This window comes from Acinetobacter sp. NigerLNRRAM0016 (assembly GCF_054112845.1).
This window is the reverse complement of the sequence record NZ_JBSYVT010000013.1, coordinates 1-57671: the sequence shown is the minus strand read 5'-3', so window position 1 is coordinate 57671 and position 57671 is coordinate 1. Positions and strand designations below refer to the sequence as shown.

Here is a 57671-nt window from a genome sequence, read left to right as displayed (position 1 = left end):
TTCACGGATATGCCATTTGCTGAGAGCGCATCTGCTATACTTGGGCGCAACGAATTTCAGTCAAGCTAAAAGGCGAATTATGCGTATCGACCAACGTACTCTAGATCAATTACGTGATGTAAAAATTACACGCAATTACACACGTTATGCCGAAGGTTCTGTGCTGGTTGAATTTGGCCATACCAAAGTGTTGTGTACGGCTAGTATTGATAATTCTGTACCTCGTTTCCTGAAAGGCAAAGGACAAGGTTGGGTAACCGCGGAATATGGCATGTTGCCACGTTCAACCCATACTCGGAGTGACCGTGAAGCGGCACGTGGCAAACAGTCAGGTCGTACCCAAGAAATCCAGCGTTTGATTGGTCGTAGTTTACGTGCCATGGTGGATTTAAAGAAACTGGGTGAAAACACCATCACCATCGACTGTGACGTGATTCAGGCTGATGGTGGTACACGTACTGCGGCAATTACCGGCGCAGCAGTTGCTCTGGTTGATGCAATGAATGTTTTGCTGGAACAAAAGAAAATTAAGCATGATCCACTCAAAGGTTTGGTGGCTGCGATTTCTGTCGGTATCTTTAAAGACGAAGTCTTATTGGACTTGTGCTACGAAGAAGATTCAAACTGTCAAACGGATTTGAATGTGGTGATGACCCAAGCAGGCGAATTCATTGAAATTCAAGGTACGGCAGAAGACAAGCCATTCACTCGCGCTCAAGCCAATGCGATGCTAGAAATGGCAGAGCAGGGGATTCAAGCGCTCATTCAGAAACAGCAAGAAGCTTTAGGCTGGTAATAGGCTTGATGGTTTAAACATAAAAAATGCACCTGACAGGGTGCATTTTTTTTACAAAAGTGAATCAAATCAAACTCAATTGATAACAGGCACTTAATGATATCGTCATGATCACAGCGTAGACTGCATGCCATCAATTTGATTGGAGCAGGCTGCGATGGCTCAATTTTTTATCCTCTTCTGTGCAGTGGTGACCTTTGCCATTATGGCATGTGATCCACGTCCTACTGAACTTTCCCAAACCGCTTCGGCATGGGATAAATCAGAAAATATTAAGACGATAGACCAACCCGTTTCAAAAGAGACATCGATGTTATAACGTTTTATCCTACTTTTTTGCTAAAAGTTGATAGGTATAATTTTTGCCATTTAACACATCCATATTTAAATCTTTATATTGATTCAACAGTTGCGGATGCGGGTATTTACATTCAGGATTTAGTTCGACCCCTGTTGAGTGAATCGCACTGTAACAAGAATTCACTTCCTGAATAAATTGATAATAAGGCGGAAGTGGTAGTTGCGCTGCGGTGAGGACTTTCGGTGCCAGAAAATGTGCTGCAATATTTTTTTGCTGGAAAAGACTGCGATCGATTGGGTAGTTACTCCAAACAGCCAATGGCGTACTGAAAAATTTCACATCTTTCTTTTCTGCTTTTTCTTGCTCTGAAGCAAAGAAATGCAAGTCATCATAGACCTGACCTAAATTCGGTAAATGATCCCCAAAGAAAATCACAATAGTTGGACGTTCTAGTTGTTTTAAATCTTGCAGTAATTTTTCAACATGTTGGTCAGCACGCTGTAAGCCAGTGAGGTAAGTATTCAGTTGGCGTTTCGAGCGGTCACTGAGCCCTTGTTGGTCAATGTTGTAATGATCTTTACCGTAACGATCATCATTGTAGTTGAAGTGATTTTCTACCGTAATCGCATAAATGAACTGGGGTTGTTCGGTATGTTTGAGTTGTGTGCGGATGGATTGATAGAGCAAATCATCGGTTGCCCAGCCGGCTTGATTGATATATTTGGCACGATCTTGTGCGCTGGTCATATTTTCCAGAGAAGTAAAACGATTAAAACCTAAATTTTGATATACCGTATTGCGGTTATAAAAAAACTTGCCGCTGTTATGCATGGCGGTGGTGTCATAGCCCAGACTATTCAGATAGGTGGCTAGGGAATAGGTGGGACGCTTCAGTTTGGATACATACATCAACTCATTATGGTTGAGATAAATATTCAAGCTGGTCAGTACTTCAAATTCGACATTGGCCGTACCGCCACCAAAAGCTGGAGAAAGCAGTTGTGAAGTTTGATAGCGATCTAACGTTGGGGTGATGTTCTGAGGAATACTTTTGCCTAACTGACGGGCATCCCAATGTGCCTCACTCATGATCATCACAATATTGGGTTGTTGTTCAGTATGTGTAGCAGTCGTCGTTGTTTGGCTAAAAGGGGTATACAACGCTTTGATGGTTGGCTCTGGAATATTCTCTGTAAAGAGTTGAGTATTTAAGCTATCTACGGATTTAGAAAAGAAAAAGGGGATAAAGCCAATTTTCTGAATGGTGAGATGGTCGCCAATCCAATCACCTTTGGTATTTGGAAAAGACTGTCGATATTCACAAACCCAGTTTTGAGGGTTTTGTTTACAGAGTAGACCAAAATTATTGCTAAAGTTGGCGCTAATAAAAAATCCTAAAGCAAGGAGAGACAGCACGGCATTCGAGAAAAAAAGACGTTTTTTCTCTAGGCGCTCTTTACGGTAAAGAAATACCATCAGTGCAATACATAAAGCAACGCCTGTAAACACTGAAAATTTGAGTAACCAAGGAGCGACGATAAAGGTTTCTTTAATGAGTAAGAAATCACTGGGAACGAGGCTAGCAGATAAATATTTTTCTTTTTGCGCGTTGACAAAAATCAGCAATAAGAAAATAAATTGGCTAAAGAAAATGGTAATGAATGTCTTTCTAAACAATAAGTAAATAAAGGAAATTAGCGCGTAATTAATTAACACTGAAATAACGATTTTAGCGCCGTTCAAGTGAAAATATTGTTCAGGATTGTTGAGAATTCGTGGTAGGGCTGGGTAGAGACAAAAAAAGACCACAGACACGAGCGCAATCAGCAAAAAAAGACTTTGCTGTTTCCAGATATTCATAGCAATTGTTTGGGAGGAGAAAGGCAAGCCGAAATTATAAAACTTTGCAGATAATTTTCAATCAACTTTGATAGGTCGGCAAGTTTAGGTGATCACCTTATTGTGTGATCACCTTAATGTAATCAATGATTAACCATTAAAACGCATCGATAAATCAATCGCTTTGACATCTTTAGTGAGTACGCCCATTGAAATATAGTCAACACCGGTGGTAGCCACTTGGCGTAAATTATCGATGGTAATGTTGCCAGAGGCTTCCAGTTTGCAACGTCCTGCCACATGTTGAACTGCATCAATCATTTGTTGTTGACTAAAATTATCCAACATCACGATATCTGCTTGAGCTTCAAGCGCTTGGTTCAATTCATCCCAAGTTTCCACTTCAACTTCTACAGGTTTGCCTGGTGCAATTTGATGGGCTTTGGCAATGGCTTCAGCAATGCCACCCGCCGCCATAATATGATTTTCTTTAATTAAAAAGGCATCAAACAGACCTAAGCGGTGATTCTGACCGCCACCAATTGCAACAGCATATTTCTGCGCAATTCGTAAACCAGGAATGGTTTTGCGCGTATCTAGCAGTTTGGTATTTAAGCCATCCAGTTGTTTAACATAATCCGCAGTTTTGGTCGCCACGGCTGATAGCGTCTGAATAAAGTTCAGGGCAGGGCGTTCAACCGTTAATAGACTGCGTGCCGAGCCAGCAAGTTTTAAAAAAGCTTCATTGGCAAGTACTTGATCACCATCTTGTTTTAACCAAGTCACCTGAACTGAAGCATCAAAAGCCTGAATTAAGGCATTGACCCACGGTTGACCCGCTAAAATCATGTCTTCGCGGCTAATAATGGTTGCCGTCGCTTGCTCATCTTCAGGGGTCAATAAAGCTGTAATATCCCCATCCCCAATATCTTCTTGGAGTGCTTGTTGAATATTGATTTGAATTGATTGTTCAAGCAACGCTGGAGAAATGCTCATAGTCTTTCCGTGTCTTTTTTAACCCATGAAAATTGCGCGTTATCTTAACACTGTTCTGATGCAAATAGATTTGTTCTGTGCAGTTTATTCTGTAGATTTGAGATTTCATGATGAAAGTTTTAGCATGGTGCAAATACCGATTAACCCTCCATATAATTAGGAATGGATTATGCAGCAGGCTTCATCTTTTCAGGTTGTCGATGGTCAACTCATCGGTGCGAAGCAAATTCCATCGCCCAATTTTAATCAGCGACCCGAGACAGCCCAAATTGAATTGGTGGTGATCCACAACATCAGTTTGCCGCCGTCGCAGTTTGGGGGAGGCTATATCCAGCAATTTTTCCAAAACCAGCTGGATCCGAGCGTGCATCCTTATTTTGAAAGCATTCAAGAACTCAAGGTTTCGGCACATTTGCTGATCCTGCGTACGGGTGAAGTACTGCAATTTGTGAATTTAGCCCAACGTGCTTGGCATGCGGGACGTTCTACTTATTTGGGGCAGCAGGAATGTAATGATTATTCCATTGGCATTGAGCTTGAAGGCAGTGATGATACGGCTTTTGAAGAACAGCAATATCAGGTTTTAGCGCAAGTAATTGTCAGCTTGCAGCAAGCTTATCCTGCGATTCAACAGCATCTGGCAGGACACTCCGATATTGCGCCAGAGCGTAAAACGGATCCAGGTCCGTTCTTTGACTGGGTTAAATTACGCACCTCGATTCAACAGATTAAGAATGCAAAATAAAAAGACATTTCCGTTGAGATTAATCATTTAACAACGATTTTCTTTCACAAGTTTCATTACAATAGCGACTAATTTTTTTACTGGGTGGTTACGATGGCGCTTTGGCGATCGACCTTTATTGTCAGTGCAATGACCATGTTGTCTCGCGTACTTGGTTTAGTCCGCGATATCGTCTTGCTCAATGTGTTTGGTGCAGGTAAGGATTTCGATACGTTCGTCGTCGCTTTCCGTATCCCCAATTTTTTTCGGCGTTTGTTTGCGGAAGGGGCGTTTTCACAAGCCTTTATTCCAGTTTTAACTGAATATAAAACCAGTAAGGCACACGAAGAAGTCCAGATTCTCATCAGTCGAGTTTTTGGCGGATTGCTGACGGTAATGACCTTGCTGACATTTATTGCAATGGTCGCTGCCCCAGCAATTTTGTATATCTATGCACCAGGGTTCCATGCCGATCCAGAGAAATTTGATCTGGCCGTGAGCATGTTCCGTCTGACCATACCGTATTTAATGTTCATGTCACTGACGGCCTTTGCTAGCAGTATTTTGAACAGTTATGGTTCTTTTTCGACCCCTGCATTTGCGCCTGTTTTACTCAATGTGGCAATGATTGCAGGGGCATGGTGGCTTACACCGTATATGGCTCAGCCAATTATGGCATTGGGTTGGTCAGTGGTTGCTGCAGGGGTATTACAGCTTGCGATCCAGATTCCAGAGTTGTGGCGTAAGAATCTGTTGATTCCACCTAAGGTTGACTTTAAGCATGAAGGTGTCGATCGCATCATGAAGTTGATGCTGCCTGCCTTGTTTGGTGTTTCCGTCACGCAGATCAATTTATTGCTGAATACCATCTGGGCATCGTTTATGCAGGATGGTTCGGTGTCATGGCTCTATAGTGCGGAACGTATGACTGAGTTGCCACTCGGCTTAATTGGTGTGGCGATTGGAACCGTGATTTTGCCGTCTTTGTCGGCACGACATGCGGAACAGGATCAACATAAATTCCGTGGCATGATGGACTGGGCGGCCAAAGTGATTGTTTTAGTTGGTTTACCTGCCAGTATTGCGCTATTTATGCTCTCGACCCCGATTATTCAAGCCTTGTTCCAACGTGGCGAATTCACTGTAGAAGATACTCAAATGACGGCTTTGGCTTTGCAGTGTATGAGCGCTGGGGTAATTTCTTTTATGTTGATTAAAGTTTTTGCGCCTGGTTTCTATGCTCAGCAAGATACCAAAACTCCTGTACGTGTGGGTTTAATGGCAGTAGCCGCCAATGCCATTTTAAACGTGGTGTTTATTGGTTTCTTTAAGCTGATCGATTGGCACGCTGAACATATGGCCTTAGCACTGGCTTCCTCAGGCTCGGCTTTGGTCAATGCAGGAATGCTGTATTTCTATCTGCATAAACGCCATATCTTCCGCTTTGGTCCACATTGGAAAAAACTGTTTTTACAATATGGGGTCGCCAATATTGTGATGATTGCAGCTTTGGCTTATGGTTTAACTTGGTATGATGGTACCATGTCACAATGGATGCGTGTTGCTGAAGTGATTGGCTTGTGTGTACTTGGGGTTGTGGCATATCTGATCGGATTAATTTTTATGGGCTTCCGTCCACGAGATATTCGACCATAATTGATGCATGATTTCCCCAAAAGCCTTGTTTAGAATGTAAAAAAGGGACTGAAATCAGTCCCTTTTATTTTTAAGGGAGTACTTGTAATAATTCCACATCGAAAATCAGGGTGCTATTCGGCTCGATAATATCTCCTGAACCAATCTGACCATAGGCGAGATTAGAAGGGATAAAGAAGCGATATTTTGCCCCTTCTTTCATTAATTGTAAGCCTTCGGTCCAGCCTTGAATCACCTGATTCACTTGGAATTCGGCAGGGTGCTGACGAGCAATCGAGCTATCGAAGACTGTGCCATCAATTAATTGCCCTTCATAGTCGACTTTGACTTTAGAGCTCATTTTAGGAGTTTTACCTGTACCAGTTTTAAGTACTTGATATTGCAGACCTGAAGCAGTGGTTTGCACGCCCGCTTTTTTTGCATTTTCAGCTAAGAAAGCAGTACCAATTTTACTGTTGGTTTCAGCTTGTTTTTTTAACTCTAACAGTTGTTGCGCTTCAGCCTGCTTTTTATATTGGGTTAAAATTCGCGCCATTTCTTCATCAGTTAGAGATGCATCTTTGCCCTGAGCTGCTTCGCGAAGCCCTTGAATAAAGGCTTCTAGATTTAAATCTTTCATTGAGTCGGCATTACTACGGCCCATCAAATAACCAAAACTATATCCAACTTGCTCAGAGGTGGAGCTGTTGGTGGTAATTGGCTTGGCAAAAGTAGTTGCACTCATGAGGAGGGTGGATGCCAAAAGTATTTGTATTTTCATTCAATCTTCCTAAAATTGTTCGTGACGTGATTTTCGAAGCAATCAAAAATCTCTAAGACAGGACTTTTTATGTTTTAGTGTCTTTAATTTTTAATCCGTCTAGGCTCTGGTGCTATAAAAAATGGTTCTATTTGATTCAAACTTTTTATGTCAGAAGTCTATTGCCTAAAGTGAAAGAAGGAGAGCTAAGCTCTCCTCTATTCTTATTTGACTTTAATCAATTCGACATCAAAGATTAACGTGCTGTTCGCAGGAATGGTGCCAGGCACACCTTGTTCGCCATAACCCAATTTAGCAGGGATAAACAACGTCGCTTTGCCGCCTTCCTTCATGAGCTGTAAACCTTCGGTCCAACCAGGAATCACTTGATTCAATGGGAATTCAATTGGTTCACCACGTTGAATTGAGCTATCAAAGACTTTGCCATCCACCAGTTTGCCTGTGTAGTGTACCGTCACGACAGAGTCGGCAGCGGGCTGTTTGCCAGTCCCTTCTTGAGTAATAATGTATTGCAAACCAGAAGCGGTTGTTTTTACTCCAGGTTTTTTGGCATTTTCAGTCAGGAAGCTATCGCTGGCAGTTTGAGCATTTTTAGCTTGATCTGCTTGTTTCTGCTGCATTTCTTGTTGGAATTGCTCATAAGCTTTTTTTAATTCTTCTTCTGTGTACGCAGGTTGTGTACGAGCATGCCCTTCACGAACGCCTGTGACAAAGCTATTGATGTCAAGTTCAGGTGGTGTTTGGTGTGCAACTTCATAACCTAAAGCATAACTAATTTTTTCAACAGCAGAAGCATTTTTAGAGGCTTTTGATGTGATGGCTTCAGGGTGTTTGGTTGCATAATAAACTGGAACAAGTGCAGCACCGCCTAAAATTACAGCAACAGCGATGGGTAAGGCTTTACTCATAGGGTTTTCCAAAATTCATTGTAGTAATCAAAATTTGCTAATATTTTAGCAAATTTTTTAAAGCATAGATGGTATTTCAACCAGCTTAATAATTGGATATTACTATATGCCTGTATCAGCAAAGAAGCTATAACAGACTGATAAGCTAAAACATTTATTATACAAATAAAAAAGGACCAGCATTATGCTGATCCTTTTAAGTTAAATAGAAGTTAGAGATCAATCATCTTTGGTATTTTTATAGGCATAAGCGTAGTTATAACCATAACTTGAACCAGCCGTGCGTTGAATATCATTCAAGATAATACCTGTCACTTTAACGCTCGCTTGTTCAAAGCGGTTAACGACTAATTCAAGTTCTTTAATTTGAGTCTTACCATAACGTGCGATGACAAGGTTAACGCCTGCATATTGCGAAATGATTATGCCGTCAGTTACTGCTAAAATAGGCGGAGTATCAATAATAATATGATCAAACTGATTAGAAAGTTGCTCAACAAGAAGCTTAAATCGCTCAGTGCTAAGTAGCTCAGATGGATTTGCTGGGCTTTTACCACGAGTAATTACAGAAAGGTTTTCAACCTCAGTAGATTTAAGTATCTGGTCTAATGGTTGTTGTCCATTCAGATATTCAGCTAATCCCTTTTGATTATCTTGATGGAAGTATTTATGTAAATACCCACGTCGTAAGTCTGCATCTATTAAAAGAACACGTTTATTACTTTGCGCCAGAATCACGGCAAGGTTGGTTGAAACAAAGGATTTACCGAGTTCTGGTGCTGGTCCAGAAATCATGATCACATTATTTCGCGCATTATTCAGAGCAAAATGAATGGCTGTACGCATACTCCGCAAGCTTTCAATCGCGATATCATCGCTATTCTTGACTGCAAGAATTGGAATATGCTTCTTCTTCTTGATAAGATTAATACGACTTTCTTGTATAGGTGAACGTGGTACTGTTGCATAGACAGGAAGGTCTAGTTCAGTTTCAATTTGACCAGAATCTTTAATGCCTGTGCGTAACATATTTCGCATTAATGCCACAAGGACACCAATGAAGCCACCAACAAAAATGGAAAGCAATAATACCAATAATTTTTTAGGTTTAATTGGTTCAATTGGTAACACCGCTGTATCTACGATACGGACATTACCAATCTCACCAGCTTTGGCAATTCGTAACTGCTGATAAGAATTCAAGAGGGTAGTATACAGCTGTTGCTTAACTTCAACTTCACGATATAGCTGTAAATAGCGGCGTTGCAGGTCTGGTAATTGTTTTAATGTTGCATTGAGTTCTTTAATTTTACTATTAATTGCTGCAAGTTGAGCATCAATTTGCTGTATTGCTGGGTGTTCAGCAGTATATTTTTCAGAAAGCTCGGCTTGTTTTTGTTCTAATGCAATTTTTTGTGTTTCAAGATTAATACTTTGGGTCAAATAGAGTTCAGATTCTTTGGTGACATCTACTGTATTGTACTGTTCACGGAATTTATTGAACTCGCGTTCAGCTACATCAAGCTGCTGTTTAAGCTCTGGAAGTTGTTCATCAAGAAATTTTAAAGTCTGAGCTGTTTCTGCAGAACGACGTTCAATATTTTGTTTACTGTATGCTGCTAAAATTGAGTTTAAAACTTTGGTAATGTGTTCTTTATCTGATCCTTGGTATTTTAATCCAAGTACGCCTGTGAGTTTACCTTTCTCAGCTACAGAATAATTCTCTAGAATAGAATCAACGGTAGCAGTTAAAGACATTTTCTGAACATTATAGCTTGAGTTCAAATTTGCTCGAGTAAAAATGCCAATATTCCAAAGACCCAAAGCAGTGTTACCTTGATTAAATTGATTCAGCTTTCCTTTAAAGACAACGTCATCTGTTTCTTTGTCTGTTAGTGTAAATTGCTGGTTCTCAAAACTTAAAAGTAAAGGTTTATCTAAGTACTCTACAGGAACATTAAATTTTTTTATCTGAAAAGAATGCTCATTGTCATGAAAAATGACTGCTTGCGGTAAATATTCTGTTTGGTAGATATCTTGATTGAGCAGGCGATGGAAGATCGTATCATCCGTAGAAGAAATACTAAAATCTAAATGTAGTTGCTGGATGACTTGTCCGAGAACCAAACGTGATCTCAAAATCTCAATTTCTGCTTGGGCTGGTGACTTTTGATCCACCATAGATGATAAGTCACCAAGAAGGGCTGCAGCACCTGCTCCCTTACTATCTTCAACCTGGATTAATGCATCTACAGCGTAAATATCATGTGTTGTTCTTAAATAAAGTAGTGCACATACAAGACTAAGGATGATACATAATGCAATCAGTTTCCATTGAGCAATTAGCGAAAAGAAAAGCTCTTTTAAATCAATTGTATCTTCTGTATTGGTATTTTGGCTCATAATTTTGCTATCAATGGGTTAAATATGTTTCTTCCAGTCACTTATACAGCTTTGTATAAGTTGACAGGTATCATCAAAAACAGTTTGTTCATGCTGGTAAGGATCTGGCACATTTTTTCCTTGCCAATGCCCTAATCGGAAAGTTTTTCCTTTGGAAAAGGGCCATGTTTGTTCAATATGCTTTTGCTGATTTTGACTCATGACTAAAATTAAATCTGATTTTTTAATCAAGTCAGCATTTAGTTTTTTAGCAATATGCGGCTGCATGTTGATGCCATGTCTTTGCATGCATAAAATCGCTTTATCATCAGCACTATGACCAATTAAACCAGAGATTCCAGCTGATTCAACATGAAGTTGAGGAAATTCCTGCTTTAAAAAATATTCAGCCATCGGGCTACGACAAATATTTCCAATACAGACCACGAGAATATTCTGAATTTGCATTAGTTCCCCAACCGATCAATATTATATAAGGCATTAGAGAAAGGTAAAATTTGGGTCACAATACGCTGCCAACGAGCCAGTCCAGTCGAGTCGACATAAACAATATCATTGCTGTGCATTTTAAACTGATTGGCTAAGCCAAAATCACCTAGACTGAGTAAGTTCATGTGATATAGCTCGGTTTGTTGTGTTTGTGCATCACTTCGTAAGATATAAATACGGCTTGCACTGGCAGTATTTGGGTTTAAACCTAAACTTTCACCCAATACATCACTCAACGTCATACCTTGATCACGCATCAACAGAGATTGGTTCTTGCCTGATTCGCCCATCACGTATATTTTTTGATTTTCTTTAGAATTTACATATAAAGTATCGTTAGGTTGAATTAGTAGGTTGTGCAGAGAATAACCTGCTTTTTCTAATTCAATGCTATTAAGGTGGTAAGTACGACCTTGACGAACTAGGGTAATAGATGTGTTATCACCATATTGAGTATTGACGCCTCCTGCCAAGCCTAAAGCTGTATAAACACTAACTGGTTGATCACTCAGGAAGAATTGCCCCCCTTTCATCACATTTCCCTGCACAGAAAAACGTTGTCCTTGATAAGAGAGAACACGGGCGATTACATCTGGGGTTTTTAAATAACGTGACAGCTGGCTACGAAGCTCTTGGTTCACTTGAGGAAGTGATTTTCCTGCCGCCTTATACCGTCCAATAATGGGAAATTGAATATAGCCGCTTTGATCAATTTGGAAACCATTCGCTTGAATAGATTGATCATTATTGGCATTGCTTATCGGTGGCGTAATTTCAGGATAAGCCCATAAATAGATTGATAAAATATCACCTGGGCTAAGTTTGTAGGTAAGTTGGGAATGGCGAAACAAACTCGAAAAATCTTTTGAATCAGTATCTTGATTTAACTGTATTTGACGTAACGTATTTTGATTCAGTTGTATTACATTGACTGAGCTTCCTAGCTCGGTTTGATAGACTCCCTGTTCGGGTAAATCATATGTTTGCAGGCCAGGCGATAAAGCACAACCGACAGTGCTGAGTGTGAACCCCAAGAGGCCAATATATTGTAGAAATTTCACTCTGAACCCTATTATAAAAATATTTCAATCTTTGGATGAGATTGAGTGTATCTATTCAAAATTTAGCTAACTATAACAAATTGTATAATTTATTTATACTCATTTGCGTAAAGACAAAATGGATTTCTGTTATATTACCCAATAGCCAATAAAATGGCATTTAATTTATTCCAAAGTCAATGAGTATGGGCGTCAAGGCAAACACATGTTGCAAAAATCTGAATTAAAAATAGCAATTATTGGTCTGGGTTATGTGGGTTTGCCATTGGCGGTAGAGTTTGGAAAGCAAATCCCAGTTATTGGATTTGATATCTATCAAAAACGTATTGATGAATTAAACGGTGGTCAAGATTATACTTTAGAGGTTTCGCCAGAAGAACTACAAGCAGCGACACAACTTTCTTATACTGCAGACTTGCAAGATCTACAGCACTGTAATTTTTTTATTGTGACTGTACCTACGCCAATTGATGATTTTAAGCAACCTGATTTAACTCCCTTAATTAAGGCATCTGAAAGTATCGCTAAAGTCTTAAAGCGAGGTGATATTGTGGTGTATGAGTCTACGGTTTATCCAGGTGCTACTGAAGAAGTGTGCATACCAGTGTTAGAGCACATTTCTGGTCTTAAGTTTAACCAAGACTTCTTTGCGGGTTATAGTCCTGAACGTATTAATCCTGGTGATAAGTTACATCGTGTCACCAATATTTTAAAGATTACTTCAGGCTCGACACCAGAAGCTGCTGCTTATGTTGACCAAGTTTATAATTTAATTGTGGAAGCAGGCACACATAAAGCACCGAGTATTAAAGTTGCTGAAGCTGCGAAAGTCATTGAAAACACGCAAAGAGATGTCAATATTGCTTTAATAAATGAGTTAGCATTGATTTTCAATAAATTAGACATTGATACTGAAGATGTACTCAAAGCAGCAGGTACGAAATGGAATTTCTTGCCATTCCGACCTGGCTTAGTAGGCGGACATTGTATTGGCGTCGATCCTTATTACTTAACTCACAAAGCGCAATCTATTGGGTTGCATCCAGAGATTATTCTCGCGGCCCGACGTTTGAATGATCGGATGGGTGAATATGTTGCAACACAACTTATTAAAGAAATGGTTAAACAGCGTATTCAGGTTATAGGCTCTAAAATATTAGTGATGGGGCTTAGCTTTAAGGAAAATTGTCCAGACATTCGTAATAGTAAAATTATTGATATGGTCGATGCTTTAAAAGATTATGATTTAGATCTAGATGTTTATGATCCTTGGGTAGATCCAGAAGAAGTTAAGCAAGAATATGGTTTAGCACCAGTTGTAAACTTAGAGTCTGGTCAATATGATGCCATTATTCTGGCAGTTGCGCACGATCAGTTTAAACAAATGACTGCGGCAGAAATACATGCTTTGGGTAAAAATAAGCATGTTGTATTTGATTTGAAATATATCTTAAATAAAGATGAAGTAAGTATAAGATTATGATTATACTTGATAAATTGAAAAAAAATAGAGTGTTTAAAAATTCTATTTGGATGGTTTTTGAAAAAATAATTTCAATTTTTGGATTGATTTTCGTAACATCTTTTGTAGCTAAATATATAGGGCCTGAAAGTTTTGGTAAGTTGAGTTTTTCTGCATCCATATTTGGAGTAGTTCAAATCTTCTCATGGTTTGGTTGTGATAATTTAATCTTTAAGAGGGCGAGCAAGAACCCAAATTCAGCTTGGGCACTAATTAAATATACCAAGAGTATTAGAAATGTAATGTATTTTATAGCAGGAATTCCTGTTTTAGCTTATGTTTACTACTATACTGATTTAGTAACTTTTTATTTTGGCTTAGCATCATTTTTTGCATCTTATCTTATGGCACTTGATGTTTCATCAATTTATTTTAATGCACAATTAAAAGCTTATATTAATGTTATTTCAAATATTTTAGGTTTATTATTTAGTTTTATTTCAAGATATGCTATAGCTTTTTTTCAAATTGATATGATTTGGTTGGTTATACCTATTGTAGGGGTAGCCTTGATTCCTTTCTTAATAAGGTGGTTTATTTTTAATTATAGAGAAAAAAACAATTATATTTTTGACTCAAATAAAATTAAATATAGGAAATATTTGTTATTCTCGGGGGCTAACCTGGTTTTATATACACTTTCTGTAGCAATATTTACAAAAACATCTCAGTTTTTTCTAGGCTTGTATTCAATGAAAGATCTTGGAATATATATGGTCGCATCTACATTGGGAGTTAGTTTTTATTCAATACTAACAGCTTTTATTTCTTCATTTATGTCGAAAATCTATGCGGAAAAAGATGAGTACATTGCTAATCAGATGGTTGCTCAAGTAAATATATTAGTTATAATAATTTCTTTATTTGTTGCTTTTTTTATGTGTTTTTTTGGTAAGGGTATTGTGCTGTTTTTATATGGAGATAACTATATAGACTCAGTGAAATATATAGTTTTTTTTACCTTTGTAGCATTAATTTCTGGGCTTTCTACTGTTTCTGAGAAATATATTATAAAATTTTCAACATATGGAGCCTATAACTTTTTATTGAAAAAAATGGTGATTATTCTAATTTTAAATACTTTAATAAGTTATTTATTTATAGAAAGTTTTGGGTTGAAGGGCGCTGTGTTCTCTGTGTTGATTACGGAAATTCTTTCGTTAACAATTCTTAATTATTTTTTTAAAAATGGCATGATGTTAAGATTACATTTATTAACATTAAAATTGCTTTTTTCAGGGTCATTTTTGAGATGGATAAAACATGTTAATTAGTGTTGTATTGCCAGCATACAATGCTGAGTTGTATATAAAAGAAGCTATAGATAGTGTTTTAGCTCAAACCTTTACAAATTTCGAGTTAATTATTCTTAATGATGGTTCTTCTGATAAGACTGAAGAAATTATTTTATCATTTCAAGATAGTCGAATTGTTTATGTCAAAAATGAGCAGAACTTAGGACTCATAGATACTTTAAATAAAGGTATGGCTTTAGCAAAAGGAAAATATATTGCACGTATGGATGCGGATGATATTTGTCTTCCTGAACGTTTTGCTAAACAAATTAATTTTCTTGAAGAAAATCCAGATTATATGATTTGTGGGACGTCTGCATACCGTTTTTTTAATAATTTAACCAATAAAAGAGCTTTTTACGTACCAATAAGTGATGGCAATATACGTGTACGATTATTTTTTAATACTGGATTTATACACCCTTCTGTAATGTTTCGAACAGAAACGATAAGAATACATAATCTTTCTTTTAGTAGAGAATATAAATATGCCGAAGACTATTATTTTTGGATGGATATTTTGCAGTACGGAAAAGGTTTTAATTTAAAAGAAAAGTTGCTTTATTATCGTGTGGTTGAAACAAGTCAGACAGCTGTAGGCAACGCTAATATAGATATGCGTAAACAAACTTTGGGTAATATTCATAAACGATATTTTGAAGAGTATGGTATTTGTTTTGGTGAAAAGGAAATTGATTTAAACTTTTACTTGAGTAATATTGAAAGAATGAAGAGTCTTGATATTAATATATTTGATTACAAATTTATTAATATTTTTTTTAAAAAAATTATTTGTGTGCTTAAGGAAGGGGGGGTAAATCATAATATTATTTATAAAGAGGTGGGGCGAGTATATTTTTCATTGTTTTACACTAGAGGTTTGATTGATTTTAAAGATAAAGTATTTTGGGTGAATTTTGATTTTAAATTGTTTTTAAGTGGTGGATTTGAGTTTTTAAAGGAACGGTTCTTAAAATGAAGAATTTTGTTTGCGGAAGCTATAATCTGATTTATTTTTTATTTATATCGGTTTTTTTATTTTTTTTTATTTTTGGTTTTCCGACACTTATAGGATCGTTGACTCCTATTTTAACAATGGGTATTTTATTTTATTCTTTTTTAAATTATAAAAAATATTATTTGCATTTTCCTAAGGAGTTTTATTACCTATTTTTGTTTCTTTTATTTGATTTTTTGGTTTGTTTAATCATACCAGTTGTATTGGATACATTTGATTTTTCAATTGTAAAGACTAAAATAAATTTTATTGTATCAATATTGGCTGTTTATGTTTTGGCAAAATATTTTGCTTCAAATGTTGATTTGAGTGTCAGTGATTTCTTTAAGATTTTATTAATTGTTTTTTCGATACAGATCATTATGATAATTTTAATGTTACTAAGTTCGGATTTTTCACAATTAATTACATCATTTACGCGAAGTAATGAACAGGGAGAGAGAGTATTAGAATTATATTCTAATGCGCGAGGGCTAGGTGTAGCAGATAGTAGCGTATTTGGCCTAGCGATCGTCATGGGGTTGTTTTTGTTTTTAAGTTTTTTTTCTTATAGAAACAAATTTATTGATTTTAAATATTTTATTTTTTTAGTTTTTCTTGGTGGTTTAGCATCAATTAGTGCTGGTCGAACTGCAGTATTAGGATTGATATTTGGTTTTTTGTATTTTGCTTTGAACTTTAATAATCTAAGATCATTTTATACATTAATTTCTACTTTTGTATGTTTTACTATTCTGATTTACTTATTGATTGGTATTGATGGAAGTTTAATACAGAACGAAACTCTAAGCTATTTTTATTTGTATAGTATGGAGCCTATATTGAATTATGTTAATGAAGGTAAGTTATCTTCTACATCTACTGATACTTTACATAATATGTATTTTTCATTAACTGAGAGACAATTTATTTTTGGTGATGGGCGCTATTCAAATAGTGATGGAAGTTATTACTTAAGCACAGATGCCGGCTATATGCGTTTTGTATTATTTTATGGTGCTTTTTTCTCTTTGTTGTTATATGGGTATTTTATCTATTTTGTTTTGAAAATATCATTTTATTTGAAAAAATATTCCTACTTTTTTCTATTTTTGCTTGTTCTATCTTTCTTGTTTCACTATAAAGGTGAAGTTGTTTTATTTGCTGTGTCATATAATAAATTGATTTTTTTGATAATTTTTTATCTTTATTTAAAGTCTATGATGTTCGGGAGTAATTATGATTGATGTAGTTATACCAACATATAAACCTGAATTTTACTTATTTGAATGTTTTGAATCAATAAGTAGTCAAGATTTTGATTTTAACCTTTTTAAGGTAGTAATTGTTTTGAATGGCCCAAAAGAACCTTATTATAGTAAAATTAAAGAATGGTTGTGTTGCTTTAATTTTAATAGTGAGTTGTTGTATTCTGAAGTGACGGGTGTTTCAAGTGCAAGAAATATGGCTCTGAATAAAAGTATATCAACCTATATTACTTTTTTAGATGATGATGATATTATTTCGTTCAATTATCTATCTTTATTGGTTTCTAAAATTCAACCTAATAGTATTATGGTTTCTAACACCTATAATTTTGTCAATGGTTTGGGAGATATGGATATTGAGAATGATTATTTAACCTTTAAGGAGGGTTTTTCCTCAAGTAATTTAATTAAATATCGTAAATATCTATCTAATGCCTGTTGTAAGTTGATTCCTCTAAGTTTAGTAGGGGAAACAAGATTTAATGAAAATTTAATGCAGAGTGAGGATGCTGTATTTATGTTTGCTATTTCTAATAGAATTCATAAAATTATTTCGACAGACGTGAATGCTATTTACTATCGTCGCCTAAGGAAAAATTCAGCTTCTAGAGCAAAAAAATCTATAAAATATAGTTCATTGTTAGCATTAAATGTTCTGTTTTGTTTTACTCTGATTTATTTTAAAAATCCTTTTAAATATAATTTATTTTTATACCTTACTAGATTGATGGCTGTTTTTAAAAGATTTTGGTTAACGATTAAATGATGGGTTAAATCTATGAGTTCATTGGAAATGAGAGTGTCAATCATTACACCATCCTATAACTCTGCTGAATTTATTGAAAAAACAATAAATTCAGTTTTGTTGCAAACTTATACTAACTGGGAGATGTTGATAATTGATGATTGTTCAACGGATGATTCAATTGGTCTGATACAATCTTATATAGATAAAGACGCTCGTATCAAGCTTATTCAACTTCAAAAAAATTCTGGTGCAGCGGTTGCTCGTAATAAGGGTATTCAAAATGCTCAAGGGCGCTTTATTGCTTTTTTAGATAGTGATGATAGTTGGTGTTATGACAAATTAGAAAAACAAGTACATTTTATGTTGGAAAATGGATACGCTTTTACATATACCGCTTATCATAAAGTAAATGAATTGGGTGAAAATATAGGAAATATGTATATTCCTGATAAAGTCAATTACCATCAATTATTAAAAACTTGTATTATTGGCTGCTTAACTGCAATGTATGACGTGCATAAATTAGGAAAGATGGACTTTCCCCTTATCCGAAAGCGTCAAGATTTTGCTTTATGGTTAAAGATCCTTAGGTATGAACCTTTTGCTTATGGATTGCAAGAAGATCTTGCAAGTTATACTGTGCGTTCAGATTCAATATCTGCGAATAAATTTAAAGCGGCTCAATATAACTGGTATTTATATAGAAAAATAGAAAATCTTTCATTATTTCTATCCTCTTATTATTTTTTACATTATGCTGTGCGCGGAGTTTTGCGTAATAAATTTGCAAAGATTGCACGCTTTTTCAAATTTTAGTTTTTATAGAATAGGTTTATAAATGTCTTACACAATATCTATAGTTGGCTTAGGATATGTTGGATTGTCAAATGCGATATTGCTTTCACAGCATAATGAAGTTTTTGCTATAGATAACGATTTTGAACGAGTAAATTCTGTTAATCAAAAAAGATCCCCAATTCATGACAGAGAAATTATTGAATACTTAAAAAGTAAAAAACTTAGTCTAACAGCAACAATAGACTGTGAAGATGCATATATTCACTCTGATATTGTTGTAGTTGCAACACCTACTGACTACGATGAAGATAAAAATTATTTCAATACATCCTCTGTTGAATCTGTCATTGAACAAGTAATATCTGTAAATAAAGATGCACTAATTATAATAAAATCAACAATTCCTGTAGGATTTGTTGAGTCTGTGAGAAAGAAATATAATACTTTAAATATTATTTTTTCTCCTGAATTCCTGCGTGAGGGGAAGGCTTTGCATGATAATCTTTTTCCTTCCCGAATTATTGTAGGGGAACAATCAGATCGTGCTAAGAACTTTGCTAATCTGTTGTTGCAAGGAGCTCTAAAAAAGGATGTCCCAATTCTATTAACTGATCCAACTGAAGCAGAAGCAATCAAGCTTTTTGCTAATACGTATTTGGCGATGAGAGTTTCATTTTTCAATGAATTAGATACTTATGCTGAAATAAAGAATTTGGAAACTAAGCAAATTATTGAAGGAATATGTTTAGATTCACGTATTGGTAATTATTATAATAATCCTTCTTTTGGTTATGGTGGCTATTGTTTACCAAAAGACACAAAGCAGCTATTGGCAAACTATGCGGATGTTCCTAATAAAATTATTACTGCTATAGTAGAAGCAAATAATACACGTAAAAACTTTATTGTTAATGCAATTTTATCTAAGAAACCCAAAGTTGTTGGTGTATTCCGTCTTATTATGAAACATGGATCTGATAACTTTAGATCCTCTGCTGTTGAAAATATTATAGAGAAGTTATTGCAGCAAGATATACGAGTAATCATCTATGAACCTACTTTAAAAGTTAATGAATTTAATCAGTGTTTTGTAGAGAAAGATTTGAACAATTTTAAAATGGATAGTGATGTTATTTTGTCTAATCGTTTGAATGATGATTTACTTGATGTGATTGAAAAGGTTTATACTAGAGATATTTTTAATCAAGATTAACATTGGTATGTAGGAAAAAAAGCTCTTCATGAGATAAACAGTTTTTTTTATTCATTGATTTTAAAAGAGTATTTAAGAATGACATTAGTTAAAATTTTGAGTTCGATACTATGAAACGATTATTAGATATACTGATTTCACTAACGACGCTAATACTATTGTCTCCAATTTTCCTCATTGTAAGTTATAAAGTACGTAAAAATTTGGGGTCTCCTATTTTTTTCTGCCAAGAGCGTCCTGGAAAAGATGGTAAACTTTTTAAAATGATTAAGTTTCGTTCAATGAAAGATGCGTTCGATCAAGACGGCAACCCTTTACCAGATGAAAAACGCATTACTCCATTTGGGCAAAAGCTGCGCTCTACTTCTTTAGATGAAATGCCCCAGCTGATTAATGTACTTAAAGGTGATATGAGTGTTGTGGGGCCACGACCAATGTTGAAGGATTTTGTAGAGCTTTATTCACCAGAACAAGCACGTCGTCTTGAAGTTCGACCAGGCATGACTGGATTAGCTCAGGTTAGTGGTCGAAATGAACTAGATTATGAAGAACGTTTTAAGTGTGATGTCTGGTATGTAGACAATCACAATACCTTGGTCGATTTTAAAATTATGTTTAGAACGGTTGCAGTAATGGCAAAACGAGAGGGAATTAATGCCCCTGGTCATGTTGGTCCATCCCTATTTCAAGGCAACACCACAAAAAAAACTGAAGATCAAGTTAAGTCTTAAATTTAATAGTGTTTCGAGTTTAGTTTTATGATTAAAAAAGCCATATTACCTGTTGCTGGTTTGGGTACGCGTTTTTTACCCGCGAGTAAATCTATTCCAAAAGAAATGGTCACTGTAGTTGACCGTCCAGCAATTGAATATGTTGTACGCGAGGCTGTTCAAGCTGGAATTGAACAAATTATTTTAGTGACACATTCTTCAAAAGCATCTATCGAAAACTATTTTGATCGAAATTTTGAACTCGAAACAACTTTGGTACAGAAAAATAAAACCGATCTTTTAAAAGAAATTACTGAAATCCTACCACCACATGTGAGTGTAGTGAGTGTGCGCCAGCCACAACCATTGGGGTTAGGGCATGCCGTTCTGTGTGCCAAAAGTGTAATTGGGAGTGATGATTTTGCTGTACTGCTTCCAGATGTATTGGTGAAAGCTAAATCAGACCAAAATGATCTTGCCTGTATGATTCAGCGTTACGAAATCGCGCAAGCGGCTCAAATTATGGTTGAAGCTGTTCCTGAACATTTGGTTGATCAATATGGCATTGTTGATGTTGCACATTCACCTTTAGAAGGTCAAAGCATCATTATGCAGGGTATTGTAGAAAAACCTGCTGTAGGCACAGCACCTTCAAATTTATCTGTGGTTGGACGTTATATTCTACCTGCCAAAATTATGCAGTTATTGGAACAAACGCCAAAAGGCGCAGGAAATGAAATTCAGTTGACGGATGCAATTGCAATGTTGCAGCACACTGATTCAGTTGAAGCTTATCGTATGAAAGGTGAAACTTTTGATTGTGGCAGTAAGCTCGGCTATTTAAAGGCAGTTTTACACTATGGTATTACTCATCCTAAATTAGGTCACGAATTTAAGCAGTTAATTGCTGAATTAAATATCGAATAACAATAAGAATTGTGGGTGAATCATGAAAGTTGCAATATTGGGTGCGACACTAAATGCAGGTGTTATGGCTGTATTGTTATCCGAATATGGCAATCATGTATATTGGTGCAGTCAACAGAGTAATGAGCATTCTCCTCAGAAACGAGTTCAATACTTAGATGAAGATGTTAATGCTCGTTTGAATCGACAGCATAAACTTGGACAACTTTTTTATTGTTCTGTCCTTGAACTTCCTTTAGATGTTGATGTTTATTTATTTTGTTATAGCCCAACAGAAATTGAACTGGCGATTCAGACTCTAAAAATATTAGCTTTAAAACCTATTATTCATCCAAGATTGATGATTAATGCTGCAACTTTTGGATTAAATGGTACGAATAAGCTGAGTGAAATTTCACCTCAAGATTACTGGGTTTATTTACCCGATGTAATTCAGGAAGGGAATGCCATTAATAGTATGCTGCATTTGAAGCAGGTTATTGTTGGAGTGGAACAAGAGCCAGCTAGAACAATGGTTGAAGAGTTGTTACGCCCCGTATTTAATAAAACACAGCAATATTTGTTTATGCCAATTCTTGATGCTGAATTTACTAAGCTGAGTATCTCAGGCATGTTGGCAACTCGGATTAGCTATATTAACGATATGGCTTTGGTTGCAGAAAAACTGGGTATTGATATTGCCAATGTAGCACAAGGGATGGGTGCTGATTCACGGATTGGCTCGGCGTATTTATCGCCTGGGGTGGGGTTTGGTGGCGAAAATTTTTCGCATGATATTTTAACCTTATCCAGTGAAGTCTCTAAAAGTGGTGCGAAAAGCCACTTATTGCAGCAAGTTTGGGATATCAATGAGCAGCAAAAAGAGATTTTATTTCGTAAACTCTGGAGTTATTACCATTCAGATTTGAGAAATAAAGTGGTTGCCATTTGGGGAGCATCCTTCAAAGAAAATACCTCGAGTATTCATAACTCCCCAATTCATGCGATGCTCAATGCGCTCTGGGCACAAGGTGTAAGGGTGAAGCTTCATGATCCACAAGCTATGCCGGAAATATACCAACAGTATGGCCATCGTGAAGATTTAATTTTGTGTACAGATGCTTATGAGGCAGTTCAAGATGCGGATGCCTTATGTGTGATCACCGCGTGGAAACAATATTTTAGTCCTGATTATAAAAAGCTACAGCAATTGATGCATCATCCGCTTATTCTAGATGGGCGTAATATCTATGATCCTCTCTATGTCAAAGCTCAGGGCTTTGCTTATGGGGGTGTTGGTCGAGTATGAGAGAAAATATCGAAAATTTTCCTAAGCAAGCATTGCCTTCTAGTGAACAAAAATTACAGCAGTTAGCTGAACAAATGCAGTCGGTTCATTTGAGCGAGCTTTTTGCTGAACAAGCGCAACGTTTTGAAAACTTTAGCTTGCGCTGTGAAGATTTGCTTTTAGATTTTAGTAAGCAGCGTGTCAGTTTGTCTGTGACAAAGGCATTGCTTTCATTGGCAGAAGAGAAGCAATTAAAAGCATGGATTGGTCGCTTGTTTTCCCTTGAGCCAATTAACTACACTGAGCAACGTGCAGCAATGCATTGGGCTTTGCGCTTGCCGAAAGATTCATTTGTTTTCCCCGAATTATCGCAAAAAGTGCATGCACAATTAGATCGAATGTTTAATTTGGTCGAGAAAATCCATGCAGGTCAATATCGTGGTGTGACGGGTGAAGTCATTCAAGATGTAGTGAATATTGGAGTGGGTGGCTCAGATTTAGGCCCTTTGATGGTTTCCCGTGCCTTATCTGATTTTAAAGTCCAAACAGCAAAACCCTTAAATGTACATTTTGTTTCGACCATGGATGGCAGCCAGCTTTCAGAGCTGCTGCATCAGTTAAGACCTGAAACAACTTTATTCATTATTTCTTCCAAATCTTTTGGAACGATTGATACCTTATCGAATGCTGAAACCGTACGTCAATGGCTAGAGAAAAGCTTAGGGCAACGAGATTGTGTTCTAAAAAGTCATTTTATTGGTGTGTCGACTAAACCTGAAAAAATGACAGCCTGGGGAATCCATCCTGATCACCAGTTGTTATTATGGGACTGGGTAGGAGGACGTTATTCGCTTTGGTCTTGTATAGGATTACCCATCGCTTTACAAATAGGAGTTGAGGGATTTAAAGCCTTACTTTCGGGTGCGCATTTGGTGGATCAGCATTTCCAAAATACACCGTTCGAGCAAAATATTCCTGTGCTGATGGGCTTATTGGGGGTATGGAATACCAATTATTTGAATATGCAGACCCATGCAGTTCTGCCTTATGATGGTCGCTTGAAATATTTTGCTGCATATTTACAGCAGCTTGAAATGGAATCTAATGGTAAATCTTTACAGCGCGATCATCAAAAAGTTGCATCTGCGACGTGCCCGATTATTTGGGGAGAGGTCGGCCCAAATGCGCAGCATGCGTTCTATCAGTTACTGCATCAAGGGACACATGCAGTAAGTTGTGATTTTATTGCACCAGTACAGCGATATAATGCAAAACAGTTTACCTATGCAGAAAATGCCGAAGCACTGATTGAGCAGCATCATTTAGCACTGTCTAACTGTTTGGCACAATCAAGGTTACTGGCTTTTGGTAATCAAGTATTGTGTGCCAATGAGTTGGATGATCTGCCTGAATATAAAAAATATGATGGAAATCAGCCAAGTACGACAATATTGGTCAGCGAATTAAATCCCAAAACGCTTGGTATGCTGATTGCGCTCTATGAGCATAAAGTATTTGTGCAGTCGGTGATTTGGAATATAAATCCCTTTGATCAATGGGGTGTTGAAAAAGGCAAAGAGATTGCTAACCAATTATTGCCAGTGCTTAATGGGCAGAAAGTTGATATTTCTCAGTTTGATGCTTCGACTCAAGGGTTAATTAAAATTTTATTAGGAAATAAACATGGCTAAAATTTTAGTGACAGGTGGAGCAGGTTATATTGGCTCACATACCTGTGTAGAGTTATTAACTGCTGGCCATGATGTTGTGGTGTTAGATAATCTTTCGAATAGTTCAGTAGAATCTCTGGCTCGAGTACAAGCCCTAACAGGAAAATCGCTCGATTTTATCGAGGGAGATATTCGTGATACTGAAACACTCAATCAACTTTTTGCACTGCATACAATCGATGCGGTGATTCATTTCGCAGGTTTAAAAGCCGTCGGTGAAAGTCAGCAGATTCCTTTGACTTATTTTGATAATAACATTACGGGGAGTCTAAACTTAGTCAAAGCGATGGAACGCGCTGGCGTATTTAAGCTGGTATTTAGTTCTTCTGCGACCGTTTATGATGAGGCAAATATTTCTCCATTGAATGAAGAAATGCCAACGGGTATGCCATCGAATAATTATGGTTATACCAAACTGATTGTAGAACAGATGCTACAAAAGCTGAGTGTTGCAGATACACGTTGGTCAATTGCGTTATTACGCTACTTTAATCCTGTGGGCGCACATAAAAGTGGTCGCATAGGTGAAGATCCTCAAGGGATTCCCAATAATTTAATGCCTTATGTAACTCAAGTTGCTGTGGGGCGACGTGAAAAACTGGCTATTTTTGGTCAAGACTATGACACAGTGGATGGTACAGGGGTACGCGATTATATCCATGTGGTGGATTTGGCCAATGCTCATTTGTGTGCATTAAACAATCGACTATCCGCAACAGGTTGTCGTGCTTGGAATATTGGCACGGGTCAAGGTGCCTCAGTTTTGCAAATTAAAAATACCTTCGAGCAGGTTAATGGGATTCCGATTGCTTTTGAATTTGCGCCACGACGTGCGGGTGATGTAGCAACCTCGTTTGCAGACAATACTCGGGCGGTGACAGAATTGAATTGGAAGCCTCAATATGGGCTTGAAGATATGCTTGCAGATAGCTGGAATTGGCAAAAACAGAATCCGCAAGGTTATGCAAATTAAATGTACACATTAAAAAGGGAGCAAATGCTCCCTTTTGTTTTAGTTCTGAATCAACTGAGTTAATTCATTCACATAAGTTTGCATTGGCTCAGGACTTCGATCCAAACGGCTTTCAATATTCAAGCGCAATAAGGGTTCAGTATTTGAAGCTCGTACATTTAAACGCCATGCACCGAAATCAAGGCTGACACCGTCAGTACGATCCACATGTGGATTTTGATCTGCATAATGATCAAAAATCTTTTGGACGGTGGCTTGTGTGTCCGCGACTTTAAAGTTGATTTCACCACTACATGGAAACTTCGTGATCATATCCTCAACCAAGCTAGATAAAGACTGCTGTGTTTCAGAAAGTACGCTAATCGCGAGTAACCATGGAATCATGCCGCTATCACAATAGGCGAAATCACGGAAATAGTGATGGGCACTCATTTCCCCACCATAAACAGCATTGTGTTCACGCATGACATCTTTAATGAAGGCATGCCCTGATTTGGACTGTACGGTAATTCCTTGATATTGATTAACAATATCCAATGTATTCCAAACGAGTCGTGGATCATGCACAATTTTTTCATTGGCTTGTTTCAAAAGAAAAGCTTGAGCCAATAAACCGACAATATAGTAACCTTCAATGAATTGTCCTTTTTCATCAAAGAGGAAGCAGCGGTCAAAGTCACCATCCCATGCAATCCCCATATCAGCCTGATGTTCCAGTACCGCATTACGTGTGCTGTCACGATTTTCAATTAAAATCGGGTTAGGAATACCATTCGGGAATGTCCCATCGGCTTCATGATGTATTTTAATAAACTCAACAGGAATATTCAGCTGCTTAAATTGTGCCTCCAAGGCATCAATCACATGACCAGCGGCTCCATTTCCTGCATTGACCACCAGTTTCAATGGGCGAATTTTTTCAGGGGTAATATAGGTTAATAAGTGCTGAACAAATTCAGGCAGGATATTATAATTCTGTACGGAACCTTTATACTCAACTGTTTGAAATGAACCAGATTCAGCCAGCACTTGAATCTCTTTTAATCCAGTGTCAGCACTGATTGGGCGTGCATTTTCACGGACTAATTTCATACCGTTATAGTCCATGGGATTGTGACTGGCTGTAATTTCAATACCGCCTTGTACATCAAGATGAAAGGCACCGAAATAGACTTCTTCGGTTCCTGTCATGCCTAAATCCAGCACATTGACACCTGCATCGGTGAGTCCTTGAATAGTGGCTTGTTTCAAGCCCTCGCTGCTGAGACGCATATCGCAGCCAATAACGACAGTCTTGGGTTGATAAATTTGCCCATAGGCACGACCAATTTTATAGGCAATCTCTTGGTTTAATTCTGTGCCCAATTTGCCACGAATGTCGTAAGCTTTAAAACAGGTAAGAGAGGTCATATCTTTCACTCATGGTCACTTTATAAAAAAGGCTCTGTAAGATGGTAATAAAGTTTCATCTTAAATTTCTTCTAACTAATTGATTTTCATGGTTCATGATTTGCCTTATTAAAAATAAAGTATCATCTTAAACCATAGTATACTCTTAATCCTATAGAAAAATTAGTAATAAAGTATCATCCTAAATGCAATTCGAAAGCCAAAACACGGATGTCATTGAGGTACAGTTAAAAGACTAATTACCATAAAATTAAGAAATATCCAAATAACAGAACATATTTTCCTCAATAGCTCATGCTACAGAAAAATCCATTAAATAGATTTTAAAACTTCTGTAAATCGCTTTACCCAATCTTTAAACTCTTTATCAGACGTAGTTATCTCAAATTTGTTTTTTGGATGGTTAACGCCTTTGGGAATACCAATATTTTTTAATAGTTCTGCAGTAGGCCAACGCAAAGAACGTCTAATAATTTGTTCTTTAAAACTTGGAAAATTTTGATCCCACGCTTCAAAACTTTCGACCTTAACAATTAATGTTGAAAGTGGTTTGTGATTGTCACTTGTATCAATTTCTACAATGGAAAATTTTTTATCTTGAAATTCTAGCTGGACTTCCGCAATACTCCGAAAGTTGCCATCATCGGTCTTATGTAGCTTGGATCGATTGACAGCGGGAAGCTTGGAAATGGTAAATTTAATTTTTGATAGAATATTATGCTGTAATGTAAATTGCTCAATCATGGCTTTAAATGCTTCAAATCGTTTCATGAATAGCTCAAGGTCATCACTTTCATCTTGACAATTTTCAAACTCCCCTCGACCAATTTCTCCAAAAATAGTGGATTCACCTGTACCTACGTTAGGTTCCGGTAATATAGTTACATCATCGTTATTAAATTTACCCTTTTTACCAGAATGTTTAATTGCTGCTTTTTTCGTTTCAAAAGGAGATGAGAGTGATAGTGTAATTTTGGGTGAATCAATGATTGTTATTTGTTTATCACTATTGGCTTCTTTTTTATCATCAATTATAGGATCTTCATTTCGTGTGTGCTTACTACCTCTAGAAGAGCGCTCAGAGCTTACCTGAGTATTTTTTACAGTAAAATTTGGACTACAAAAAATGACAGTATGATTAATTTCACTGGGTAAGTTTGATATTGCCAGAATTTCATTTACATAATATTTGTTTGTCTTTGGACTAAAATATACTTTTAATGTGAGCTCAGCGCCTTTTAATGATGGTGGGATAAAATTAAAGTTCCAGAATTCTCGGAATTTTGTCTGCACTTTCTCACTCAAAAAATTTTTGGAGATGCTTTCAAAGGATGCTCGTGCCTCTGTATCGAGTAATATCCATGCGAGCAAGCGGCGCATCCCAATATTATCATATTGGGATGGTGGGAAGTTACAGAAGTCAAGAATATTGATCAGAGTTTGATTCTCTTCTTTTATGATATCAAATTCCCGAAAAAAACGCCTTTGATCCAATGCAGCACGAGATAGATAGGCAGTATGCAAGAATAATACTCTAGCGAGTTCTATTTGAGGTAAAACAATTTCGATGTCTGTTAGTGTTGCATGAATATCGCTAACAATATGACTAAATTGGTACTGCTTTGATTGATTAATTATAACATCCCATTTTTGCAAGTCATCTATTTTAATAGTGATAATAGACTCATTAAAAGGAGTGAATTTTTTATTCTGATTGAATCTCCGATTTCTTGCTAATAATGGCATATTAGAAAAACGAGCATGGTTAAGCAAATATCTCTGATCTTTAGTTAAATATTCATCATTTTCTAATCCAATAGTGATATTCCATTCTTCATTCTTTATATCTTTGAAAATAGAACCTAAAAAAGTAATTCTCGCATTTTCAGGAAAATTTTTAATTTTTATCATCAGGATTTTACCATTTTAAACTTTGGTGAATTGACAAAAAATGACTACATATATTAAAGCTTATTTTATTGAAATCTCAAAACTTAATTTTATAAAGCCAGCGATTTAATAAAATTAATTTTGCATAATGTTAGAGAACTCATGAACGATGTATTCTAGAAATTTTTTCGTTTCAGATATCATTCGTTCTTCACTTAATCCAGCTTTTCGTAGAATACGCCACTGAGGAATTGGTTGTTTATTGATTTTAATATCTATAAACACTTTTGTTAGGCGCCTGATTTGATAACAGCTGATATCTTCACTATATCGTTCTAGAAAAAGTTGAATCAGAGGTAATTTATGTAAATTTTTCTCTAATGTATTTGACATTAAAGTCTGTTTTAACCACCATTTTGCGGAGCGTCTTGATCCCTCTAAATCCCAAATTAAAGCATTATTGAGCTGGATAAGTTGCCGGACATAAAAAAGATCGCGTTTTTGCCAATCAATTTTAGTCCCTTGAGGAATAAACTTCTGATGGAAATTTTGGTTCGTCTGCAATAGCCAGGTTTTATCGTTTCGATATAACCATGCATAAAGAGCTGCCTGCAGGTGACGAGCCGGTTTAACCCCATGGTCTTGTACTAAATCTAACCATTTTTTACGATTTTCAGCTCTAGTTATTTCAAAATTAGTATCCTGGTATTTTATTCGACTATTCTGTTGAGTAATTACTTTCTTGAAAGACTTAACTTGATTGAATATCTCTGCAAAAGACCAGTCAGCATTTAGAAACGCTTCGATTACAAGAATATGCTCAAGATAACTAAAGCTTTTGCGATGCTTTCTGAAAATATTATGTAGCCAGCTGCTTTCAGAAGCTAAGTCATCCAAATGATATTGACTAAGAAATTTTTGTGACCACCGTAACGATATTTTTTCTAAAATTTGATCAAAAGCAATTTGGTTTTGCCCGCGAGTACAGTTATTCCTCTTGGCTAATTCATTATAGAACATCGTCCACTGTTCATAACTTGGTGATACAAAAGGTGGTATAGATAACAATTCTATTAATTTAGAACTAATGAAAAGTTCATCACTTGTTGCTGGTATCTGATTCCATTCAATACAAAAAATATCTGAAGGTACCATGAAGTCATGTCTGTGTAATGATCTTAAATCTAGGGTTGATTCTACAAGCTTACCGTGTTGCGGGCAGCAAGCTCCCTGTATTTGCCATAATCGTACCCAGTAGAATTCGCCTTTTTGAAGTGCTTGCTCTTTCAAACATTGTGGGCAGTAACGTAGTCTATCAATAATAGGGACTCGTGAAGCATTAATTCCCAAAGAAAGATGTACCGAGCCTTGTGAAATATTGGCCATCCATTTGAAACATTGTTGTCGCCTTGCTTCAGGTACAAAAGGTGCATATATAGGAAATAATGTGTGTTTATATATTATATTTTCTAGACTTAATTGTCCCTCAGTATACTGATTAACAATCGAATTCAGATGACAGGGTAAATCAACCGTAGCAATAACCTTTCTATTTTGAAACACTGCGTCAAGTAACTGCTTTGGACTTTCAAATGCTAAACGAACTCCAGCTCGAGCCACTGTACTGTAAATCAACTCTTGTTCATAAGGCATAGGAAAATTTAGCATAACTAACTCACCTGTTTTATCCAATTAGATATATCAAAGATCAAATCAGTTTGAGTTTTTAAATGATCATAAAAGCTTTGATCATTCTCTTTTTGTGAAAATTGAAAACGTAAGTCAACCGAATCCAATGTTTGCCATTGATCATATTTAAGCAGTTTGGTTTTTGATAATTTTGGTTTGGATAATGAGGAATTTTTTGTTGAATCTACATCCTGATTTAACCAATCCATAATAATGGGTAGTAGCTCAGTCAAGTGTTTATCGGGATGCTTAACAAATACTTTTTTGACCAGTGGTACTAAAAGATTGGTGTCATAACCTAATTCAAGCAACAGATTATGCAAACGGATGGATTCTGCATGCCCCTGATATTCAGCAAGCTCATCTCCTTGATCAACAGCACTTTCTTCGATTTTAGAAAAAAGTTTTAACAATTGTCTGTCAATTTCAGGTGTAATTAAATCAGGATATTGTGCAATCCGTCGAGCATCACCTGAACGTAAAGCATCTATAATGTGATGAATGGGTTTAAAATCTTCTTGATATGTAGTTTTGAGCAATTTAACAGTGATTCGTTCTAAACCAGACTCAATTGCCCGTATTTGTGCAAGGACAAAAAGCTTAACAGTTATATCTAAAATACCTTGAGTTAGATCAAACCAACATTGCCGTAACTCATCGGACAATAGAGAATCACTTTTCCTTAACCATTGATATTTCCAAAGAGCATCTGTAAAAGTCATCCACTCTGATTTTCGTACTTTTCCATCCGGGGTTTTTATTGCAGGTTCATTTTTTATAGGTTCCCAATGAATTGAACCAAAACCTACAGCTCTACGTGATGAACGCAAATCACGTTCAAATATGTTACTGGCTTTTGGCGTTCCTACCATAATAATTGGCAAGCTATAAACATTCACTAAAGTTACAAAGAAATTTAACATTTCATCAGAATTTTTCGATCTGTTTGCTATGAGATGTTGAATTTCATCAATCACCAAAAGACCGATTGCATGAAGATGAGCAATGTGTCCCATAAGTTGCAATAGCTTTTGTTCATTATGTCGCTTTTGGGTGTATTGCTGTTCATAGTTAGTTCCTAAAGCACGATCAACGGCACTAAAGAAATTTAAATATAGTGATTTGAGTGATCCATTATATGGACAGTCAATTTTTAGATAGACCAGTTGTGTGAAATTATGTTCAGGATGGTAAATTTTTTGTTTGTAATTTTTAAGAATACGATTTAATGTGGTTGTTTTGCCACTACCAGAGAACCCAATAAAAACCAGACTTTGTGCTGTTGATATTAAATCTGTATGGCGAGAAGCATTAAAATCATTGCTTCTAATATGTTCAAAACTATTCTGTAAATGCCGATTTAAATCCCCTGTGGTAATATTTCGCCCTACATACCCTTTTCTCAGCATAATAGAAATTTTTTGTTCTAATGTTAAATGTCGTTTAATAGGGTGAAAAAAATTATTTAATAACTGCGATATAATATGAGCACGAGTATTGTTAGGAAGTTGCCGATCCGATAATCTGAATTCGACAGTACCTTTAATGGCTTGTATAGTATCATTTGCCTCAAAAATTTCGGGTAATGCCTCGATAAAAGGATTTCCCTGATAATCAGAAACAGGGCTTGCTTTATACACTGCTTGGTAATTTTTATTAGTCATAATTTTATCCTATCTTATCTAAATATCGTGACTATCAACTTTCATCGTTAGGATCATCAAGATCATCTAGCAAATCTTGATAAATACCAAAACGTAGTCTGTAATCTTCATCATTTTCTAAATCTATAAATTGCCTAGACTTAGGCATCTGAATAATATTACTTTGAGTTTCTGAAGATTGTTCTAAAACCGTCAATGCACCTTTTGACGATTTTTGGCTGTTGTTTCTCTGTTTCAATCGTTCACTATCTTTTTCAGCTTGTTTATTTTTACGAAGATCAGTCAAACGTTGTTTTTTGCTAGATGTGGAAGGTTTTTTGGCATCTGCCCGAGCAATAATTGATTCAATATGTTCTTCAAGATATGCTTGAGATTTATTGGTTTTTAGATCTTGAGCCGCTTTTATTTTCTTTTGTTCGTGTTGAACCTGCCAGACTTCCCAAAAACTACACCCTAAAAACTCTCTCGATCTTGGAGAAAGTGTAGCTTCCCAATAATTTAAACTATGCTCCTCATAAAACACATAAATCATTTCTGCATTACTTGGGTCATAAGCTACTTGAAAAAATTGTGGACGAGAAATAGTTTTTTTGCGATGCATCCAACCTTGTTCATTTATTTCAGTACAGTGATAAAACACTCCAAAAATTTTCAACCCAAGATCAGACAAGGTTGCTTTAACTTTAGGTAATAAAGCAATACGTAATGCTTTTTCTGAAACCTGTTTTAACCGACCTACACGATGTTGTATTCCCCAATTCCATAAATGAATAGGAACCAACGGCAAATCGCTAGGCATATCTATATCACGATCATAAGTTGTCAATTGATGTGACAAATTATGTGTGAGGATTGAACCAATAATGATCTGCTTAAATTCAGTTATGTTAAGTGTTGCATCTAATCGGTAGTCAGCGCCCCCACGTTTTTTTTCTTTAACCTGTTGTACTACACCCGAAGCAAAAGGCTTAAATTTTGCCTGAACAGTTCTGAAATAACGTTCAACAATTGGTTTTAAATCTCCGCGGTAAGGTGCTGTATTTTCGATACGAATAGAAAAGTTATATTCTAAAGCTTCAATCTGATGTCCTAATAATTCCCCCCGATCTGCCAAAATAGCATCAGGTAATCCAATACATGGCCAGTCATCATGTGTAATTTCATAACCATATTGTTTGCATAACTCAACTTTATCCGTCATGGCAACTTGTAAAGCTTGCATTGCGGTTACATAGGAAGCATTTTCAAAGCCAATATAGAAACCAACCACCATTCTACTAAATACATCAGCAACTAGATAAATAGTTGGCCGTCCAACAATACAGGCACGATCGGAATCTGAGACAAGATAAACATCAGCAATGGTTGCATCAATTTCATAGCGAGAACCCGGCCCTAGGACTTGGGTGTTGACAGTTGAATGGAGCCCTCTGATGTCTTTTGCATAGATAATTGGATTGGTTCGAGCAGTAAGTTGAGCTACTTTTGGGAACTCACGTTCATAAAAATATTTAAACTGCCAGATGGTCGGAATTTCGCTATCAGGTGTATCTGGAAATAATGAATGATACATCGTAGAAAATTTACGATAGGCATAACTCAAAGAATGTTTATCCTTCGTTAACATATATTTATTGATATTAATTCTGAAGAGTCGCTCGATATTCTGATCAACTAATGCACCAACACCTTCGCTATATTTTCTTGGTCTACCCAGTTTTTTATTTTTTGCAATACGTTTAACACCTTTAGCACCAGAATTGTTATAACTAGGAATAAGTGCATTTGGTGTTTGACCTCGTTGCCAGTATCGACGTGCTAATCTATAAATAGTTTGATGAGTTGTTTTATGCTGCTCAATAATTCTTTTAACAAGGCTAAAACGAACAGATGGATCATAGAAATGTTCATTAGATATGAGTAAATCTATAATGTTCATTCCCATATCACGTTTTTTTTGCTGTACAGAACCTTCTGTCACATTAATTAAGGAAATATCAGCGAAAGGATCTTTAATTATTTCTGCTTCGCCGGCTTCTATAGCTGTAATCAATTCTTCTTTTTTAATTATAGAGGGATTGGCATTGGGGTGATTTAAATCAATCCAGATAATATAAGAAGGAATAATTTTAAGAAGTCGGTAATCTTTACCTTGAAACTTATATACACTATTGATTCGAAACATGGCGAATTTCCTCCCATATTTCAAAATTGCCTAACTTGATCTCAGAGGCTTTAATCTTTTTATAGTCCTTGGTTATATCGAAAATGAAATAACGTTGTGCAAGCAGTTCTCGGAGCTCAGCTAAAGACGTACCAATCGTTAAATTATATGCTTGATCCATTTTTTTACTTAAAGTTATTAAGTCAAGTTCAGGATATTGTGTAAATATATGGATATAATCGTTTAAGCGGTCGTACATTTCAGTATTAGATTGTCTCATGGCTGGATAAAGCCATTTGATGTTATTCAAAACAACTGAAGGAATTTCTTTTTCTGTAAGGATATACCAAGGTGTATCTGTACTTTTCCAATATCTACGCTCAAGTTCTAGTTTTTCAACGATTCTTTCATCCTGTAAGCTATTTGTGTATTTAGTTCGGATGACAAAACTTGGTTGGTTTGTACTTTGACTATTTACATAAAAACTTGAAGTTATAGTTTGTAGAGCGTCTTTAACTTTAGGGTGAGAGATCTGAGCTTCTTCTGAAATTTCGAGAGTAGTGTTGAGAGGCAAGGGAAATTGCTCTCTGATATCAGTAATTAACGGATTCCAGTCTAAAAGTAGAAAAATTGCAAGTTCTAAATCAGATAATAAATGATGGGTGCGTTTTGTTGTATGGCCAAATACTCGGTGAGAACGACCTTTTGAACTAACATCTCGTACAGTGATCCATGGCTTATAATCTTTTAAATAGCCTTGGCCTCGTCCTTCTTTGATCCAGCGTTTCTGCTGATGCTCTGTAACCATAACAAATCGCCCGCTATTCTTCATTTATTTAGAATAGCGGGCGATTATTATTTAATCAATATAGGATGATACTTTATTTCTAAAGATGAAACTATATTACCTAGGATGATACTTTATTACCTAAATACAAGGCTCGATGTTCGAGCCTTTGGTATTATTCGACGGTTACACTTTTGGCCAAGTTTCTCGGCTGGTCGACATCGGTGCCGCGTAAAACAGCAACATGGTAAGACAGTAATTGCACCGGTACGCTATATACGATTGGTGCCAAAGTCGAAATGATGCTTGGTACACTGACGACGTGTTGGCGCTCTTTGCTTTGAATGCCGCTATGTTCATCGGCAAATACAAACAGTTCTCCACCACGCGCCTGAACTTCTTCCATATTGGATTTAAGTTTATCCAACATGTCATCTTGTGGAGCCAGAATCACCACAGGCATGTCATTATCAACCAAGGCCAATGGACCATGCTTGAGTTCACCCGCAGCATAACCTTCCGCATGAATATAGGAAATTTCCTTGAGTTTGAGTGCACCTTCCAGAGCAATCGGGAAGTGTGTGCCACGACCCAAGAACAAGCAGTGCTGCTTTTCTACAAACAATTCAGACAGGCGCAGAATTGCCGCATTGTTTTGTAGCGTATCCAAAATTACTTTAGGTAGATGCCATAATTCTGCAGCAATGCTTTGAATTTGGTGTTCTGAAATGGTCTGCTTAATTTGACCAATTTTCAGAATCAGCAACATCAAGGCTGCGAGTTGTGTAGTAAAGGCCTTGGTTGACGCCACACCAATTTCAGGTCCTGCCAAGGTCAGTAAGCTATGACTGGTTTCACGGATCATTGAGGATGTTGCGACATTACAAATTGCCATAGTCACAATATTGATATTCTTGGCCGCAGCACGTTTTTGGGTGTCACGCAGTGCCGCTAAAGTATCTGCAGTTTCACCAGATTGTGAAATGCACAAGTACAGCGTGTTATCGACAATGACAGGGGTGCGATAGCGGAATTCACTGGCGATTTCAACCTGACATGGCACATCAATCAGTTGTTCAAACCAGTATTTGGCAATCATGCCTGCATGGTAACTGGTACCACAAGCCAGAATTTGTACTTGCTGGATATTGGCAAAATCCGCTTCGGCATGTTGCAGGAAATCTGCACGTAAAGCGTTGCCATCCAGTGCTTGCGAAATGGTTTGTTGCAGTGCTTCAGGTTGCTCATAAATTTCTTTGAGCATGTAATGTTTGAATTCACCTTTTGATGCATTGCTTACCGTTGCATCAAGCTCTTTAACTGGACGTTGTACTAATTGTCCATTCACAAACACTTCAATTTTGTCGCGGGTCAAGCGTGCGATATCACCTTCTTCAAGGTAGATAAAGCGGTTGGTAATAGGGAGTAATGCCAATTGATCCGAGCTAATGAAATTCTCACCAATCCCGACACCAATTACCAAGGGTGAGCCTTCACGCACAGTGATTAACTCATTTGGATAGTCCGTGTGAATAATCCCGAGGGCATAAGCACCTTTCAGCTGCGGTACCACGCTTTGTACCGCCTCTAACAAACTCGAGGTAGATTTCAATGCATCATGTACAAGATGAGCAACCACCTCAGTATCGGTTTGCGACGTGAATACATAACCAAGTGCTTCGAGGTCATCTTTCAGTTCTTGGTAGTTTTCGATAATACCGTTATGTACCACGGCAACATCGCCTGAAACATGCGGATGGGCATTATTTTCAGTCGGTTTGCCATGAGTTGCCCAACGGGTATGGGCGATCCCTAAGTTGCCAACAATTTGTGATTCACTTACGGCTTGTTCTAGATTGGCGACTTTACCGACACGACGTTCACGTAAAATCTGGTCATGATTGACCAAGGCTAAACCTGCTGAGTCATAGCCACGATATTCAAGTCGTTTGAGACCTTCAATGAGAATATTGGTAATACTACGTTCTGCAACGCCACCGACAATACCACACATAGGACGATCCTCTTATTTCTTCAATTTTTGTGGACGTTGAAAATTTTCTTTGATCAGTTGTTTAGAGCGTTCAATGGCTAAACAATTATCTTCCACATCGCGGGTAATCACGGAACCTGCACCAACGGTTGCGCCATTGCCAATGCGGACAGGGGCAACCAGTGAGCTGTTGGAACCAATAAATGCAGCATCACCAATGATGGTTTTGAATTTGTTGGCGCCATCATAGTTGCAGGTAATGGTGCCTGCGCCAATATTTGAACCTGCACCGATTTCGGCATCGCCCAAGTAGGTAAAGTGGTTGGCTTTCGAGCCTAAACCGACACTCGAGTTTTTGACTTCGACAAAGTTGCCGATATGCACTTCATTGGCGAGTTTCGCCCCTGGGCGTAAGCGTGCAAAAGGTCCAATTTGGGTATCTTCACCGACAATGGCTTGATCAAATAAGCTATAGGGTTGAACTTTGGTGCCAGTAGCGATTTTGGTGTTTTTAATCACACAGCCTGCACCAATTTCAACAGCATCACCAAACTCACAGTCGCCTTCAATGATGACGTTAATATCGATACGTACATCTTGTCCGGCTTTAAGTGTACCTCGTAGATCAAAACGACTTGGATCAATTAAATGTACACCTTGTTGCATCAATTGTTTGGCTTGGAAGTTTTGAAATTGACGTTCAAGCGCTGCAAGTTGCATACGATCATTCACGCCTTCAACTTCAAATGCCATTTCAGGTTCAACCGAAGCCACTTTAAGACCATCGGCCAGTGCCATCGCCACGATGTCAGTCAGGTAGTATTCACCTTGGGCATTGTTATTGGTGAGTTGCGGCAACCATTGATGTAGTTTGGCATTGCTGACACAGTAAATACCCGTGTTGATTTCTTGAATTTGGCGTTGTTGTTCGTTGGCATCTTTATGCTCAACGATGGCTTGAATTTTCCCATTTTCACGCACAATGCGTCCATAGCCCGTGGCATCTTCGAGGGTCAAAGTCACCAAGCCAATGCCTGTTCCACGTGAAGCATCCAGTAATTTTTGTAATGTCGCTGGCGTGATACATGGCACATCGCCTGATAAAATCAGAGAAATACCGTCTTGTGGTAGTACAGGCAGGGTCATTTGTACCGCATGACCCGTACCGAGTTGCTCGGCTTGTTCAACCCATTGCACGTGTTCATGCTTAAAATGTTGTTGTACTTGTTCCCCGCCATGCCCATAGATGGTAATAATATGGTCAGCATTCAGTTGGTTGGCTGTGTCAATCACATGACCAAGTAAAGGGCGTCCTGCTAAGGGTTGTAAGACTTTGGGTAGCTGGGAGCGCATACGAGTCCCTTTACCTGCAGCAAGAATAATAACTGTTGTTGACATGAATGATCCTAGTTTTGTTTTAAACCACGATGAACGTAAAATATAGATAGATACATAATCCCGCCCATAGCCCTGCAATAATGTCATCCAGCATGATGCCGAAGCCGCCATGCACTTGGCGATCAATCACGCGAATTGGCCATGGTTTCCACACATCAAACAGACGGAACAGTAAAAAACCGATCAATGCAGAGATGAGACTCATTTTTCCGAAGTAGATCAACGGTAATAATGTTATTGATTGACCCGCGAACTCGTCCCAGACAATTCGTCCATCGTCATGTACACCCATCACTTTGGCGGTTTGACCGCAAATATAGATGCCAATCAGTGACATCAGAATGATGGCGTATATGGAGTTGAGGAAGCCTAAATTCAACCACAGCGGAATAAATAGCAGCGCAAATGCTGAACCAAATGTACCAGGGGCTTTGGGCAATAGACCAGAGCCAAAACCGACACCGCAAAAAACAATACAGCGGTTCGACCAAGACATGCGGTTAAACTGAATTGGAGGTTTATGCAAAGTGTTGATACCCTTGAAATTGAAGCGGATGATCTTTGCCATCTTTTTCAAATGTAAGCCCAGTTGAATTTGTAATTGTTCCAATCACCGTAATTTTTACATCTAATTGTTGTTGCAAAAGTTGTTGGTAATTTTGCGGGCTTATTGTAAAGCATAACTCATAGTCATCGCCACCTGCGAGGGCGTATTGCCATTGTTGTGCTTGTGTTAATTGCTGCAAAGCCGGGGCAATCGGCAGTTGTTCTAGCTGTAAGCGTGCACCGACCTGTGACGCTTTAAGAATGTGTCCTAAATCTTGAGCCAGACCATCCGAGACATCAATCATGGCGGAAGCGAGACCTTTCAGCTGTTGTCCCAGTTGGCAGCGTGGGGTTGGATAGTCCAAACGTTGCTTTAAAGGGTGGTCTGGATGTTGAAGCCCAAAAGCTGCATCACCGACTTGACCGCTGACACAGATATAGTCACCCACTTGTGCACCTGAGCGCTTAACAGCTTGGTTGGTATCAATCCAGCCGAGGGCAGTCACAGAAATGGTGAGATGTGGGCTTTGGGTGGTATCCCCCCCAATTAAGCTCACACCAAATTGATCGCAACAATCATACAGCCCCTGACTAAAGTCTTTTAGCCAGTCATGATCAATTTGGGGTAGGCTCAATGCCAATAAAATGCTGTGCGGTTTGGCGCCCATTGCGGCAATATCGGACATATTGACGGCAACAGATTTCCAGCCAATGGCATGGGCAGGGGTATCAAGAGGAAAATGTCGTCCCGCAATCAAGGTATCGGTACAGATCACCAATTGTTGCTGCGGAGGTGGGGTAAGCAAGGCTGAGTCGTCTCCGACACCTAAATCGACCAAATGCTGCTGCGCTCGATTAAAATAGGTCTCAATAATTGAAAACTCAGCCATACTACTTACTACACGTCTTATTGTGCTTGTTGCTTTTCTGCTGCACGAAGGCTGTTGGCTAAACGGTCCAATACACCATTGATGTATTTGTGACTGTCTGCACCGCCAAAGTGTTTTGCAAGCTCAATCGCTTCATCTAAAACCACGCGATACGGGATTTCAAGATGTTCTTTCAATTCGTAAGCACCCAAACGCAGTGTTGCAAGTTCAACACCGTCTAAGGCTTCGATTTGGCGATCCAGCACAGGAATAAGAAGCGCATCCAAAGCTTCATGATTGGCAACCACTTGAGTCAGCAATTCATGATAATAGCTGAGGTCCACTTTATGCATGGCATTTTCAACACGCGTACGTGCTTCAATTTCATGCACTGGGTTGCGGCTCATTTGCCATTCATAAATGCCTTGTACAGCAAAACGACGTGCTTTACGTTTTGCAGCATAAGCGGCTTGGAGTGTTTGCGACATGCTTTAAATAGCCTTTAACAAGTTAACCATTTCAATTGCAGTAAGAGCAGCTTCGCCACCTTTATTACCTGCTTTTGTTCCAGAGCGTTCAATCGCTTGTTCAATGCTGTCCGTAGTCAATACACCATTAATCACTGGTAAACCCGTGTCTAAGCCGACAACGCCTAAACCTTTGGCACATTCACCTGCAACAAAGTCGAAGTGAGGCGTGCTACCACGAATCACAGCGCCTAGCGCGATGATGGCATCAAAACGATCAGAAGCTGCTAATTTTTTTGCAACCACTGGAAGTTCCCATGCGCCTGGTGCATGAACAACAGTAATATTATCCTCTGATACACCATGACGTTTCAATGTATCAATTGCACCTTCGAGTAGATGTTCCACTACAAAGCTATTGAAACGACCAACTAAAATCGCGTAACGGCCTTCGCTCGCGAGATGTAACATACCTTCAATTCGGCGAATCGCCATAGCAACCTCGATTATTTCGTTAATGTTTGTTGAGCAGTGACATATTCCACCACTTCAAGATTAAAACCTGATAATGCGTTGAAACGTAGCGGCGAACTGAGCAGCTTCATTTTTTCAACACCTAAATCACGTAAAATTTGTGCGCCAACGCCAATGGTTTGGTATTGCTGTGACAATGCTGCACTGGATTTGGTTTTCTTCGGTGCCGTCAGACTGTCGAGGGCAGGACCCAAATCTTGCAAATGACGTTGACCAATCCACACCAGTACACCGCGATCACTTTGCGCGATTTCTTTTAACGCACGATCCAAGTTCCACGCAGGTTCACCATCTTGCTTGTTCAGTTTCAGCAAGTCGCGCGTTGGATTAAAACCGTGTACGCGAACGGTGGTAATACCGTCTTTCGGCTCACCTTTGACCAAAGCCAAATGAATATCTGGGTTACCAATTTCACGGTAACGATAGAGCTCAAATGTGCCGTATTCGGTGTCGATGCTTTCTTGACCAAGACGCTCGACCGTTTGTTCATTGGTCATGCGGTAATGGATCAGGTCGGCAATGGTCCCCATTTTAAGACCATGCTTTTCTGCAAAAATTTCTAAATCTGGTCGACGCGCCATGGTGCCGTCTTCTTTAATGATTTCACAAATCACAGAAGCGGGTTCTAAACCCGCAATACGCGCAAGGTCACAGCCTGCTTCGGTATGTCCCGCACGGTGCAATACACCACCCGGTTGTGCCATCAAGGGGAAGATATGCCCTGGCTGTACAATATCGCTGGGTTTGGCATGTGCCGCGACCGCAGTTTGAATGGTATGCGCACGTTCTGCCGCAGAAATACCTGTGGTAATGCCTTCTGCTGCTTCAATCGAGAGGGTGAAGTTGGTGGCATGCTGCGCACCATTGGCATCCACCATTAAAGGCAAATTCAATTGCTGACAACGCTCACGACTTAAAGTGAGGCATACTAAACCGCGGGCATGCGTAATCATGAAGTTAATGTCTTCTGGACGGACATGCGTTGCTGCAATGACTAAGTCACCTTCATTTTCACGGTCTTCATCATCCATCAGGATGACCATTTTCCCTGCACGGATATCTGCTACAAGCTCTTCAACAGTATTGAGCGGCATCAATCTTCACCTTTCTATTCGTCTGCAAATCACTCAGGAATTTGCATTTTTGATTGTGGCATAGTCTAACGCTTTTTTAGACAGTTTGCCTATGCTTTTACTTTTCTGTACGTGAATTGTTATACACAGCCACGCACGACTTTAAAAGAGTTGAGCCACTTAAAAATGATCAAACGGTTAAACTCGCGGGGTCAAAATGGGCGGATCTTGGAAAAGTTTTCACACATAACTCAGCTTTTCATCAGTTTTACACTTCTGGGTCCGCTGGCGCATCGTGTTGACCCCTGCCAAAAGCGATTAGGCTTTATAGGTCGAGAGCAAAATACTGGTTTCAGTATTGTAAATGCCTGAAATGGTTCGAATCCGTTCAAGGGTTTTATCAAAACTTTCTAAGCTGTCCGACTTCAGCTCTACCAGCAAATCCCACTTGCCATTGGTGGTATGCAAAGTATGTACCGCAGGATCAATGCGGAGTTCTTTCACCACCGCACTGGTCTTGGTGCCTTCTACCATAATGTTCATCCATGCGCGGATGGTGTTTTTTTCACTGCCCGGTTTGAGGCGGACGGTATAACCGGTAATGATGCCGCTGGATTCCAAATATTCGATGCGTTTTTGCACCGTGTTACGGGAAACACGCACCTTATTGGCGATATCGGTAATCGACATGCGGGCGTTATCCCGCAGTAAACCGAGGATTTGACTGTCCGTATCATTCACTTTGATTTTTCCTTTAAGCGTTTTGCTAAAATTTATTGCATTTTAATCAAAATTACAACTTTTTGGATTCGTTTTGATTTTTCATACTATGCGTACTGGGTAACACTCCAGTTGGAACTACACCGAGCTGAGGCGGTGTCCAATAGATGGAGTGTTTCCTACTTTTAATGGATTGGATCAACCAAATTCTCAGAGGATAAATCAATGTCTTTGTCGTATGAAATGGAAAACAGTGGCGCATGGCAAACCTACCTTGCTCAGATTAATCGTGTCGCACCTTACCTTGAAGAAGACTTAATCCCTTTTATCAATACATTAAAGCGTCCAAAGCGTGCGCTCATTGTTGATGTGCCAATCGTGATGGACGATGGTTCTATTCAGCATTTCGAAGGTTACCGTGTTCAGCACAACTTGTCGCGCGGACCAGGCAAGGGCGGTATTCGTTACCATCCAGATGTTGAACTGAATGAAGTGATGGCGCTCTCAGCGTGGATGACCATCAAAACTGCAGTATTAAATTTACCTTATGGCGGTGCCAAAGGTGGTATTCGTGTTGATCCGCGTAAATTGTCTCCGCGTGAGCTTGAGCGTTTAACACGTCGTTTTACCAGCGAAATTAGCCCGATCATCGGTCCACAAAATGATATTCCTGCACCAGACGTAGGCACCAATGCCGACATTATGGGCTGGATGATGGATACCTATTCAAGCATCAAAGGTCATACCGTAACAGGTGTGGTGACTGGTAAGCCAGTTCATTTAGGTGGCTCTTTGGGTCGTGTCCGTGCAACTGGTCGTGGTGTATTTGTGACGGGTCTGGAAGTTGCCAAGAAAATCAACTTGCCACTTGAAGGCAGCCGTGTCGCAGTTCAAGGTTTTGGTAACGTGGGTAGCGAAGCCGCTTACTTGTTCCAAAAAGCCAATTCGAAAGTGGTGTGTGTACAAGACCATACTGGCACCATCTTTAACGAAAACGGTATCGATATTAAAGCATTACAAGATTACGTTGCGATTCACAAAGGGATTGCGGGTTATCCAGAAGCAAGCTTGATTGAAGATGACGCATTCTGGGCAGTAGAAATGGATATTTTAATCCCTGCTGCATTGGAAGGTCAGATCACCGTTGAACGTGCGCAAAAATTGACTGCGAAATTAATTTTGGAAGGTGCAAACGGTCCAACCTATCCAGAAGCAGAAGACATTCTTTTACAACGTCAAATCATGATCGTGCCAGACGTACTGTGTAACGCTGGTGGTGTAACCGTAAGTTACTTCGAATGGGTTCAGGACATGGCGAGCTATTTCTGGACTGAAGAAGAAATTAACGAGCGTTTAGACAAGCTCATGATCAAAGCGGTTGAAGACGTTTGGTATAAAGCCGACGAAAAAGACTGCAGCTTGCGTACCGCAGCGTACATCTTGGCGTGTGAACGCATTTTGAAAGCACGTAAAGAGCGCGGAATTTTCCCGGGTTAAGGGGAAATTTCACGCTGCTGAAGTGTGAACTGAAGAAACATTAACGTCAGATTTATTAAGGAAGAACATACCATGAACCAGAATAACCAACCAAGTCGCCAAGATTTTAATCAGTATATGGTGCCTGTTTTTGCACCCGCTCAATTTATTCCTGTGCGCGGTGAAGGTTCTCGTTTATGGGATCAGCAAGGTAAAGAATATATCGATTTTGCAGGTGGTATTGCGGTAAATGCGCTTGGGCACGCACATCCAGTTGCGGTCAAAGCCTTGGTCGAACAGGGTCAGAAGTTATGGCATATCGGTAACGGCTATACCAATGAACCTGTACTGAACCTTGCAAAACAATTGGTTGACAGTACTTTTGCCGATAAAGTGTTCTTCTGTAACTCTGGTGCAGAAGCCAATGAAGCGGCTTTGAAACTTGCGCGCAAAGTGGGCCTACTTTCAGGCTCTGCGCGCAAGAACAAGATTATTGCATTTAAAAATGCCTTCCACGGTCGTACCTTATTTACGGTATCGGCGGGTGGTCAACCGAAATATTCACAAGACTTTGCGCCACTGCCAGAAGGCATTCAGCATCTTCCATTCAATGATTTGGACGCAGCACGTGCAGCGATTGATGCGGACACTTGTGCGGTAATTGTTGAGCCGATTCAAGGTGAAGGTGGTGTGATCACAGCAAAACCTGAATTCCTAAAAGGCTTGCGTGAATTGTGTGATCAACACGGTGCAGTGCTGATTTTTGATGAAGTGCAAACTGGTGTGGGTCGTACAGGGGCGTTATATGCCTATATGAACACTGAAGTGACGCCAGACATTTTAACCACAGCCAAAGCACTCGGTGGTGGTTTCCCAATCGGTGCCATGATTACCACAGATAAATACGCCAATATGTATGCGGTGGGTGATCACGGTACAACTTATGGCGGGAACCCATTGGCCTCTGCTGTTGCCAATGCCGTGTTTGGTTTCATCAATACCCCAGAAGTGTTGAATGGTGTACGTACCCGTGCGCAAATTTTTGCAGATGGCTTAAACCGTTTAAATGAACGTTTTGGCCTGTTTGAAGAAGTTCGTGGTCAAGGTTTATTGATTGGTTGCGTACTCAAAGCGGAATATGCAGGTAAAGCCAAAGACATCGTGACCCTTGCAGGTGAAGAAGGTCTATTGGCACTGGTTGCAGGTCCAAACGTGGTTCGTTTCACCCCATCTTTAATTATTCCTGAAGCAGATATCGAAGCAGGTCTACAACGTTTCGAGCGTGCTCTCGCACGTTTTGTTGGCGCGTGATAGGCGGCCACTGCTGATGATGATTGTTAGACATGCAGAGCTTCGAGATCTAGATGATATCTTCATTCTGGCAGGGAAGTCGGGCGTTGGCCTGACTTCTTTACCGCAGAATAAAGAGATCTTATCGGCTCGAATTGCACGCACACAAAAGACTTTACAAGGTCAAGCTGCGCCAAGTGAGCAAGGTTATTTATTTGTTTTGGAAGATACGCAAGAGCAGCGTGTAGTGGGCGTGAGTGCCATTGAAGTTGCTGTGGGTCTGACCGAACCATTTTATAACTTTCATGTGGGCAAGCAAGTCCATGCCTCACAGGCTCTGAATGTTTATAAAGCTCTAGATACGCTGTTTTTAAGTAATGACCTGACGGGTTGTAGCGAACTCTGCACGCTGTTTTTAGATCCAGATTACCGCAAAGACCAGAACGGGAAATTGCTGTCCAAAATTCGTTTTCTGTTTATCGCAGCTTTCCAGCAGGCGTTTCAAAACACCCTGATTGCGGAAATGCGCGGTTATTCAGATGAAATGGGTCGATCACCGTTTTGGGATGCGTTGGGCAATCACTTCTTCAATATGGATTTTTCCACTGCGGACTATCTCAGTGGTATTGGGCAAAAAGTCTTTATTGCGGAATTGATGCCACGCTTCCCTGTTTATACCGATTTACTGCCTTTGGCAGCACAGCAAGTGATTGCGCAACTTCATCCACATACCGTTCCAGCCGCTCGCGTGTTGGAATCGGAAGGTCTGCGCTATCAAGGTTATGTCGATATTTTTGATGCAGGTCCAACGCTAGAAGCCGAAGTGAAAAACTTACGCGCGGTGAAAGATAGTCGTACCTGTGCCGTGAAAATCGTGCCGAACTTGCCAGAAGCGACGGGTCGCTATTTGGTGGCGAATGATCGTTATCTCGATTATCGCGCCATCTTAATCCAACATGCTGCTAATGCAGACAGTTTAAGTTTAACGGCTGAACAAGCCTATGCCCTTGGCGTACAAGCTGGGCAAAGTATTCGTATGTTGCCTTTAGACAAAGCGGAGCAAAAATAATGTCACAAGGAAATTTATATATTAATGGGACATGGTCTCCAGCGCAGGGTGCAGCATGGAACAAACTTGATCCTGTTTCTCAAGAAGTGATTTGGCAAGGTGCGGAAACGACTGCGGCTCAAGTTGAGCAAGCTTGTCAGTCCGCGCGTGCAGCCTTTGCTGCGTGGGCGCGTCGTCCACTTGCAGAGCGTATTGAAGTGATTCACCGCTTTGCCAGCTTGTTAGAACAAAATAAACAACAGTTAGCGACCGTGATCAGTCGTGAAACCAGCAAACCGATTTGGGAAACCCTGACTGAAGTGCAGTCGATGATTGCCAAAGTCGCAATTTCAATTCGTGCTTACCATGAACGTACGGGCGAAAGCATCACCGAAATGGCTGATGGTGCTGCATCTTTACGTCACCGTCCACATGGGGTATTGGCTGTATTCGGTCCCTATAACTTCCCGGGTCACTTGCCGAATGGTCACATTGTGCCAGCACTGATTGCAGGCAATACCATTGTGTTCAAACCAAGTGAACTGACGCCGTGGACTGCGGAAGAAACCGTGAAGTTATGGCATGAAGCAGGCTTACCCGCAGGCGTCTTGAACTTGGTACAAGGTGGTCGCAGTACTGGTGAAGCCTTGGCGCAATCACATGAGATTGATGGCTTGCTGTTCACGGGGAGTGCCAATACTGGTTACCACTTGCATAAGCAATTGGCAGGCGCGCCAGAAAAAATTCTTGCGTTAGAAATGGGCGGCAACAATGCATTAATTATCGATGAAATTACCGATATTGATGCGGTGGTGAACTTAACCATTCAATCTGCCTTTATTTCGGCAGGGCAGCGTTGTACTTGTGCTCGCCGTTTGATTATCAAAAATGGTGCTGCAGGCGATGCTTTCATTGAACGTCTGGTTGAAGTAAGTCGTAACTTGGTGGTGGGTCAGTGGGATGCACAGCCACAACCGTTCATGGGTGGTGTGATTTCATTACAGGCTGCACAGCAGATTTTACAGGCACAACAACGTTTGGTGGATTTGGGCGCTGAGGTGTTATTGCCTGTGACCCAAGCCGATCCAAACAGCAGCTTGTTAAGCCCAGGTCTTTTAGAAGTGACCAAGGTTAACAATGTACCAGACGAAGAATATTTTGGTCCATTGAGCTGTATCTATCGTTATGACCATTTTGATGACGCGTTACGTCTTGCCAATGCAACACGTTTTGGCTTGTCGGTGGGTCTGATTTCTCCAGATCGCGAATTGTTCGAACGCTTATTGATTGAAGCACGTGCAGGCATTGTGAACTGGAACAAACCATTAACAGGTGCTTCGAGTGCCGCGCCGTTTGGTGGTGTGGGTGCATCGGGTAACCATCGTGCCAGCGCGTTCTATGCGGCAGATTATTGCGCATGGCCAATGGCATCGCTAGAAAGTCAGCAGGTAAGTCTACCTGAAAAATTATCGCCAGGCATTGTGCTGTAGTCGACGGAAAGGGAGTTTAGAAATGTCAGGCTATGAAATTAATTTTGATGGTTTAGTTGGTCCAACGCATCACTATGCAGGATTGTCATTCGGGAACGAAGCATCGACTAAAAACCGTAACAATGTATCGAATCCGAAGTTGGCAGCCAAACAAGGTCTGTTAAAGATGAAAGCTTTGGCAGATATGGGCTTGAAGCAAGGTGTATTTGCACCACAAGAACGCCCGCATGTGCCAACTTTACGTCAATTGGGTTTCCGTGGTGATGATCACAGCGTCATTGAACAAGCAATGCGCACCTCACCAGAGTTGTTGTCTGCGCTAAGTTCAGCTTCATGCATGTGGACAGCCAATGCAGCCACCGTTTCACCGTCAGCAGACAGCGCAGATGGTCGCGTGCATTTTACTGCGGCAAACTTGAACAACAAATTCCACCGTTCAATTGAGCATGAAACCACATCACGCGTGATGGCTGCGATGTTTAATGATGAGCGTCACTTTGCGCATCATGAAGCCTTGCCGCCAGTGACCTTATTTGGTGATGAAGGTGCGGCGAACCATAACCGTTTAGGCGGTGCTTATGATCAAGCCAGCGTTCAAGTGTTTGTGTATGGTCAGCAATTCATGGGTGGTGGTGTAGGTCCAAAACGCTATCCTGCTCGTCAATCGCTCGAGGCGAGTGAAGCAGTGGCGCGTTTACATCAGTTGAAAGCCGAACAAACTGTGTTTGTACAACAGCATCCAGATGTGATTGACCAAGGCGTGTTCCACAACGACGTAATTGCGGTAAGTAACCAAAACGTGTTGTTCCATCATCAACATGCCTTCTTGAACCAATCTGCAGCTTTGGCTGAAATTCGCGAAAAAATGGCGCGTTTGGGTCAAGAGTTTGTGTCCATTGAAGTACCTGATCAGCGTGTTTCAGTGAAAGATGCGGTGAATACTTATTTATTCAATAGTCAATTGCTCACGCGTGCCGATGGCGGTATGAGCATTGTGGTGCCTGAAGAATCCCGTCAAAACCAAGCGGTATGGAGCTACTTGAACGACATGATTCAAATGGGTACCCCAATTGATGACATTAAAGTCTTCGACCTACGTGAAAGTATGCGTAACGGTGGCGGTCCTGCATGTTTACGTTTACGTGTTGCAGTGAACGAAGCAGAGCTGAAGGCGATTAATCCGAATCTGTTCATGAATGATGCTTTGTTTACTCGCTTAAATGCATGGGTAGATCAGCATTACCGTGATGAATTAGCGCAACAAGATTTGGCAGATCCGCACCTATTGATCGAAAGCCGTACAGCCTTAGATGAATTGACGCAAATCTTGGGCTTAGGCTCGGTGTATCACTTCCAACGTTAATCAGCAGGCAGGGACAGCAGATGATGGATTTTTTAAAAAGTGTTTTAGAGCAAAAAGTACCGACCTCAACTCGAGGGGTACAGGATGACTTTAGCTGGGAATGGCTGGCTGAAGGCGTACTATCTTTTACGCCAAAACAGGATTATGAAAAAGCCATCGTGTTGTCTGCAGGTGTGCATGGCAATGAAACTGCGCCGATCGAGTTATTGGCGCAGCTCAGTCAGGATATTTTTACAGGTGTATTACCACTCAAGGTCAAATTGTTGTTGATCTTGGGTAATCCTGTCGCGATTCGTTCAGGTCAACGCTATGTTGAAAATGACATGAATCGCATGTTCTGCGGGGCACATCAGCAATTTGCAGAGACTTTTGAAGCGCAGCGTGTGGCAGAGCTGGAACAGTTAGTGGCTGATTTTTATCGATCATGTCCAGAACAGGTCAAGCGCTATCACTATGATTTACATACGGCAATTCGTCCGTCTTTGCTTCCAACTTTCGCCTTATTCCCTTATCAAACCCATTGTTATGATGCGGTGATGCTGGACTGCTTAAGTGCAGCGGAACTGGATGCCTTGGTGTATCACAATGCCGCAGGGCGAACCTTTACCCACTATACCAGCTCAAGATTTCAGGCAGCGAGTTCAACCCTTGAACTCGGTCATGCCAAACCTTTTGGTCAAAATGATTTATCGGCTTTTACAGCGATTGATCAAGTGTTGCGCGCGGTCGTGACAGAACAGGCATTACCTGTACGTCAAAAGCACGCAATCAAAAACTTTCGTGTCGTCGATTCGATTATCAAAACTGAAGATGACTTTCAGCTCAATCTTGCTGATTCTGCCCCAAATTTTTCAACGTTCCAATCTGATGCAGTTATTGCACTACAACAGGGTAAACCCTATGTAATTGCACCAGAACAGGTCTGGATTTTATTTCCAAATACCCAAGTGAAAAAGGGCTTAAGAGCAGGTTTGATATTAACTGAGCTTCGTGCGTGATTATTCGTGTCGATTTATTAAATATGATGATGGTGGTTTATCGAACTTAAATCGTTAAATTAATTTTCAATGGAATTGAATATATGGATATTGTAAAAAATATTAATTCAATATTGACATCCAGTGATTATAAGTCCGCTTGTAGTCACTGGATAAACTCGTTTCGTGTTTTTGTTAAGCTATTGTTTTTCAATATAAAATTAATTAAATTGGCATAGCTTTTGCAATCTGTGTTGTGATTATTTGGTTGCTGTGATTGAAGTGTAAAAACAGGGCTAAATAATAAAATTAATGTTATTGAAAGATAATATGTAGCTTAATTTTGGACTGTAATGAAATAACGGACTTATTTTATTTTAGTCCCATATTTACACCCGATTTGGGCTGTAAATTGGAGTAAAAAACATGATGAATGGAAAAAAACTCACTCAGTCAAATGAACCGTTAGAGGGCGATTTACTGGGCGGACATCATTACGACTCAGCTGGAGAAGAACAACTCGATCGTTCTCTCAGTAATCGCCATATTCAAATGATTGCGATTGGCGGAGCCATCGGAACAGGTCTATTTATGGGTTCGGGGCAAACCATTGCCAATTCTGGAACCTCAGTCATTTTGACTTATATGATCGTTGGCTTTGTCTTGTTTTTTGTCATGCGTGCCATGGGCGAGTTGCTGCTTTCCAACACCAACTATAAGTCATTTGTGGATTTTGCGACGGATTATTTAGGTCCTTGGGCAGGTTACTTTTTGGGCTGGACCTACTGGCTCAGTTGGATCATTACAGCCATTGCCGATATTATCGCGATCGGTGGATATCTGCAGTTCTGGTATCCCGATTTACCAGTATGGTTACCTGCTTTGGCCACGATCACGGTTTTGACTGTACTGAACTTACTGACCGTGAAAATGTTTGGTGAAACCGAGTTTTGGTTTGCCATGATCAAGATTGTAGCGATTATTGCCTTTTTAATCTTGGGCGTGAGCTTGGTGGTGATGGGCTTTGTATCACCCAATGGAGTCAAGGCATCTTTCTCGCATATCACTGATCCTGATGCGTTTTTACCGCATGGTGTGACAGGTTTCTTGGCAGGTTTCCAAATGGCGGTGTTTGCTTTCTTGGGTATTGAATTGGTCGGTACTACTGCAGCAGAAACCAAAAACCCAGAAAAATCATTACCTAAAGCCATTAATTCAATTCCTTGGCGCATTCTGTTGTTCTATGTGGGTGCTTTATTGGTCATCATTTCCGTGACTTCATGGCATCAAGTTGACCCAGGTAAAAGTCCATTTGTGGCGATGTTCCAACTGGTTGGGCTTACAGCAGCTGCTGCTGTGGTGAACTTTGTTGTGGTGACGTCGGCAATGTCTTCGGCAAACAGCGGTATCTTTGCTACCAGTCGTATGCTGTATGGCTTGGCGGTTGAAAAAGATGCACCGCAACGCTTTAGAACCTTGTCTAAAGGTAAAGTGCCTGTACAAGCGCTGTTGTGTTCGATGATTTGCGTCTTTATCGGTACGCTGATTCTGTTTGTTACGCCAAATGTCATGTCTGCCTTTAATATTGTGACGGCATTGACCTCAATTTTGACTGTATTTGCCTTTGGTATGATCCTCGCATCGTATCTGGCTTATCGTAAAAAGCGTCCTGACTTGCATGCGCAGTCTGTTTATAAAATGCCTGCGGGTATTTTTATGAGCTGGTTTGGTATCGCATTTATGGTGTTTGTGGTTGCGATTTTATGTCTCGATCATGATACGCGTATTTCACTGTTTGTTTCACCACTTTGGTTTATCGGTTTATGGATTGCTTACAAGCGTCGTAAACGTCAAGACAGCGAACGCACTTGGATTTTAGAGCATGGTCGTCGCATTGATCATGATGAAGTATCAGAAAATAATTAATGACGCATGAGAGAGGGAATTTCCCCTCTCTTTTTTTATAACGACGAAGAGGGATTTGTCTTGAAAAAAGTAACATTATTGGCATGTATGTTGGGGGCGGGGCTGCTAAATATGAGCAGTACCATGGCTGCACCGATGTTGACATCACAGATTTCAGCAATTCAGGTAGCGGCACCACAAGCCAATGCTTGGGTGGAAATTAATGTGCAGGCCTTTGAGCAAAACATTCAAACTTTGCAGCAGCAATTGCAGGATAAAAGCCAAATTTGTGCAGTGATGAAAGCCGATGCCTATGGACATGGTATTCAGTTGCTAATGCCAAGCATTATCAAGCTGAATGTGCCCTGTGTGGGCATCACCAGTAATGCGGAAGCAGCGATGGTACGCCAATCAGGTTATCAAGGTCGCATTTTAAGATTGCGTGCAGCAACCGATCAGGAAATTAAAAATGCAGCTTCACTCAAGATGGAAGAATTGTTCGGCAACTATGAGCAAGCGCAGCGCATTTCCGCTTGGGCAAAACAGCAAGGCATAACGGTTGCCTATCATCTGGGCTTGAATGCTGGCGGTATGGATCGTAATGGTTTGGAGCTGAACACCGAGCAAGGCAAGCAGCAAGCGTTAAACATGACCAAATTACCGAACCTGAAACTGGTCGGCATCATGACGCACTATGCAGTGGAAGATGAAAAATATGTGCGTGAGCATTTGGCGGTTTTTAATCAGCAAACCGATTGGTTGATTAAAAAAGCTAAACTCAAGCGTGAAGCCTTGACCTTGCATACTGCTAATTCATTTGCCACGTTAACCGTGCCAGAGTCGCATTTAGATATGGTGCGTGCGGGTGGTGTGATTTATGGCGACAGTATTCCGGATCGTGTCGAATATAAAAAGTTGATGACCTTTAAAACCCAAGTCGCAACAGTGAATGCCTATTTAAAAGGTACCACGGTTGGCTATGACCAGACTTATACCTTAAAGCGTGATTCGTTGTTGGCGAACTTACCAATGGGCTATTCAGATGGCTACCGTCGTGCATTTAGTAATAAAGCCTATGTCCTGATTCGCGGTCATAAAGTCCCTGTCGTGGGTCGTACTTCCATGAATACCACCATGGTGGATGTCACTGATTTCCCTGATATTCGTGCCAGCGATGAAGTGGTCTTGTTTGGTCAACAAGGCAATGAAACTGTAAAACAAAGTGATTTGGAAGACTACAATGGTGCGCTGCTTGCAGACGTATACACCATGTGGGGCAACTCGAATCCTAAAATTGCCGTACGATAAATTCACCGTTACCGCAATACGTTAAGAAATAAATACCCCATACTTGAGTCATCAGGCATGGGGTATTTTTTATGCGTATCTAGAGGGTCAGTTGATGATTCATCAAGGTTTAGTATTGATAGTTGATGGTCAGTTGATAGGCTTCACCTTCAGGACGGTTTTTCACATCAAATTCATAGATCCCGCGTAGTGATGCAGAAAGTCCTGTGCTTTGGCTGAGTTTTTTGTCATAGGTCAAAATTGGACCAGCACCTAAAGCACGACCTTGGAAGCCATTCAGGCGGTCTGCCAGACGACCATCATCATCAGTGGTTTGTTCAATCCAGCCAAACACTGCACCCACGCCAAAACCATCACTTCCCAGATCACCAAAGCGTTTTAAACCGAGGACGTCAAGGCGAAAAATATCGCCACTGGTATAATCGGTGGCATCGTTTTTGGTGTACATTTCATAGGCCATATTGCTGCTGAATTCCGCATTGATGCTAGGGAAAATGTGAGTGTAGGCAAAGTTAGGAATAAAGGTCCAGGTATTTTGCCCAGCATTGCTGAGTCGATCCGTATCATAGCTGCCTGTCGGTGCATAAATGGAAACACCAAACAGGGCGTGCGTAGTTGGGCTAAAGTGATAGTTCATCATTAGTGGTGAAAATATGGCATCCCCGATTTTGGTCGAGTCATCACTACGGTTTAAATTATTCACATAGGCATTGATATCGGTATATTGCACAGGAATGCCGACTGTGGTTGCTAAGCTCCATTTGTCATGGGTATTCCACACAAAAATCCCGTTAATGAGATTGTAAGAGACTTTATAGTCTAGCCCTGCCGAAATTTGTCCTGAGATCGGGGCATTGCGCGAGGCTTCAATGTTGCCATCATAGTAAATGCTGGAAACGGTGAGTACGCCGCCTTCTTGAATCGGCAAAATACCATTCATGGGTTGTACTTGCATGCCCGTAATTGGACGTCCAATACCGCCTTCAGTCGCGAAAATCTGTTGGGTAGAGCAGAGTGTGAGGAGAATACCGAGTGCGTGTTTGTAGTTCATGTGATGGGGTCCTTATTTGTAAGTTAGCTGGACAGTTTTATTGTTATGGCTATTTTTTAAACTTATTGTGACATGTATACATCAGAATGCTTTGCTCGTCCAACCCACATTTCAATTTACGATTGAAGCAAGATTGGGAGCGCGAGTTGAGAATTTAGAACAGGTAGTGAGATCCATCATCTAGAATTTCTAAATGGGAATAACTTTATGGAGGGCGGGTATTATGAGCTTTAAGCGTTGTAGGAGGGTATGGTGAAATTTTTATTGTACAAATAAAAAAGCCCTAATCTTTCGACTAGGGCTTTTTTGAATCTGGAGCGGGAAACGAGACTCGAACTCGCGACCCCAACCTTGGCAAGGTCACCGAGATTTATTACATTAAGTGATACTAATTGTAAGTGTATGATTTAAAATGGAGTATATGAATTTTTATGAGGTAAAATTTTAATCGATTTAGATCATTTCATGTTGTTTTGGTCACTTTATTTTAGATTTTTTATTTTATAAAAGTCACCTAGATTTTTGGTTTCAATAAATTTAATTTACGATAAAAATTTATCATATGGTAAAAAATTATATATCAGCAAGTTCTTCTCTTAATATTAAAAAATGGCTTTATTTGCATAGGAGAAAAATTGTGGACTCAAATTTCTATTTTCAGCAGTGTCATAAAAAAAGCCTAATCTTGGTAAGACTAGGCTATAAACTTTAAATTTTTTCATTGGTAGCGGGAGCTGGATTTGAACCAACGACCTTCGGGTTATGAGCCCGACGAGCTACCAGACTGCTCCATCCCGCATCAACGAGTTAGCTTTATACGCTTTCACAACTAGTAATGCAAACCCTTATTAGCAAATAGTCAGTTTCAGAGGCAATTAGATGACTGGACTGCTCCCAGCAGTATCCTAGACACGAGACAGCCTCATTTTGAAGCTGCCTCAAAGGCTTCTGGACTCATCCCATCGAGATGCGAATGACGCCTGATTCGATTGTAAAACATCTCGATGTAATCAAACACATCTGCACGAGCCATTTCTCGTGTTTTGTAGATCCTCTTTTTAATTCTTTCCTTCTTTAAGCTGCTAAAAAAGGATTCAGCAACGGCATTATCCCATGAGCAGTATACTGCGCAAGGCTCCTACGGCTCATGCTGGGTATTAAGTTATGTTTCTGACAGAATTTCTGCCAGTCTCTACTGCTGTATTGGGAGCCTTGGTCAGAGTGTATGATCACAGGTTCATTTGGCCTACGTCGCCATACCGCCATAAGAAGTGCATCCAAAACGATATCCTTGGCAAGCGTAGGTTTCATTGACCAACCGATGACTTTTCTCGAATATAAATCAAGAACCACAGCCAGATATAACCAGCCTTGCCATGTGCGAATGTAAGTTATATCAGTCACCCAAGAAGTATCAGGTGTGTTTACAATAAACTCTCGATTTAAATGGTTAGGTAGCACAATCTGAGGACGACCACGACCATAGCTTTTATGTTTCTTATATCCTCGAACAGCGGCAATACCATTGTTCTTCATGATCTTCAGCACACGATTGGGCCCGCAGCTTTCACCCAATTCTTTTAGATCTAGCGTAATGCGACGATAACCATAGATGCCATAGCTGGCATCATAAGAAGAACGGATGAGCTGTAATAACCGCTTATCTTCAATAGTCCTGCCTGATTCGGGTTCATGCAACCAGGCATAGTAACCAGCACGAGCGATCTTAAGGACCCGACACATCGTTTTAATCTTAAATTGATGGCTGTATTCCAGGATAAACTGATACTTTACTCGGGCAGGCTTGCAAAGTACCTTGCGGCCTTTTTTAGAATATCCCGTTCCTCTTCAGTCTGTTTAAGCTGACTTTTAAGACGTAGGATTTCTTTCTTTGCTTCGAGTAGTTCATGTTCATCAGAGTTGTTACGTAAAGGCTGTAGCGCCTTTAGCCATTTATAAATGCTGTGTTGTGATACGCCTAAACGTTCTGCTACATCAGTGACAGAATATCCACGTTCGGTAATCAATTTAACAGCTTCATCTTTAAATTCTGGGGTATATCTTTGTCCACTCATAAGGTTCTCTCCTATGCAAAAAGAATAGACGAAATTTGTCTAGGAGAGTGGTGGCAGTCCAACCTAACTAAAAGGTGTCTACAAAATCGGTGGCTATTCAACCAATAGTAGCCTGTTTACCTTTTTTTGAAATATTGATAGATGCTCCTGATTTTCCAATGGTTACACTATTGAGCCCATTTTTAGAAATATTCAGCTTAATACCTGGAAGGATTTTGATGCTTTTTTTAAATCGTAAAGACATTTTTTCATCTAATAAAGACTAACTTTTAATGATGTTATTCTATCGTAAAATATTCAACAATTTGTACATCTTATAATACTCTTTAAAGCTTTAATACAACTTGATAAGGTAATCCTCCCATAAATAACCGAAGTTAAAAGTAGAGGTTAAGCAGCCATTAGAGGAGATTACCTTTAAAGCAAGATGTCGATATGAATATCTTCTAGTTGCAGCAGTATATTTCTATAGGTTTCGTAGTGTTCTGTTCCCTTACACACGAAGAAAACGTGTTCTACAGTTCTATAGGTAGGTAAGGTTGATAAAACTGTTCCTATGGCAATTTCAGCAGCGAGTTGTGGTGGAAAAGAATAAATACCCGTTGAAATATTGGGAAAAGATACGGTTTTTGCTTTGATTTCTTCAGCTCTAAGTAGTGCAGTACTATAGGCATCACAGAGCAGTTGAGGTTCATCCCGGGTTCCGTCTAACCATCGAGGACCTACTGCATGAATGACAAATTTCGCCGGTAGATCTCCAGCAATAGTCACCTCTGCAGAACCAGTTTTGCACCCACCTTTTTCTTTGTGAAGCTCGATACAGGCATTTTTCATCAAAACGCCTGCTTTTTTATGAATGACATAGTCAAGCCCACCACCACCTAACAGAGATTTATTGGCAGAATTAACCAAAGCATCTACCGGTAGAGTGGTGATGTCGCCATGCAAAAGGCTGACTTTTTTCATTTTCATAGTATTAACGGTCAGAATCTTTAAAGGTTAAAAATGTCCTTTTCAATATAGATAGTAGTATATCTATTTTTCAGTTTAGGTCATTTAATACAGTATTATTTAAAAAAATTTCAATTACTTATACATTTATT

The 57671-nt window shown here is 39.4% G+C and carries 48 protein-coding genes, 1 tRNA gene and 1 pseudogene; 24 read left to right on the top strand and 26 right to left on the bottom strand.

Annotated features, from left to right (window positions below; genetic code table 11):
• Positions 1–79 precede the first annotated feature (79 nt).
• Both rph and ACWQ4X_RS10045 read left to right on the top strand, forming a co-directional pair.
• Positions 80–796 carry a ribonuclease PH gene (rph, locus tag ACWQ4X_RS10050; protein WP_100242330.1) on the top strand — a complete coding sequence of 239 codons (717 nt, stop codon included), beginning with the start codon at positions 80–82 and terminating at the stop codon, positions 794–796.
• A gap of 157 nt (positions 797–953) precedes the next feature.
• A complete protein-coding gene (locus tag ACWQ4X_RS10045; protein WP_457903538.1) occupies positions 954–1115 on the top strand; it encodes an ABZJ_00068 family colistin stress protein in 162 nt (53 codons plus the stop codon).
• Positions 1116–1124: 9 nt separating this feature from the next.
• Here ACWQ4X_RS10045 and ACWQ4X_RS10040 read toward each other — a convergent pair whose 3' ends face one another.
• Together ACWQ4X_RS10040 and nadC are read right to left on the bottom strand one after the other, a co-directional pair.
• Positions 1125–2957 carry an LTA synthase family protein gene (locus ACWQ4X_RS10040; protein WP_457903537.1) on the bottom strand — a complete coding sequence of 611 codons (1833 nt, stop codon included), beginning with the start codon at positions 2955–2957 and terminating at the stop codon, positions 1125–1127.
• A gap of 129 nt (positions 2958–3086) precedes the next feature.
• On the bottom strand, positions 3087–3932 hold the full coding sequence (gene nadC, locus ACWQ4X_RS10035) for a carboxylating nicotinate-nucleotide diphosphorylase (protein WP_457903536.1): 846 nt from the start codon (positions 3930–3932) through the stop codon (positions 3087–3089).
• A 169-nt stretch (positions 3933–4101) separates the two neighbouring features.
• On the opposite strand from nadC, the gene ampD reads away from it, so the two are divergent.
• Both ampD and murJ read left to right on the top strand, forming a co-directional pair.
• Positions 4102–4677 carry a 1,6-anhydro-N-acetylmuramyl-L-alanine amidase AmpD gene (gene ampD / locus ACWQ4X_RS10030; protein ID WP_457903535.1) on the top strand — a complete coding sequence of 192 codons (576 nt, stop codon included), beginning with the start codon at positions 4102–4104 and terminating at the stop codon, positions 4675–4677.
• 84 nt (positions 4678–4761) lie between these two features.
• A complete protein-coding gene (gene murJ / locus ACWQ4X_RS10025) occupies positions 4762–6312 on the top strand; it encodes a murein biosynthesis integral membrane protein MurJ (RefSeq protein WP_457903534.1) in 1551 nt (516 codons plus the stop codon).
• A 70-nt stretch (positions 6313–6382) separates the two neighbouring features.
• Here the strand turns inward: murJ and ACWQ4X_RS10020 are convergent, their stop codons facing one another.
• The 5 genes from ACWQ4X_RS10020 to ACWQ4X_RS10000 form a co-directional block, all read right to left on the bottom strand.
• The gene (locus tag ACWQ4X_RS10020) at positions 6383–7072 is read right to left on the bottom strand and encodes an FKBP-type peptidyl-prolyl cis-trans isomerase (protein WP_457903533.1); all 690 of its coding nucleotides are present in this window, start codon (positions 7070–7072) and stop codon (positions 6383–6385) included.
• Between the two features lie 203 nt (positions 7073–7275).
• Positions 7276–7980, bottom strand: coding sequence for an FKBP-type peptidyl-prolyl cis-trans isomerase (locus ACWQ4X_RS10015; RefSeq protein WP_100242325.1), 705 nt, complete (start codon positions 7978–7980; stop codon positions 7276–7278).
• A 219-nt stretch (positions 7981–8199) separates the two neighbouring features.
• Complete coding sequence (locus ACWQ4X_RS10010) at positions 8200–10383, bottom strand: polysaccharide biosynthesis tyrosine autokinase (RefSeq protein ID WP_457903532.1); 2184 nt, start codon at positions 10381–10383, stop codon at positions 8200–8202.
• Positions 10384–10401: 18 nt separating this feature from the next.
• Entirely contained in the window at positions 10402–10830 is a 429-nt protein-coding gene (locus tag ACWQ4X_RS10005) for a low molecular weight protein-tyrosine-phosphatase (protein WP_457903531.1), read from the bottom strand.
• On the bottom strand, positions 10830–11933 hold the full coding sequence (locus tag ACWQ4X_RS10000; protein ID WP_457903530.1) for a polysaccharide biosynthesis/export family protein: 1104 nt from the start codon (positions 11931–11933) through the stop codon (positions 10830–10832). Before ACWQ4X_RS10000 ends, ACWQ4X_RS10005 begins: the two co-directional genes overlap by 1 nt.
• Positions 11934–12141: 208 nt before the next feature.
• Between ACWQ4X_RS10000 and tviB the strand changes: the two genes are divergently transcribed.
• The 12 genes from tviB to galE all read left to right on the top strand — a co-directional run bounded on the left by tviB (position 12142) and on the right by galE (position 25381).
• The gene (tviB, locus tag ACWQ4X_RS09995) at positions 12142–13416 is read left to right on the top strand and encodes a Vi polysaccharide biosynthesis UDP-N-acetylglucosamine C-6 dehydrogenase TviB (RefSeq protein WP_457903566.1); all 1275 of its coding nucleotides are present in this window, start codon (positions 12142–12144) and stop codon (positions 13414–13416) included.
• Positions 13413–14729, top strand: a complete 1317-nt coding sequence (locus tag ACWQ4X_RS09990) for an oligosaccharide flippase family protein (protein ID WP_457903529.1) — start codon at positions 13413–13415, stop codon at positions 14727–14729. The genes tviB and ACWQ4X_RS09990 overlap by 4 nt, the downstream gene beginning before the upstream one ends.
• The gene (locus ACWQ4X_RS09985; protein WP_457903528.1) at positions 14719–15729 is read left to right on the top strand and encodes a glycosyltransferase family 2 protein; all 1011 of its coding nucleotides are present in this window, start codon (positions 14719–14721) and stop codon (positions 15727–15729) included. The genes ACWQ4X_RS09990 and ACWQ4X_RS09985 overlap by 11 nt, the downstream gene beginning before the upstream one ends.
• Positions 15726–16994, top strand: coding sequence for a hypothetical protein (locus ACWQ4X_RS09980; RefSeq protein WP_457903527.1), 1269 nt, complete (start codon positions 15726–15728; stop codon positions 16992–16994). The genes ACWQ4X_RS09985 and ACWQ4X_RS09980 overlap by 4 nt, the downstream gene beginning before the upstream one ends.
• Positions 16987–17781 carry a glycosyltransferase family A protein gene (locus ACWQ4X_RS09975; RefSeq protein ID WP_457903526.1) on the top strand — a complete coding sequence of 265 codons (795 nt, stop codon included), beginning with the start codon at positions 16987–16989 and terminating at the stop codon, positions 17779–17781. The genes ACWQ4X_RS09980 and ACWQ4X_RS09975 overlap by 8 nt, the downstream gene beginning before the upstream one ends.
• 12 nt (positions 17782–17793) lie before the next feature.
• Positions 17794–18579: a glycosyltransferase family 2 protein gene (locus ACWQ4X_RS09970; RefSeq protein WP_457903525.1), complete on the top strand. Its 786-nt coding sequence runs from the start codon at positions 17794–17796 to the stop codon at positions 18577–18579.
• A gap of 22 nt (positions 18580–18601) precedes the next feature.
• Positions 18602–19774 carry a nucleotide sugar dehydrogenase gene (locus tag ACWQ4X_RS09965; protein ID WP_457903524.1) on the top strand — a complete coding sequence of 391 codons (1173 nt, stop codon included), beginning with the start codon at positions 18602–18604 and terminating at the stop codon, positions 19772–19774.
• A gap of 110 nt (positions 19775–19884) precedes the next feature.
• Positions 19885–20505: a sugar transferase gene (locus tag ACWQ4X_RS09960; protein ID WP_457903523.1), complete on the top strand. Its 621-nt coding sequence runs from the start codon at positions 19885–19887 to the stop codon at positions 20503–20505.
• Positions 20506–20532: 27 nt separating this feature from the next.
• Positions 20533–21411, top strand: coding sequence for a UTP--glucose-1-phosphate uridylyltransferase GalU (gene galU / locus ACWQ4X_RS09955; protein WP_457903522.1), 879 nt, complete (start codon positions 20533–20535; stop codon positions 21409–21411).
• A gap of 22 nt (positions 21412–21433) precedes the next feature.
• Positions 21434–22699 carry a nucleotide sugar dehydrogenase gene (locus ACWQ4X_RS09950; protein WP_457903521.1) on the top strand — a complete coding sequence of 422 codons (1266 nt, stop codon included), beginning with the start codon at positions 21434–21436 and terminating at the stop codon, positions 22697–22699.
• Positions 22696–24369, top strand: coding sequence for a glucose-6-phosphate isomerase (pgi, locus tag ACWQ4X_RS09945; RefSeq protein ID WP_457903520.1), 1674 nt, complete (start codon positions 22696–22698; stop codon positions 24367–24369). The genes ACWQ4X_RS09950 and pgi overlap by 4 nt, the downstream gene beginning before the upstream one ends.
• Complete coding sequence (gene galE / locus ACWQ4X_RS09940; protein WP_457903519.1) at positions 24362–25381, top strand: UDP-glucose 4-epimerase GalE; 1020 nt, start codon at positions 24362–24364, stop codon at positions 25379–25381. The genes pgi and galE overlap by 8 nt, the downstream gene beginning before the upstream one ends.
• Positions 25382–25420: 39 nt before the next feature.
• On the opposite strand, the gene ACWQ4X_RS09935 is transcribed toward galE, so the two are convergent.
• From ACWQ4X_RS09935 to ACWQ4X_RS09870, 14 genes are all read right to left on the bottom strand, one after another.
• Positions 25421–26791, bottom strand: coding sequence for a phosphomannomutase CpsG (locus ACWQ4X_RS09935; RefSeq protein WP_457903518.1), 1371 nt, complete (start codon positions 26789–26791; stop codon positions 25421–25423).
• Positions 26792–27103: 312 nt separating this feature from the next.
• Entirely contained in the window at positions 27104–28702 is a 1599-nt protein-coding gene (locus tag ACWQ4X_RS09930; RefSeq protein WP_103270887.1) for a Tn7-like element transposition protein TnsE, read from the bottom strand.
• Between the two features lie 114 nt (positions 28703–28816).
• On the bottom strand, positions 28817–30349 hold the full coding sequence (locus tag ACWQ4X_RS09925; protein WP_457903517.1) for a TnsD family Tn7-like transposition protein: 1533 nt from the start codon (positions 30347–30349) through the stop codon (positions 28817–28819).
• 2 nt (positions 30350–30351) lie between these two features.
• A complete protein-coding gene (locus tag ACWQ4X_RS09920; RefSeq protein WP_016165661.1) occupies positions 30352–32034 on the bottom strand; it encodes an AAA family ATPase in 1683 nt (560 codons plus the stop codon).
• A 34-nt stretch (positions 32035–32068) separates the two neighbouring features.
• Complete coding sequence (locus ACWQ4X_RS09915) at positions 32069–34219, bottom strand: DDE-type integrase/transposase/recombinase (RefSeq protein ID WP_016165660.1); 2151 nt, start codon at positions 34217–34219, stop codon at positions 32069–32071.
• Positions 34203–35006 carry a heteromeric transposase endonuclease subunit TnsA gene (locus tag ACWQ4X_RS09910; RefSeq protein ID WP_016165659.1) on the bottom strand — a complete coding sequence of 268 codons (804 nt, stop codon included), beginning with the start codon at positions 35004–35006 and terminating at the stop codon, positions 34203–34205. The genes ACWQ4X_RS09915 and ACWQ4X_RS09910 overlap by 17 nt, the downstream gene beginning before the upstream one ends.
• A 154-nt stretch (positions 35007–35160) precedes the next feature.
• Complete coding sequence (gene glmS / locus ACWQ4X_RS09905; RefSeq protein WP_457903516.1) at positions 35161–36999, bottom strand: glutamine--fructose-6-phosphate transaminase (isomerizing); 1839 nt, start codon at positions 36997–36999, stop codon at positions 35161–35163.
• A gap of 12 nt (positions 37000–37011) precedes the next feature.
• On the bottom strand, positions 37012–38376 hold the full coding sequence (gene glmU / locus ACWQ4X_RS09900; RefSeq protein ID WP_457903515.1) for a bifunctional UDP-N-acetylglucosamine diphosphorylase/glucosamine-1-phosphate N-acetyltransferase GlmU: 1365 nt from the start codon (positions 38374–38376) through the stop codon (positions 37012–37014).
• A gap of 19 nt (positions 38377–38395) precedes the next feature.
• Positions 38396–38944: a phosphatidylglycerophosphatase A family protein gene (locus tag ACWQ4X_RS09895; RefSeq protein ID WP_457903514.1), complete on the bottom strand. Its 549-nt coding sequence runs from the start codon at positions 38942–38944 to the stop codon at positions 38396–38398.
• Positions 38895–39812 carry a thiamine-phosphate kinase gene (thiL, locus tag ACWQ4X_RS09890; protein WP_457903513.1) on the bottom strand — a complete coding sequence of 306 codons (918 nt, stop codon included), beginning with the start codon at positions 39810–39812 and terminating at the stop codon, positions 38895–38897. Before thiL ends, ACWQ4X_RS09895 begins: the two co-directional genes overlap by 50 nt.
• A 17-nt stretch (positions 39813–39829) precedes the next feature.
• Positions 39830–40279 (bottom strand): transcription antitermination factor NusB, encoded by a 450-nt coding sequence (gene nusB / locus ACWQ4X_RS09885; RefSeq protein ID WP_016165654.1) that lies wholly within the window; start codon positions 40277–40279, stop codon positions 39830–39832.
• A 3-nt stretch (positions 40280–40282) separates the two neighbouring features.
• Complete coding sequence (gene ribH, locus ACWQ4X_RS09880) at positions 40283–40753, bottom strand: 6,7-dimethyl-8-ribityllumazine synthase (protein WP_237787589.1); 471 nt, start codon at positions 40751–40753, stop codon at positions 40283–40285.
• A gap of 11 nt (positions 40754–40764) precedes the next feature.
• Positions 40765–41886, bottom strand: a complete 1122-nt coding sequence (gene ribBA / locus ACWQ4X_RS09875) for a bifunctional 3,4-dihydroxy-2-butanone-4-phosphate synthase/GTP cyclohydrolase II (RefSeq protein WP_142769783.1) — start codon at positions 41884–41886, stop codon at positions 40765–40767.
• Between the two features lie 297 nt (positions 41887–42183).
• A complete protein-coding gene (locus ACWQ4X_RS09870; protein ID WP_100242299.1) occupies positions 42184–42606 on the bottom strand; it encodes an Lrp/AsnC family transcriptional regulator in 423 nt (140 codons plus the stop codon).
• Positions 42607–42810: 204 nt separating this feature from the next.
• Here ACWQ4X_RS09870 and ACWQ4X_RS09865 point away from each other — a divergent pair, with 204 nt between their 5' ends.
• The 8 genes from ACWQ4X_RS09865 to alr all read left to right on the top strand — a co-directional run bounded on the left by ACWQ4X_RS09865 (position 42811) and on the right by alr (position 53442).
• Positions 42811–44082, top strand: coding sequence for a Glu/Leu/Phe/Val family dehydrogenase (locus ACWQ4X_RS09865; protein WP_100242298.1), 1272 nt, complete (start codon positions 42811–42813; stop codon positions 44080–44082).
• Positions 44083–44154: 72 nt separating this feature from the next.
• Entirely contained in the window at positions 44155–45372 is a 1218-nt protein-coding gene (locus tag ACWQ4X_RS09860) for a bifunctional succinylornithine transaminase/acetylornithine transaminase (RefSeq protein WP_374531513.1), read from the top strand.
• A gap of 16 nt (positions 45373–45388) precedes the next feature.
• Positions 45389–46420: an arginine N-succinyltransferase gene (astA, locus tag ACWQ4X_RS09855; protein ID WP_100242296.1), complete on the top strand. Its 1032-nt coding sequence runs from the start codon at positions 45389–45391 to the stop codon at positions 46418–46420.
• Positions 46420–47889, top strand: coding sequence for a succinylglutamate-semialdehyde dehydrogenase (gene astD / locus ACWQ4X_RS09850; RefSeq protein WP_457903512.1), 1470 nt, complete (start codon positions 46420–46422; stop codon positions 47887–47889). Before astA ends, astD begins: the two co-directional genes overlap by 1 nt.
• Positions 47890–47911: 22 nt before the next feature.
• Positions 47912–49252 carry an N-succinylarginine dihydrolase gene (gene astB / locus ACWQ4X_RS09845; RefSeq protein ID WP_457903511.1) on the top strand — a complete coding sequence of 447 codons (1341 nt, stop codon included), beginning with the start codon at positions 47912–47914 and terminating at the stop codon, positions 49250–49252.
• A gap of 20 nt (positions 49253–49272) precedes the next feature.
• Positions 49273–50250 (top strand): succinylglutamate desuccinylase, encoded by a 978-nt coding sequence (astE, locus tag ACWQ4X_RS09840; protein ID WP_457903510.1) that lies wholly within the window; start codon positions 49273–49275, stop codon positions 50248–50250.
• Between the two features lie 405 nt (positions 50251–50655).
• Positions 50656–52155 (top strand): amino acid permease, encoded by a 1500-nt coding sequence (locus ACWQ4X_RS09835; RefSeq protein WP_457903509.1) that lies wholly within the window; start codon positions 50656–50658, stop codon positions 52153–52155.
• Positions 52156–52215: 60 nt separating this feature from the next.
• Positions 52216–53442 carry an alanine racemase gene (gene alr / locus ACWQ4X_RS09830; RefSeq protein WP_457903508.1) on the top strand — a complete coding sequence of 409 codons (1227 nt, stop codon included), beginning with the start codon at positions 52216–52218 and terminating at the stop codon, positions 53440–53442.
• Positions 53443–53551: 109 nt separating this feature from the next.
• Here the strand turns inward: alr and ACWQ4X_RS09825 are convergent, their stop codons facing one another.
• The 5 genes and pseudogenes from ACWQ4X_RS09825 to ACWQ4X_RS09805 form a co-directional block, all read right to left on the bottom strand.
• Positions 53552–54493 carry a SphA family protein gene (locus tag ACWQ4X_RS09825; protein WP_457903507.1) on the bottom strand — a complete coding sequence of 314 codons (942 nt, stop codon included), beginning with the start codon at positions 54491–54493 and terminating at the stop codon, positions 53552–53554.
• Positions 54494–55215: 722 nt separating this feature from the next.
• Positions 55216–55292 (bottom strand) — tRNA-Met (locus tag ACWQ4X_RS09820).
• Between the two features lie 123 nt (positions 55293–55415).
• A pseudogene (locus tag ACWQ4X_RS09815) lies at positions 55416–56568 on the bottom strand (IS3 family transposase).
• A 97-nt stretch (positions 56569–56665) separates the two neighbouring features.
• Positions 56666–56812 carry a DUF4236 domain-containing protein gene (locus ACWQ4X_RS09810; RefSeq protein WP_457903506.1) on the bottom strand — a complete coding sequence of 49 codons (147 nt, stop codon included), beginning with the start codon at positions 56810–56812 and terminating at the stop codon, positions 56666–56668.
• 173 nt (positions 56813–56985) lie between these two features.
• Positions 56986–57534 (bottom strand): macro domain-containing protein, encoded by a 549-nt coding sequence (locus ACWQ4X_RS09805; protein ID WP_457903565.1) that lies wholly within the window; start codon positions 57532–57534, stop codon positions 56986–56988.
• Positions 57535–57671 lie beyond the last annotated feature (137 nt).

Coding starts and splice junctions, on each gene's coding strand:
- rph (WP_100242330.1), top strand. CDS start 80: ATGCGTATCGACCAACGTACTCTAGATCAATTACGTGATGTAAAAATT.
- ACWQ4X_RS10045 (WP_457903538.1), top strand. CDS start 954: ATGGCTCAATTTTTTATCCTCTTCTGTGCAGTGGTGACCTTTGCCATT.
- ACWQ4X_RS10040 (WP_457903537.1), bottom strand. CDS start 2,957: ATGAATATCTGGAAACAGCAAAGTCTTTTTTTGCTGATTGCGCTCGTG.
- nadC (WP_457903536.1), bottom strand. CDS start 3,932: ATGAGCATTTCTCCAGCGTTGCTTGAACAATCAATTCAAATCAATATT.
- ampD (WP_457903535.1), top strand. CDS start 4,102: ATGCAGCAGGCTTCATCTTTTCAGGTTGTCGATGGTCAACTCATCGGT.
- ACWQ4X_RS10020 (WP_457903533.1), bottom strand. CDS start 7,072: ATGAAAATACAAATACTTTTGGCATCCACCCTCCTCATGAGTGCAACT.
- ACWQ4X_RS10015 (WP_100242325.1), bottom strand. CDS start 7,980: ATGAGTAAAGCCTTACCCATCGCTGTTGCTGTAATTTTAGGCGGTGCT.
- ACWQ4X_RS10010 (WP_457903532.1), bottom strand. CDS start 10,383: ATGAGCCAAAATACCAATACAGAAGATACAATTGATTTAAAAGAGCTT.
- ACWQ4X_RS10005 (WP_457903531.1), bottom strand. CDS start 10,830: ATGCAAATTCAGAATATTCTCGTGGTCTGTATTGGAAATATTTGTCGT.
- ACWQ4X_RS09990 (WP_457903529.1), top strand. CDS start 13,413: ATGATTATACTTGATAAATTGAAAAAAAATAGAGTGTTTAAAAATTCT.
- ACWQ4X_RS09985 (WP_457903528.1), top strand. CDS start 14,719: ATGTTAATTAGTGTTGTATTGCCAGCATACAATGCTGAGTTGTATATA.
- ACWQ4X_RS09980 (WP_457903527.1), top strand. CDS start 15,726: ATGAAGAATTTTGTTTGCGGAAGCTATAATCTGATTTATTTTTTATTT.
- ACWQ4X_RS09975 (WP_457903526.1), top strand. CDS start 16,987: ATGATTGATGTAGTTATACCAACATATAAACCTGAATTTTACTTATTT.
- ACWQ4X_RS09970 (WP_457903525.1), top strand. CDS start 17,794: ATGAGTTCATTGGAAATGAGAGTGTCAATCATTACACCATCCTATAAC.
- ACWQ4X_RS09965 (WP_457903524.1), top strand. CDS start 18,602: ATGTCTTACACAATATCTATAGTTGGCTTAGGATATGTTGGATTGTCA.
- ACWQ4X_RS09960 (WP_457903523.1), top strand. CDS start 19,885: ATGAAACGATTATTAGATATACTGATTTCACTAACGACGCTAATACTA.
- galU (WP_457903522.1), top strand. CDS start 20,533: ATGATTAAAAAAGCCATATTACCTGTTGCTGGTTTGGGTACGCGTTTT.
- ACWQ4X_RS09950 (WP_457903521.1), top strand. CDS start 21,434: ATGAAAGTTGCAATATTGGGTGCGACACTAAATGCAGGTGTTATGGCT.
- pgi (WP_457903520.1), top strand. CDS start 22,696: ATGAGAGAAAATATCGAAAATTTTCCTAAGCAAGCATTGCCTTCTAGT.
- galE (WP_457903519.1), top strand. CDS start 24,362: ATGGCTAAAATTTTAGTGACAGGTGGAGCAGGTTATATTGGCTCACAT.
- ACWQ4X_RS09935 (WP_457903518.1), bottom strand. CDS start 26,791: ATGACCTCTCTTACCTGTTTTAAAGCTTACGACATTCGTGGCAAATTG.
- ACWQ4X_RS09930 (WP_103270887.1), bottom strand. CDS start 28,702: ATGATAAAAATTAAAAATTTTCCTGAAAATGCGAGAATTACTTTTTTA.
- ACWQ4X_RS09925 (WP_457903517.1), bottom strand. CDS start 30,349: ATGCTAAATTTTCCTATGCCTTATGAACAAGAGTTGATTTACAGTACA.
- ACWQ4X_RS09920 (WP_016165661.1), bottom strand. CDS start 32,034: ATGACTAATAAAAATTACCAAGCAGTGTATAAAGCAAGCCCTGTTTCT.
- ACWQ4X_RS09915 (WP_016165660.1), bottom strand. CDS start 34,219: ATGTTTCGAATCAATAGTGTATATAAGTTTCAAGGTAAAGATTACCGA.
- ACWQ4X_RS09910 (WP_016165659.1), bottom strand. CDS start 35,006: ATGGTTACAGAGCATCAGCAGAAACGCTGGATCAAAGAAGGACGAGGC.
- glmS (WP_457903516.1), bottom strand. CDS start 36,999: ATGTGTGGTATTGTCGGTGGCGTTGCAGAACGTAGTATTACCAATATT.
- glmU (WP_457903515.1), bottom strand. CDS start 38,376: ATGTCAACAACAGTTATTATTCTTGCTGCAGGTAAAGGGACTCGTATG.
- ACWQ4X_RS09895 (WP_457903514.1), bottom strand. CDS start 38,944: ATGGCAAAGATCATCCGCTTCAATTTCAAGGGTATCAACACTTTGCAT.
- thiL (WP_457903513.1), bottom strand. CDS start 39,812: ATGGCTGAGTTTTCAATTATTGAGACCTATTTTAATCGAGCGCAGCAG.
- nusB (WP_016165654.1), bottom strand. CDS start 40,279: ATGTCGCAAACACTCCAAGCCGCTTATGCTGCAAAACGTAAAGCACGT.
- ribH (WP_237787589.1), bottom strand. CDS start 40,753: ATGGCGATTCGCCGAATTGAAGGTATGTTACATCTCGCGAGCGAAGGC.
- ribBA (WP_142769783.1), bottom strand. CDS start 41,886: ATGCCGCTCAATACTGTTGAAGAGCTTGTAGCAGATATCCGTGCAGGG.
- ACWQ4X_RS09865 (WP_100242298.1), top strand. CDS start 42,811: ATGTCTTTGTCGTATGAAATGGAAAACAGTGGCGCATGGCAAACCTAC.
- ACWQ4X_RS09860 (WP_374531513.1), top strand. CDS start 44,155: ATGAACCAGAATAACCAACCAAGTCGCCAAGATTTTAATCAGTATATG.
- astA (WP_100242296.1), top strand. CDS start 45,389: ATGATGATTGTTAGACATGCAGAGCTTCGAGATCTAGATGATATCTTC.
- astD (WP_457903512.1), top strand. CDS start 46,420: ATGTCACAAGGAAATTTATATATTAATGGGACATGGTCTCCAGCGCAG.
- astB (WP_457903511.1), top strand. CDS start 47,912: ATGTCAGGCTATGAAATTAATTTTGATGGTTTAGTTGGTCCAACGCAT.
- astE (WP_457903510.1), top strand. CDS start 49,273: ATGATGGATTTTTTAAAAAGTGTTTTAGAGCAAAAAGTACCGACCTCA.
- ACWQ4X_RS09835 (WP_457903509.1), top strand. CDS start 50,656: ATGATGAATGGAAAAAAACTCACTCAGTCAAATGAACCGTTAGAGGGC.
- ACWQ4X_RS09825 (WP_457903507.1), bottom strand. CDS start 54,493: ATGAACTACAAACACGCACTCGGTATTCTCCTCACACTCTGCTCTACC.
- ACWQ4X_RS09810 (WP_457903506.1), bottom strand. CDS start 56,812: ATGTCTTTACGATTTAAAAAAAGCATCAAAATCCTTCCAGGTATTAAG.
- ACWQ4X_RS09805 (WP_457903565.1), bottom strand. CDS start 57,534: ATGAAAAAAGTCAGCCTTTTGCATGGCGACATCACCACTCTACCGGTA.